The organism is Curtobacterium salicis, from assembly GCF_011759505.1.
In the GTDB taxonomy this organism is placed as follows: domain Bacteria; phylum Actinomycetota; class Actinomycetes; order Actinomycetales; family Microbacteriaceae; genus Curtobacterium; species Curtobacterium salicis.
This window is the reverse complement of sequence record NZ_JAAOYO010000001.1, coordinates 399,541-455,591: the sequence shown is the minus strand read 5'-3', so window position 1 is coordinate 455,591 and position 56,051 is coordinate 399,541. Positions and strand designations below refer to the sequence as shown.

Genomic DNA, 56,051 nt, shown 5'->3' with positions numbered 1-56,051 from the left:
ACCCAGGCCGAAACCACCGGGCGACTTGTTGTCCTGCACGTACTTGAGGTACGTGATGACGTCGGCCTTCTGGTCCGGGGTGAGGTTCAGGTCGTTGAAGACCGGCATGTTCTGCGGGCCGGTGAGCATGGCCTCGTAGATGTGCTTGCCGGAGACGTCGCGCAGGTTCGGCGCGTACTTGCCCTCGGTCAGCGCGCCACCGGCACCGGCGACGTTGTGGCACATCGCACAGTTGATGCGGAAGAGCTCGGCGCCTTCGGCGGCGTCGCCCTCTGCACCGGCGGTGAGCTTCGACGAGGGGATCGACGGGCCGGGGCCGAGCGAGGCGACGTAGGCGGCCATCGCGTCGACCTGCTGGTCCGTGAACTGCTCCGGCTTCTCTTCACCCTGGGGACCCTGAGCGGCCAGCGGCATGCGGCCAGTGCCCACCTGGAAGTCGACCGAGGCGGCACCGACACCGATGAGGGACGGACCCTCACTCGTGCCCTGCGCGGACAGCCCGTGACAGGTGGCGCAGTTCGATGCGAAGAGCTTCTGGCCCTCGTTGACCTGCGACTGGCTGGATGCGGCCAGCGTCGTGTTGGTGCTGTCGTCGGCGTTGGCCGACGTGCTGAACAGTGCGTACGCACCACCGGTCGTCATGAGTGCGACGGCGAGGAGGGACACGGTCGCCAGGGGGGAGCGACGGCCCTTCTTGTTCTTCTTCGATGTGTTGAACATGCTGTGGGGCTGCCTGATTCTCACTTGAGGAGGTAGATGACGGCGAAGAGACCGATCCACACGACGTCGACGAAGTGCCAGTAGTACGACACGACGATCGCGGTGGTGGCTTCCTTGTGCCCGAAGTTCTTCGCGGCGAACCCACGCCCGAGCGTGAGGAGGAAGGCGATGAGACCGCCGGTCACGTGCAGGCCGTGGAAGCCGGTGGTCATGTAGAAGGCGGAGCCGTAGGCGCTCGAGGAGAGCGTCATGCCCTCGTGCCAGAGGTTGGCGTACTCGAAGATCTGCCCACAGACGAAGATCGCGCCCATGCAGTACGTGACGAAGAACCACTCCGTCATGCCCCAGTCCTTGGGGTTCCAGCTGGTGCGGTGCACCTGGAACCGCTCGGCGGCGAAGACCGCGAACTGGCAGGCGAAGCTCGACAGAACCAGGACGATGGTGTTCACCGAAGCGAAGGGCACCTCGAGCTTGGCGCTCTCGGTTGCCCAGAGCTCGGGGGAGGTGCTTCGCAGCGTGAAGTAGATCGCGAACAGGCCGGCGAAGAACATGACCTCGCTGCCCAGCCACACGATCGTCCCCACGGCAACGGGGTTCGGCCTGTTCAGGACCGGACCGCTGACGGATCTGGAGAGAGGGGTGCTTGTCACGTCTTCCATTATGGCGGAAACCCCCGACAGTGTTTTCGCAGGCAACTGGCGGGTCCTCCAGAATCAGTACGATCGAGCCATGTCTGACGCACTCTCCTGGCCCGCCGTGATCAGCGCGCTCATGGCGCGCGAGGACCTCTCGATCAGGCAGTCCACATGGGCCATGGAGCAGATCGTGCAGGGGAAGGCCACTTCCGCGCAGATCGCCGCCTTCGCCGTGGCCCTCCGCGCGAAGGGCGAGACCGTCGACGAGGTCGTCGGCTTCCGGGACGCGATCCTCGACGCCGCGGTGCCGCTCGACGTCGACCCGATGGCGCTGGACATCGTCGGGACCGGCGGTGACGTCGTCGGCACGGTCAACGTCTCGACCATGGCCGCCATCGTCATCGCCGCCGCGGGCGTGCCCGTCGTCAAGCACGGCAACCGGGCGAGCTCCTCGAAGTCCGGCTCGAGCGACGTGCTCGCCGCCCTCGGCCTCGACCTCACGATGGACGCCGCGCGTGTCGCCGAGACGTTCCGGCGTGTCGGTCTGACCTTCGCCTTCGCCAGCGCGTTCCACCCCGGATTCGCCCACGCGGCCCCGGTCCGGCGCGAGATCGGCGTCCCGACGGTGTTCAACTTCCTGGGCCCGCTGGTCAACCCGGCGCGGTGCGAGGCGAACGCGGTCGGCGTGGCGCAGCTCGAACTCGTGCCGATCATCACGGGTGTGTTCCAGACCCGCGGAGCCACGGCGCTGGTGTTCCGCGGCGACGACGGCCTCGACGAACTCACCACCACCGGCCACAGCCACATCTGGGAGGTGTCCGGCGGCCGCATCACCGAACACGACCTGGACCCGCGCGACCTCGGCATCGCCCGCGCCCGGACCGAGGACCTGCTCGGAGGCGAACCGGCGGAGAACGCCGCGATCGTCCGGACGGTCCTGGCGGGGGAGACCGGACCGGTCCGCGACATCGTCCTGCTGAACGCGGCGGCCGGCCTGGTGTCCTTCCGTCTCGCCCAGGACCCGACCGAGGCGGACCGCCCGATCCTGCAGCGCTTCCGGGAGCAGCTCGTCGTCGCGTCGGCGTCGATCGACTCCGGTGCCGCCATGCGCAAACTGGACGAGTGGGTCGGGGCGGCCCCCGTCTCCTCCTCGTCCTGAGACGCAGCGCGCGCTCGCGCGCACGCACCACGCGACGACGGGAGGCCCGTACCGGTCCTGCGGAACCGGTACGGGCCTCCCGTCTCGTGCTGTGTCGGTCAGCGGACCTCGATCAGCGGACGTCCTCGTCGACCCAGTCGAAGGTCTTCGTGACGGCCTTCTTCCAGAGGCGCAGCTGACGCTCGCGCTCCTCGGCGTCCATGGACGGCGTCCACCGCTTGTCCTCCTGCCAGTTGGCACGGAGCTCGTCGAGGTTCGCCCAGAAGCCGACGGCCAGACCGGCGGCGTAGGCGGCACCGAGGGCCGTCGTCTCGGCGACCACCGGACGGACCACGGGGACGTCGAGGATGTCGGCCTGGAACTGCATGAGCGCGTCGTTGGCGGTCATGCCGCCGTCGACCTTGAGCTCGGTGAGCTCGACGCCGGAGTCCGCGTTGACGGCATCCAGGACCTCGCGGGTCTGGAGGGCCGTCGCCTCGAGGGCGGCACGCGCGATGTGGCCCTTGTTGACGTACCGGGTCAAGCCGACGAGCGCGCCGCGGGCGTCCGGACGCCAGTACGGGGCGAAGAGACCCGAGAAGGCGGGGACGAAGTAGACGCCACCGTTGTCCTCGACCGTGGTGGCGAGCGTCTCGACCTCGGGGGCGCTGCCGATGATGCCCAGGTTGTCGCGGAGCCACTGGATGAGCGACCCGGTGACGGCGATGGACCCCTCGAGCGCGTAGTGCGTCTCCTGGTCGCCGAGCTTGTAGCCGACGGTGGTGAGCAGCCCGTTCTCCGAGCGGACGATGTCGGTGCCCGTGTTGAAGATGAGGAAGTTACCGGTGCCGTAGGTGTTCTTCGACTCGCCCTGGTCGAAGGCCGCCTGGCCGAAGGTCGCCGCCTGCTGGTCGCCGAGGATGCCGGCGATCGGGACCTCGCGGAGGAGGTTCGAGGACTCGACGTGGCCGTAGACCTCGGAGGAGCTGACGATCTCGGGCAGCATCGACTTCGGCACGCCGAAGTCGGCCAGGATGTCGTCGCGCCACTGCAGCGTCTCGAGGTCCATGAACAGGGTGCGGGAGGCGTTGGTGACGTCGGTCTTGTGGACGCCGCCGTCGGTGCCGCCGGTGAGGTTCCAGAGGACCCAGGTGTCCGTGGTGCCGAAGAGCAGGTCGCCGGCCTCCGCCTTCTCGCGGGCGCCCTCGACGTTCTCGAGGATCCACATGATCTTGGTGCCGGCGAAGTACGTCGCCAGGGGCAGGCCCACGATGGCCTTGTAACGGTCGGTGTCCCCGTCGGCGAGCTTGTCGACGATCGACTGGGTGCGGGTGTCCTGCCAGACGATGGCGTTGTAGACGGCCTTGCCCGTGGTGCGGTCCCACACGACGGCCGTCTCGCGCTGGTTCGTGATGCCGACCGCGGCGACGTCGTGGCGGGTGATGTCGGCGCGGGAGAGTGCCTGGCCGATGACCTCGCGGGTGTTGTCCCAGATCTCCGCCGGGTCGTGCTCGACCCAACCGGCGCGCGGGAAGATCTGCTCGTGTTCCTTCTGACCGACGGAGACGATCGACCCGGAGTGGTCGAAGACGATCGCTCGCGTGCTGGTCGTGCCCTGGTCGATGGCGACGATGTAGTCGGCCATTGGTGCTCCTTACGACGGTGTTCGGTGCTGCGGTCGGGACGGGTCGACCCGGTCGCGGGGTGTTCGGGTGGTGCTGCGCGCGGGTGACCCGCGAGGGGAGGGACGCGGCCGCCGCGAGGGAGGTACAGCGCGGCGGCCGCGTCGTGGTGCCGTGTGGCGGTGACTACGCCATCGGGAGCAGCGCGCCGGAGAGGATCGCGGCGATCGCGCCACCGACGAGCGGGCCGACGACCGGGACCCAGGCGTAGGACCAGTCGCTGGTGCCCTTGCCCGCGATGGGCAGGAAGGCGTGCGCGATGCGCGGGCCGAGGTCACGTGCCGGGTTGATCGCGTACCCGGTGGGGCCACCGAGCGAGACACCGATCGCGATCACCAGGAAGGCGACCGGGATCGCTCCGAGTTCGGACGGCGTCTTGCCGTTCGTGAAGGCGAGGACCACGAACACGAGGACGAACGTGCCGATGATCTCGGTCACGAGGTTCCACGCGTAGTTGCGGATCGCGGGGCCGGTGGAGAACACGCCGAGCTTGGCGGCGGGGTCCGGCTCCTCGTCGAAGTGCTGCTTGTAGGCGAGCCAGACGATGACCGCACCGATGATCGCGCCGATGAGCTGCGCGAGCCAGAAGAGGAGCATCTCGCCGACGGAGATGTTGCCGATGATGGCCTGCGCGAGGCTGACGGCCGGGTTCAGCTGGCCGCCGGACTTGTACGAGACGGTGACGCCGGCGAAGACCGCGAAGCCCCAACCGATCGTGACCATGAGGAAGCCTGCACCGAAGCCCTTGGACTTCGTGAGCGAGACCGCGGCGACCACGCCGCCACCCAGGATGATGAGCATCGCCGTGCCGACGAGCTCAGACAGGAATTTGACGCCGATGTCGTCCACCGGTACCTCCGATTTGCTGTGGTCGGGGGCCCCGGCTGAGCACCGGCACTCCCCGTCGAGTGATTGAGCCCGAGCATAGTGCTGGGAATTTCCGGAGGGCGATGGACTCGAACCGCAATCCCGTGAAAGTGAACGGACGTGCACTGGTCGTGGATGCCCGGGGACTCGCGCACCGCCCCGGACGACGCCGCTGATGCACGAACGTGCAGAACGACGGCACAGGTGCCCGGTACTGCCCCTGGCGCGGACACGTCCCGGCGGTACAGTGAGCCGACTCCGGACGACGTCGGCGGTGTGCAGGCGGTGGACCGGTGGCAGGACACCCGTGTCGGACCCGTGACACACACCCGTCGCACACCCGTCGCACTCCCGGAGGCGCAGCATGAAGAAGCTCATCAACGACCCGCAGGACGTCGTCATCGAGACCGTCCGCGGATTCGCCCTCGCCCACGCCGAGCACGTCGTGCTGGTCGAAGACCCGGTGCACCTGCACCGCCGCGACGCTCCGGTCCGGGGCAAGGTCGGCATCGTCAGCGGTGGTGGCAGCGGACACGAGCCCCTGCACGCCGGCTTCGTCGGCCACGGCATGCTCGACGCGGCCGTCCCCGGACCGGTGTTCACCAGCCCGACACCGGACCCGATCGTCGCCGCCACCAAGGCCGTGGACGGGGGAGCGGGCGTGCTCCACATCGTCAAGAACTACACCGGGGACGTCCTGAACTTCGAGACCGCCGCCGAACTCGCCGAGATGGACGACATCCGGGTCGAGAGCGTCGTGGTGGACGACGACGTCGCCGTGCAGGACTCGCTCTTCACCGCCGGCCGCCGTGGTGTCGCCGGCACCGTCGTCGTCGAGAAGTGCGCGGGTGCCGCCGCCGAACGCGGTGACGACCTCGACGCCGTCGCGGCCGTGGCCCGGCACGTCAACGAGGTGACCCGGTCCATGGGACTCGCGCTGGCCTCCGGCACCGTGCCGCACGCCGGAGAGCCGTCGTTCACCCTGGCCGACGACGAGGTCGAGCTCGGCATCGGCATCCACGGCGAGCCCGGTCGCGAGCGGATCCCGATGGCGCCCGCGGACGAACTGGTCGACCGCGTGCTCGAGCCGATCCTGACCGACCTCGACGCAGCCGCCGGATCGCAGCTGCTCCTGCTCGTCAACGGCATGGGCGGGACGCCGCAGTCCGAGCTCTACATCGCCTACCGACGCGCCGCCGAGGTCCTCTCGGATCGCGGCTACACGGTCGCGCGTAGCCTGGTCGGCAACTACGTGACCTCACTGGAGATGCAGGGGTTCTCGCTCACCGTCACGGTGCTCGACGAGGACCTCACGGCACTCTGGGACGCGCCGGTGGAGACGCCGTCGCTCCGCTGGGGACGCTGACACCGCACGACGACTCCGCTCACGACGCCGACCCGCCGGTCGGCCGCACGAAGGGACACACCTTGTCGCTCGACACCGCCTGGGCCATCGACTGGGTCCGCCGCACCGCCGCCACCATCGACGAGCACCGGGCGGAGCTGATCACGCTGGACCGCGAGATCGGTGACGGCGACCACGGTGAGAACCTCGACCGCGGGTTCCGCGCGGTGGTCGTCGCGCTCGACGACGCGGACCTCGAGACCCCCGGTGCGGTGTTCAAGCTCGTCGCGACGAAGCTCATCTCCACCGTGGGTGGCGCGGCCGGTCCGCTGTTCGGCACGGCGTACCTCAAGGCGGCCCAGGCGGCGGGCGACGCCACCGAGCTCGACGCCGACACGCTGGTCGCCGTCCTCACCGCCGCCCGGGACGGTGTCGTCTCCCGCGGCAAGGCCGAGGTCGGCGACAAGACGATGATCGACGCCTGGACGCCGGCCGTCGACGCCGCAGCCGCAGCCGCCGCCGCGGGGGAGACCCCGGAGCGCGTGCTCGCCGCCGCCGCCGACGCCGCGGCCGGAGGTGCCGAGTCCACCGACGCGCTCGTCGCCCGCAAGGGCCGAGCGAGCTACCTCGGCGACCGCGCCGTCGGGCACCGTGACCCCGGCGCCCAGTCGAGCGCCTACGTCCTCCGCGCGGCCGTGGACGCGGCATGAGCGTCGGCATCCTCGTCGTCTCGCACAGCGCTGCCGTCGCGCAGGGCACGGTGGACATCGCACGGCAGATGGCCGGTGACGTGCAGCTCGTCGCGGCCGGTGGCACCGACGAGGGCGGCATCGGCACCTCGTTCGAGGCGATCACCGCCGGCATCGAACAGCTCGCCGGGACCGACGGCGTCGTCGTGCTGTGCGACCTCGGCTCCGCCTACCTGACGACCGACACCGCGCTCGACTTCCTCGACGACGACCTGCGGGCCCGCGTGCACGTCTCGGACGCCCCGGTCGTCGAGGGGACGGTCGCGGCGGCCGTCGCCGCCCAGACCGGGGGTGACGTCGACGCGGTCCTCGCGGCTGCCGCGAGCGCATCCGGGACCACGGTCGGGACCGACGCCGGTGCGGACGACGCGGCCACGGGCCTCCCGGGAGGCACGCCACCCGTCTCCGACGCCGGTGCGGCCGACGGGACCAACGCGACCGCCACCGTCGAGCTCGTCAACGCGTCGGGTCTGCACGCCCGCCCTGCCGCGGAGTTCGTGAAGACGGCCGCGAAGCACGACGCGTCGGTCCGGGTGAACGGGGTCGACGCGAAGAGTCTGCTGGCCATCATGGCGCTCGCGCTGCCGAAGGGCGCGACGGTGACGATCGAGGCGTCCGGCCCGGACGCCCGTCACGCGGTGGACGCGCTGGCGGACCTGGTGCGGTCCGGCTTCGGCGAGTAGTCCCTCCCGCGAAACGCAACGTGGGCGGTTCCTCGCAGCGGTACTCCGTTGCGCGGTGCCGCCCACGTTGCGTTTCGCGGAGGTCAGACGCGCTGGAGGCCCGTCACCCGCAGCAGGTCGAGTCGCGAGGCGTCGTCACTGCCCGGCACCACGGTGTAGACGACGATCCGCAGGTCGCTGCCCGGCACCGAGAGGGTGTCGCAGTCGACCTCGATCGGGCCGACGGGCGTCCGCAGGGTCTTCCGGCTGGTCCGGTGCTCGGCGATCCGGGCCTCACCCCAGCGCCGTTCGAACTCCGGGCTCGTCGCCCGCAGGTCCCGCACCAGCTCGGCGAGGTGCCGGTCGTCCGGGTAGCGGCCGACCGCGCTGCGGAGGTCCGCGGCCAGGTCGGACGCGAACGCCTCGGCGTGTTCGTCGTCGAAGTCGACGCCGGCGTGACCGTCGGTGAAGAACTGCCAGACGAGGTTCGCGGAACGTCCCTGCCACCGGTCGCCGTCGCCGGTCGCCGCCGCCCACAGGTCGTTGCGGTGCAGCAGGTCGTGGCTGGCGGTGAACACGGCGAGCGGCACGTCCGTCAACCGGTCGACGATGCGCTGCACCCCGGCCGTGATGTGCCGGGGGACGAGTCCGCGGGACGGGGGAGCGGCACCCGCGACGCGGAACAGGTGGTCACGTTCCTGCTCGGTCAGGCGGAGCGCGGTGGCGAGCGCTGCGAGCAACTGCGGTGACGGGTTGGTCGCACGCCCCTGCTCGAGCCGGACGACGTAGTCGACGCTGACTCCGGCGAGGGCGGCGAGCTCCTCACGACGCAGGCCCGCGGTCCGCCGGCCGGCACCTGCGGGCAGGCCGACCTCGGCGGGGCTCACCCGGTCGCGCCAGGACCGCAGGACGTCCGCGAACTCACTCATGGGGACATCCTCGCGCGGTTCGGCCGTGGGACCGTGGTACTGCCAGTCCCAGGGACCGCGGGACAGCACGTCGAGCGGGGCCTGGGGGAGTCGGGACAGAGCGAGCACGATGGTCCCCATGACCACCACACTCATCACCGGGGCGAACCGCAGCCTCGGACTCGAGACCGCCCGCCGACTCATCGAGGCCGGCCACACCGTGTACGCCGGCGTCCGCAACCCCGACGAGGCCGACGACGTGCGTGCCCTCGGCGCCACCGTCGTCCGCCTCGACGTCACCGACCAGGCCAGCATCGACGAGGCGTTCGCGTCGATCCCGGCGCTCGACGTCCTCGTCAACAACGCCGGCGTGCTCGGCACCTCGCACGGTGTCGACGACCTGACGGCGGACGCGATGGCGTCCGTCCTCGACGCCAACGTCACCGGCATCGTCCGCGTCACCCAGGCCGCGTTGCCGCTGCTCCGCGCCTCCGACGCCCCCGTCATCGTGAACGTCGCGTCCGGCGTCGGCTGGCCGCGGTTCCTCAGTACGCCGGGCCACGACGAGTTCCACGTGCCGAGCATCCCGTACGCCGCGTCGAAGGCCGCCGTCATCACGCTCACCGTGCAGTACGCGAAGAACCTGCCCGGCTTCCGCGTGAACGTCAGCGACCCGGGTTACACCGCGACGGACTTCAACGGGCACTCCGGCCACCAGACGGTGACCGAGGGGACCGACGCCACGGTCATGCTCGCCCTCCTCGGTCCGGACGGGCCGACGGGGGAGTTCCACAACCGGCACGGGCGCGTCGACTACTGAACGGATGCCGCGTCCCGGCGGACGCCGCGTGGGACGGACGGGAGGCGCGTGGCGAGACCGCCACGCGCCTCCCGTCCGTCTGGGCGTCGGTCGGGGCGTCAGTCCGCCCAGTGGGACGGCCGCTGGAACCCGTCGTCGAGGCGGGTGTGCGCGTCACCGCGCGCCGCGTTCACCTGCATCTGCGTCAGGTAGACCGCGCCCCGGAGATCGGCACCCGACAGGTCGGCGTCGCGGAGGTCCGCGCCGATGCACTCGCAGCGGCGGAGGTCGGCCCCGGCCAGGTCGGCGCCGATGAGGAGCGCGCCGCGGAGGCTCGCACCGCGGAGGTCCGCCCGACGGAGGTCCGCGCCGAGCAGGTCCGCGCCGGGGCCGACCCGGAGGCGCCCGACCCGACGGTCGTCCCCGGCGCGGTCGGCTCGAGCCTCGGCGTCACCGAGACGGGCGCTCCGGCTCGCTGCGAGGAGGAGTGGTCGCGCGGCGTCGTACTCCGCGTCCACATCGGCGACCAGCAGCGTGTCCGGGTCGGCGTCACTGAGGTCGCGGACCCGCTCGAACCGCGTCGTCAGCGTTCGGGCCGCCCGGGGGTCACGGGCGATGGTGATCGCCTCGTCCAGGAACCGGAGCAGTTCGTGCAGCCGCCGGACGACGGGGAAGACCGCGAACATCGCGTCCCGGGTCGCCGTGTCGTCACGCCAGGACCGGCCGACGAAGGTGTGTCGGGACACCTTCTGCCCGGCGCCCGAGCAGTCGAAGACCGTGCAGCCGCGGAACCCCTCGGCCCGTAGGCGTGGGTGGATGGTGCACCCGTCAGCGGTGTCGAGGTTCGTGCACGGATCGCCAGCGTCCTTGTCCACCGGGAAGTCGACCGACCGGGTGAACGCCAGCGCGACGCAGCACAGGCCGAAGCAGTTGGCGCAGTCGGCCCCGAGGTCCTCGCGGCGGCCGAGGGTGACCCGGGTGCGTGTCGTCATCGCGGACGAGGCTAGCCCAGCGCACGGTCCGGGTCGGCGACCGCTCGGGCTCAGCGGCGCTTGCGGAGTGCGTTCGTGGCCCAGAGGGCGACGGCGATGAGCACCGGCTGGAACAGCAGGCGGACGAAGCGCTTCGTGTCGGTGTCCAGCCCGAAGCCGTCGCGGTGGTGCATCCACTGCGCGATGTTGCCCGGGAAGATCGCCGTGAAGAACACCGCGGCGACCCAGCCGACCGTCGCCTGACGACGGACGAGCAGCATGAGTGCGGCGCCGAGCGAGATCTCCGCGATGCCGGAGGCGAGGACGGTGACGTCGGGGTCGAGCGGCACGAACTCGGGGACCTGGGCGCGGAACTCCTCGCGGGCGACGGTGAGGTGGCTGATGCCCGCCCACGTCATCGCTGCTCCGAGCAGGATGCGGACGACGGTGCGGGGGACGGAGGAGCGGGCGGAACGGCGACGGGACATCGGTTCGGGGGCCTTTCGTTGATGGGGCAGGGGACGGATCGACGTGGGGTGATCGTGTCAGCGTGTCCGGAGCACGCGACGCCGACGGACGAGTTCGAACACGACGACGGTGGCGATCACGGCGAGGAGTCCGGCGCGGGAACGACCGCGGGTGGCCCGGACGCCAGCGCTCAGGCCGGCGACGGTCAGGCCGGCGGCGGCAGCGGTCCCGGTGGTCACCGTGCGGTCCTCGATGTCTGCACCGACGCGGACCGCACCGAGCGCGGTGGCGGCCGCAGCTGCGGCGGCGCCGACCAGTCCGGTGCGGGGGAGCAGCGTGCCGGACACGACCTCGAGCAGCGGGACGAGGACCGCGTGCGGGACGCCGGGGGCGAAGCCGCGGTCGGCCATCCGGCTGGCGCGCTGCGGGAGCGGGTCGGCGACGAGCGTCGCCGTGCCGTGCGCGGTGAGTGCGGTACCGGCTGCGTGGGTGGTCCTGCTGCGTGCAATCATGTTGCGCACAACCTAACACGTCGGGAGGCGGAACGGCCGGGAGGCCCGTGGCGGGGTCGCCACGGGCCTCCCGGCCGGTTCGCTGGTCGCGCTCCGGTGCCCCCTCAGGGGGCGCTGTCGACCACCGTCGTCGTCACGGCCGTCGAGTCGAACACCGTGCCCTCGGGCAGCGTCGGGTTGCCGGACCCGACGAGCGTGCGGGTGCCGATGAAGTCCCCGGACTGCGGGTCGATCACGATCTCCGAGTGCTCGCCTTGTCGCGCCGGCTCGTCACGGCCGATGCCGATGCCCTTGCGCCCGTCGAGCGTCACCGTGTCGTGCGTGATCGTCGTGCCCGGGATCTTCGCGAGCACCTGGTACATCGCGCTCCGGAGGTCGGCCGGGACCATCCCGGTGCCCAGGTCGTCGGTGATCAGGGTGGTCATCGCCTCCTCGTGGCTGGCCGAACCGGTCGCGTGGTCGGACACCCACCCGTAGAGCGCCGTCGGGTCGCGGGGCATCTCGGCGAGCTCGGCCGGGGTCCACGGCGTGCCGTAGAAGGCGCCGCCGGCCGCATGCAGGGTCTCCACCGGGTACCCCTGCGGGTCACGCTTCCAGGCCGACTCCGCCTCGGCTGCCCTCTCCACCGGGAAGTACTCAGTCGGCTGCCCGGAGTCGCGCACGAGGGTCCACTCGGCCGACGGGTCAGCTGGCTGGTACACCGTGATCGAGTAGGGCACGAGCGCGGACATGTCCTCGGTGAAGAAGGCCTGGCTGGCCTCCTGCACCTCCACCTTGCGGAACTGGCCGGGAGCGACGACGGGGTCGCTCGTCCGGATCGTGACGTCAGCGGCACGCTGCAGCACCTCGGCGGCGGTCGCGGCCTGCGGCTCGGAGCCCACGATCGGCACCGAGTCCGAGGCCCCGGTGACGTTCCCGACCACGAGCACGGTGGCCGTGACCGTCACGGCGGCGACGGTCCCCAGCGCGCCGAAGGTCCAGCGCGAACGGTTCCGGCGCCGGGCGACGGTCTGCTCCAGGACCGCTCGGCGGATCGGCGTGATGGCGGCATCGAGGGCAGCACCCTCGGGCGGCGGCATGGTGATCATGAGATGTTCTCCATCCCCTGCGCTGCGCGGTTCGTCCGGAGCCGGGCGCGGGATCGTTGGATGCGCTTGCGCGCGTTGACGGGGGAGAGGCCGAGCATGGCGGCGGCCTCGTCGTAGGTCCGGTCCTGCAGGAGGCAGAGCTCGCAGAGTTCCCGGTCGGGGGAGTCGAGAGCGGCGATCTCGTTCTGCACCCACCGCAGCTGCTGTGCAGCCTCGTCGTGCTCGACCTGTCGGTACCACGCGTCGGATGCGCCGGTGTGTTCGTCGATCTCGTCGATGCGGTGCGACCGGCGTTGACGGTTCGTGTTCATCGCGATGTTCCGGGCGCTGGTGAGCAGCCAGGGGAGTGCGCTCGACCCGACGATCCGGATGTCCTTCCGACGCCGCCAGGCGACGAGGAACGTCTCCTGCACGATGTCATCGACGTCCGACCGTTGGTCGGCGAGCCCCCAGGCGTAGCGGAACACCGCGCGGCTGTGTCGGTCGAGCATCTCGGTGTACGCCTCGGCGTCACCGCGTCCGATCGACGTGATGAGTTCTGTGTCCGGGATCTCGCCCGGCCCCCTCGGTCTGGTCACGACCACCTCCGATCATGAGGTGTCGCCGACCGCGTCCGTGTGACAGATCCGTCCCGCTGCCTCGTCGCATGATCGTGCCACAGCGACGACGAGGGGAGCGCGGGGCCCGTCGAGGTGGTGGGTCACCACGCTCAGATCCACCAAACTGACATAATATGCATTATCGGCGCACTGATCAGGAGCCCGGACCGCTGTGTAGACCGGCTGCGCGCAACAACAGGAGCCCGCCGGAACCGCGGCATCCCATGGTGCCGACGGGCTTCTGGTGTCCGGCGGTCATCCGGACCGCCCGCGCTGGGCCCGCGGGCAACGTCAACCCGCCGGGGACGTCAGCCCGCCAGCATGGCCTTGATGCTGCGTCGTTCGTCCATCGCGCGGTAGCCCTCGGCGACGTCTGCCAGCGGCAGCGTCAGGTCGAACACGTCGCCCGCGTCGTACGTGCCCGCCATCGTCCGCGCGACGAGGTCCGGCAGGTACCGCCGCACCGGCGCGACACCGAACCGCAGTGTCAGGTGCTGCACGAAGGGCTGGAAGATCCCGAGCTGCGGGCTGGTGTGCGGCACCCCGACGGCGCCGATCGTCCCGCCGACCCGCGCCATGCCGATCGCTGTCGACCAGGACTCGGGCGTCCCGACGGCCTCGACGACGTGACGCACGCCGAGTCCCCCGGTCATCGCACGCACGGTCGCGACGGCCTCGTCGCCGCGGACGGAGACGACGTCCGTCGCGCCGTACGCGCGCCCCAGGGCGGCTCGGTCCTCGTGGCGGCTCATGAGGATCACTCGTTCTGCTCCGAGGACGGAGCGGGCGCCGAGCACCGCGGCGAGACCCACGGCGCCGTCGCCGATCACCGCGACGGTCGACCCTTCCGTCACGTCGGCCAGGACGGCGCCGTGCAGCCCGGTACCCGCGACGTCGGTGAGGGCCAGCAGCGACGCGAGCCGGCCGTCGTCGACGCCGTCCGCGCCTCCGGGCACGACCACGAGTGTGCCGTCGGCGAGCGGGACCCGGACCGCCTCCCCCTGTCCCCCGTCGGTCCCCGGCGCACCGAAGGTCCCGCCGTGCTCGCACCGCGTGTGGATGCCGTCCAGGCAGGCCGGGCAGGTGCCGTCGGACCACTGGAACGGCGCCACGACGAGGTCACCCACCGCGACCGTGCGGACGTCATCGCCGACCTCGTCGACGATGCCGATGAACTCGTGACCGAGACGGGACCCCGGCTGGCGCTGGACGACACCGCGCCAGGACCAGAGGTCGGACCCGCAGACGCAGGACCGGACGACCCGGACCACGGCGTCGGTGGACTCGTGCAGGCGGGCGTCGGGGACGTCTTCGACGGTGACGTGGCCGGCGGCCTGGTAGACGGCTGCGCGCATGGTGGGCTCCTGTCCGGACGGACGGTCAGTGGGATGTGGTGACGGGGAGGTCGCGGACGAAGGCGGCGAGTTCGTCGAGGTTGGCGGTCTCGCACGTGCGCCGACCCTCCTCGATGTCGTGGACCATCGCGACGATGCGGTCGAACACCGGCCCCTGGATGTCCTTGTGCACCTCGTCCACCTCGGTCTTGCGCTTGCGGACCATGAGGTCGCGCCAGATCCCGGACCGGGCCTTGGCGCTGCGGCGGTTGAACGCGGCGAGGCGGCCGAGGGAGCCGGGCAGGTCGTCGGGAACGAAGCCGTCGAAGGACTCGACCTGGACGGGTGCCTGGTCGATGGCCTCCTGCGCGACGGCGATCATCAGCTCGCGGTACTCGGGCAGCGAGAGCGAGTCGGCGATGGTCAGGTCCGAGACGGCACCGGCCCAGAGCATCGCGCCGTACGCCTCCTTGCCCCACAGGTACCCGAGGACGTTCTCCGTCGGCAGCGCGTACGGCATCGCGTCAGCGAGCAGACCGACACGTGGGGTGATCGCTCCCCCGGCGAGCTCGCCGATCCGGAACGCGGCGATGTTGCCCTGCAGGATCCGCCCGGGTTCGAGGTAGTCGGCGCCGACGTTGATGAAGCTCGACACCACGCGCTCGGCGCCGACGATCGCGGACAGGGTGTCGGCGGTCAGCCCGTTCTGGGTGGTGAGCACGTACCCGTCCGGTGCGAGCACCTCGGCGAGCACCCGGGCGGCGGACGCGGTGTGCAGGCTCTTCACCGCGACGACCGCTGCACCGACCCCGCCGGCACCGACCCGCGAGGGCAGCTCCTCCGGCGTGACGGCGTCCACGCGGACCGTGAAGTCCTCGACGGGCCCCTCGATGTGCAGCCCGTGGGCGTTGATCGCGGCGACGTGGTCGGCGTCCGCGTCGCACAGCAGCACGCCGTGCCCGGCGCGCGCCATGTGTGCGCCGATGGTGCCGCCGATCGCGCCGGCGCCGATGATCGTGATGTCCACGGGGTCCTCCAGGGTCGTACGGACGGGGGTGGTGCGGATCAGACGGCGGCGGTGGCGTGCTGCTGCCAGCGGGTCACGGCGTCGGCCAGGACGGTGAGCGGGACCGCGCCGTTGCCGAGCACGGTCGCGTGGAAGTCGCGGATCGAGAACGCGTCGCCGAGGGCCTCCCGCGCGCCGGTGCGGAGCCGGAGCATCTCGCGTCGGCCGATCATGTAGGCCAGCGCCTGTCCGGGCCAGGCGATGTAGCGGTCGACCTCGCTCCGGACGTGCTCGTCCGTCGTCGCGGTGTTGTCGAGCATGAACTGCACCGCCCGTTCCCGGGACCAGCCGAACGCGTGCATGCCGGTGTCGACGACCAGCCGGCAGGCCCGGACGGCCCGCATCGAGAGCATGCCGAGCCGCGAGAGGTCGTCGGAGTACAGGCCGGCGTCGTCCGCGAACTGCTCGGAGTACAGCCCCCATCCCTCGTTGAAGCTGCAGGCCTCGACGTCGAGGTGGCGTCGGTAGCGCGGGATGTCCAGCCGCTGCGCCATCGCGAGCTGCATGTGGTGGCCGGGGACCGACTCGTGGAACGTCAGGGCCTCGTACTCGTAGCGGTAGTGCGTCTCGGGCGCGCTGGCGTTGATGCAGAAGGTGCCAGGGCGGCTGCCGTCGACGGCGGGCGGACGGTAGAACCCGAGCGCGCTCGACGCGGCGTCGACCTCGTTGATCGGTTCGATCGCGCAGTCGGTGATGTCGTCGGCGGGGAAGTACTGGTCGCGCACGGCCTCTGCGCGGGCGAGGGCGTCGTGCGCCACGGCCATGATCTCGTCGCTCGAGCGGAACCGGAGCGCCGGGTCGTCGCGGAGCCGTGTGGCGATGGCGGTGAAGTCCCGCAGCCCGAACAGCCGGTCCCCGATCTCGGCGGCCTCGGCGCGGATGCCCTCGAGCTCCTCGAGCCCGATCCGGTGCACCTCGTCCGGGGTCAGGTCGGTCGTGGTGTGCCGGGCGACCGCGGCGACGTAGCCCTCGGAACCGCCGGGCACCTCGCTGATGCCGACGTGCTCGTCGTCACGGGCCACCGGCAGCAGTGCGCGCAGTGCCTCGGCGAGTGCGGCCATCCCGGGGCGGACGGACTGCGCGACGAGGTCCTCCGACTGCGCGACCAGCGACGACGCCTCCGCCACCTTCGACGTGTGGGCGGGTTCCAGCAACGGGTCCTCCGCGAGCGGCAGCGCCAGGTAGCCCTCGAGCTGCTCCACGGCGTGCAGTACGCCCATCCGCGTCGGGACCCGGCCGCCGGCGGCCTCGTCGGCGTACCGCTCCCCCAGCGCGACGAACATCGCGCCGAGCCCGGCGAGCCGTGCCGAGTACCGTTCGGCGGCGGCGGTGTCCGGGACGGTCATGGCGGGCACGGCCTGGAACACGAGTCCCTGGCGGCTGACGTAGCCCTTCGCCGAGGCGTTCGCGGCCCAGAGCGCGTAGCGGGCGTCGTCGGCAGCTCCCCGGGCCAGGGCGACGAGGACGTCCCGGTCGATGCGCCCGGCCTCGTCGAGGTCCTCCCCCGGCAGCGCTGCGGCCTCCTGCGCCACCGTGTCGAGCTCGGCAGCTGCACGCTCACTGGCTGTGAGCGACGGGTCGCCCGGCAGGTGGTCGAACTCCGTGATCCCGAGCAGGGTCGCGTTGTACGGGTCGTACGTGTGCTGCGCGACGAAGTACCGCTCGCCGAGGGCGTGCAGTCGGGTGGCCGTGTCGGTGGTCAAGGGTCCTCCAGAGGACAGGAGCAGGGGCGAACAGGAGCAGGATCGGGGACGATCACGAACGGGTCGAACAGCGGAGCGGGTTCAGAACAGCGAGTGGCCGCCGTCGACGGAGAGCGTCTGCCCGCTCACCCAGCCGGCGTCCGGCGCGACGAAGAACGACACCGCGCGGGCGATGTCCTCGGCGGCGCCGGTCCGGCGCACCGCGATCCGCTCGACCAGGGCACGCTGCCCCTCGGGGCCGTAGGAGTCCCACTGCGCCCGCGTCGTCGGGTTCGAGAGCACGAAGCCCGGGGCGATGCAGTTCGCGGTGATGCCGTGCTGGCCGAGCTCGTGCGCCATCTGCCGGGTGAAGCCGATCTGCGCCGCCTTGGCCGCGGTGTACGCCTGGATCCCGGTGAGGCTGACGCTGCGCCCGGCACCGGAGGCGATCATCACGATCCGGCCCCACCCGCGCGGCTTCATGCTGCGCACGGCCGCGCGGGTGCAGTTCCGCGTGGTGGTGAGGTTGGCGTGCAGGACGGCGTCCCAGGCCTCGTCGGTGAGCTCGTCGATCGGCGTGTGCGTCTGCCCGACGACACCCCCGGCGACGTTCACGAGGACGTCGACGGGCCCGAGGGCGGCGAACCAGGCGTCGGTGGCCGCCGTGTCGCTGAGGTCGACCTCGTCGCGGTCGACCCGGTGCACCACCGCGCCGTCGGCGGCGAGCCGGTCGGCGATCGCCGAGCCGATGCCCTGGGCTGCACCCGTGACCACCGCGACCCGACCGTCGAGACGTTCCCCGAGCCTCCCGGCCCCTCCGGCGCTCACCGCGCGTCCTCGGTGCTCGGCAGGGTGAGCGCGTCGACGTTGCCGGCACCCACTTCGCGGGGTCCCGACTCGGCGGGGACGTCGCCCTCGGCGGCGGCCGACCGGGAGGCGCGGGTGATCCGGACGGATTCCTCCCACTGGCGCATCCGCTCCAGGCCACGGCTGCCAGCGGCCCGGAGGACGCCTTCGACGAGCGCTTCGATGAGGACCAGCAGCGGCGTCATGGAGTCGAAGGGGATGCCGTCCACGGTGACCGGGAGCACGATGTCGGCGCTCTCGACCACGGGCGACAACGAGGTGTCGGTGATGAGCAGCACGGTCGCGCCCTGGCGTTTCGCCGCGGCCGCGGCCTGCTGCGCGACGAGCTCATGCCGGCGGAAGTCCATCACGACGACGACCCCGCCCCTGCCGAGCTGCAGGAACCGGCCGACGTCGTGGCCGAGGGGCTCGGCGACGAAGTCGACGTTCGGCAGGATCTGGTCGAGCTGCGCCGCCAGCACCATCGCGAAGTACCGGCTGAAGTAGCCGCCGAGGAGCGCGACCTGCTTCGGACGGTCCGCGAGGACCGCGATCGCCCGGTCGAACTCGCTCGGCGGGACGCTCGTGCCGAGCGACTCGACGAGCGCGACGCGGTCCGCGATGGCCCGGCCGAGGGTCCCGCCGTCCCCGTGCGCGATGCCCTCCTGCGAGCGGCGGAGCGGGCTGTTGAGGTGGTCGGCGATCTCGTCGCGCACCCGGGCCTGGAACTCCGGCCAGCTGCCGAACCCGAGCCGGCTCGCCAGTCGCAGTACGGTGGGCGTGCTCGTGCCCGCGGTGCGGGCGAGACTCGCGGCACTCTCCATCCCGGCGGCGGGCCAGGCGGCCAGGAGTGCTCGGGCGACCTTGCGCTCCGCCGGGCTCAGCTCGTCCATGCGGGCGAAGACCTCGTCGTTGATGGGCATCCCAGCTCCTCCTCGTCGTCGGTGGTGGTCGTGGTGCTCGTGCTGACGAGCCTGGCAGGCGCGGCCGGGCGAGTGCCCGGTCCGGCGCAGGCGCGGCCGGGCCAGTGCCCGGTCCGGCGCCCGACCGCGTCAGGTCCGCAGCACCAGCCCGCTGCCGTCGTCGAACGCCGCGAACATCGTCGGCGAGTTGTATGCCACGACGACCCGGCCGTCCGCACCGACCGCGACGAGCCCGCCGCTGGCGTGCTCCTCGGTCAGCTCCTCCTGGATGGTCGCGGCCACGGCGTCGGGCAGCGCGCTGCCCCCGTACCGCATCCGCGCGACGATGTCGTACGACACGACCCCGCGGATGAACGCCTCGCCCTCGCCGGTGCACGAGATCGCGGCGAACCCGTCGAGCGCGTAGGTGCCGGCACCGATGATCGGCGAGTCGCCGACGCGGCCGTCCTCCTGGTTCGCCATGCCACCGGTCGACGTCGCCGCCGCGATGGAGCCGGTCCGGTCGCGGGCGACCGCCCCGACGGTCCCGTGGCGGGGTGCCACGAGCCGGTCCGCCAGGATGCGGGCGAGCTGCGCCTGCCGCGCCTCGGTCACGAAGTAGTCCTGCTCCGCGGTCGTGAGTCCCCAGGACTCGACGAGCGCGCGGGTCGGGTGGACCAGGAGCAGGTGGGCGGACCGTTCCATGACGGCGCGCGCCAGGTACACGGGGTTGCGGGCATGCCGGGAGGCTGCGATCGCCCCCGCCAGACCGGTCCGGCCGTCCATCACGGCCGCGTCCAGTTCCACCTCGCCGTCGGTCGTCAGGGCGGCGCCCCGCCCCGCGTTGAACAGCGGGTCGTCCTCGAGCTGCTCGACGGTCGCGCAGACCGCGTCGAGCGCGGTGCCGTCCTGGTCGAGGACCGCTTCACCGGCCCGGTAGGCGCGGGTCAGGCCCGCCTCGAACCGCTCGCGCTCCTCGGTGGCGAGCTCCTGGATGCGTCCGCCGGCGCCGCCGTGCAGGGCGAGCGACCAGCCACGGACGGCTGGCACGTCGAACAGAACGGTGTCCCGCGGCGGTGCGATCGACTCCTCGGGCATCAGCGTCCTCCGGCCTGGCGGGTGATGTAGTTGACGGCGACGAAGCGGGTGAACACCGAGAGCAGGTCGTCCCCGCTGATCGCGATCGTCCTGGTGGCCGTCCGGTCGACGCCGCCCACCCAGGTCGCGACGTCGGCCATGTCGGCGGTGGCGACGTCGAGCTCGAGCGTGGCCGGTGCGTCGATCGACCGGTCGCGCATCTGCGGGATGCGCTCCACGGCGGTCTGTGCAGCCGCACGGATCCGACGGCAGGACTCGGTCGGATGCAGGGCGTCCGCGCTGGCCCGGGTGATCGAGGTCTTCGTGACGACGTGCTCGGCGTCCGGTGCGAAGGGCTCGGTCTCGTCCCAGGTGACCTCGTCGCCGGTGACCAGGGCGATCGGCACGCCGTGGTGGGACGTGACGAGGGCGTTGATGCCGCTCTCCCCCACCCAGGTGCCGTTCACGCGGGCGCCGGTGAACACCTCGGGGTTGTACGTGTGCGACAGGACCGAGGGAGCCCCCGAGATCGAGCCGTGGTAGCCGACCAGGAACGCCCCGTCGACCGACGAGTCGAGGCCCTGCATCATGTACATCGGCTTGTGGCGGCCGGTGATGAACCGCACCTTGTCCGGGTGCACGACCGCACGCGGGTCCAGGTTCGACATCCGGCTGTGCGAGTCGTTGAGCAGCACCTCGGTGGCACCGCCGGCGACGGCGCCCTCGATCGCGGCGTTCACCTCGTCGAGGAGCAGTGCGCACCCCTGGGCGTAGCCGTCGCTGCCCGGGCGGCACTGGTCCCAGTCGACGATGCCGGCGACGCCTTCCATGTCGTACGAGATCCAGATCTTCATGCGGACGGTTCCTCCTGGTGGTGCGCGGCCGAGGCGGCCGGTGCGGCTGGTGCGACCCCGTCGAGGTCGGACTCGACGACCCGTTCGGGGTCGAGGAGCACGTCGGGACGGGTGAGTGCTGGGTCGTCGGGTTCGATCGCGGGTTCGTGGAGCGGGTCCACGTCCCCGAGCTCCGCCGAGCGGATGCAGGCGGCGACGTGGGCGTCCGCCGAGTCGGCACCGGCAGCCGACGTCGAGACCGCGGACGTGCCTCCCGGCCGGGTGCCGAGCACTAGCGGGACGGGCGCGAGCGCGGGGTCGGTCGTGCGGCAGGCGTCGATCGCGTAGGGGCAGCGCGGGTGGAACCGGCAACCGGTCGGGATGTCGAACGGGCTCGGCGGGTCGCCCTGCAGGGCGAGCCGGTCGGTGACGCTCTCGGCGCCCATCCGCGGGATGGAGTCGATGAGCGCACGGGTGTACGGGTGCCGCGGGTTCCGGAACAGCTCGTCGGTGTCGGCGACCTCGACGATCCGCCCGAGGTACATCACGGCGACCCGCTGACTGAGGTGCTGCACGACGGCCAGGTTGTGCGCGACGAACAGGATGCTCAGGCCGAGCTCGCGCTGCAGCCGGGCGAAGAGCTCGAGGATCGTGGCCTGCACCGACACGTCGAGCGCCGACACGGGCTCGTCGGCGATGAGCACGTCGGGGCGGACGGCGATGGCCCGGGCGATCGCGATGCGCTGCCGCTGGCCGCCGGAGAACTGGCTGGGGTAGGCGTCGAGCGCGTCCTCCTCGAGGCCCACGAGGTTGAGGATCCGGATGCTCTCCGCACGGACCTCGGCCCGGGGCACGATGCGGTGCAGCAGCAGGAGCTCCCGCAGCATCGAGCCGACCGAGATCCGCGGGTTCAGGGACGAGTACGGGTCCTGGAACACCATCTGGATCCGCCGCGAGGCGTCCTTGTCACGGTGCACCGGCACGCGCTCGCCGTCCGCGTCGAGGGTCCCCGTGGTGGCGGTGACGCTGCCGACCAGGATCTTCGCCAGGGTCGACTTGCCGGAGCCGGACTCCCCCACCAGGGCGAGGACCTCGCCGCGGCGGAGTTCCAGGTCGATGCCGTCGAGCGCGGTCAGGGCGGTGGGAGCGGACCGGCGCATCCGGTCGATGACGGTCACGGGCAGCTGGTAGCGCTTGGTGACGGCCTCAGCGCGGAGGACGGGAGCGGTGCTCGTGCCGGTGCCGGTGCCGGTGCCTGTGCTCGTGTTCATGCCAGGACCTCCACGGGCTCGCCGGGGGCGGCGGAACCGATCTCGTGCGTGCGGATGCAGGCCGCGGTGCGGCCGGGCCCGACGTCCTCCTGCGCGGGCATCGCCGTCGTGCACGCCTCGATCGCGAACCGGCAGCGCGGTGCGAACGGGCACCCGTCCGGCCGCTGCGCGACGTTCGGCGGGAAGCCCGGGATCGGCACGAGCACCCGGTCGGGGTCGTCGAAGTCCGGCGCCGATTCGAGCAGCCCGCGGGTGTACGGGTGTCGGGGGTCACGGAAGACGTCCTTCACGGGGCCGGCCTCGACGCGGTGCCCGGAGTACATCACGGCGAGCTCGGTGCACGTCTGGTTCACCACGGCGAGGTCGTGGGTGACGAACGCCAGCGCGGTGCCGGTCTCGTCGCAGAGTTCCTCGACGAGCTGGAGCACCTGGTGCTGCACCGTGACGTCGAGCGCGGTCGTCGGCTCGTCGCAGAGCAGCAGCCGCGGGGAGCACGAGAGCGCCATCGCGATCATGATGCGCTGCCGGAGCCCACCGGAGAGCTCGTGCGGGTACGCCCGGGCGCGACGGGCGGGGTCGGGGATGCCGGTGCGGCGCATCATCTCGACGGCCAGCTCCGCGGCGGCCGCGCGGGAGAGCCCGAGGTGTCGCCGCGGCCCCTCGGCGATCTGCTCACCGACCCGGACGACGGGGTTCAGCGCCGTCATCGGCTCCTGGAACACCATCGCGATCTGCGGGCCCATCAGCTTCCGACGGGCGGCGGCGGACATGCCGCCGAGGTCCTCGCCGCGGTACCGGATCGTGCCGGAGAGCACCTCGACGCCCTTCGGCAGCAGCCCGGCGATCGCGCGGAGCGTCAGGGACTTCCCGGAGCCGGACTCCCCGACGATGCCGAAGCGCTCGCCGGGCTGGATCGCGAAGGACAGGTCCTCGACGATGCGCACGTCGTCGCGGCCACGACGGCGGATGCCGATCGTCAGGGCCTCGACCTCGAGCAGGGGGGCGGTCATGCGCGGTCCTTCCGACTGGACGCTGGTGTCGGTGCTCGTGTTCGGCATGTCAGCGCCTCCGGTCCGGGCTCAGCAGGTCGCTGATGCCGTCGCCGAGCCAGGACAGGCCGAGGCTCGTGACGACGACGACCAGCCCGGGGATCGTGGTCTGCTGCCACTGGGTGGTGATGAACTCCTGGCCGTCGACGATCATCGAGCCCCACTCGGCCGTCGGCGGTTCGATGCCGAGGCCGAGGTAGCCGAGCGTGACGATCGCCATGATGTCCATCACGATGTCGCTCATCGCGTAGATCACCGCCTGGCTCATCACGTTCGGGGCGATGTGCCGGACGAGCAGCCGGGTGTGGGACATGCCACCGAGCCGGGCGGCCACGACGTAGTCCTGCTGGCGGGCGACGATGACCTCGCCGCGGACGATCTTGGCGTAGGACACCCATGACACCGCCGCGATCGCCAGGTAGATGCTCGTCTCCCCCGCGCCGAGGACGAAGACCAGCACGATGACCATGACGTAGAACGGGAAGGCGAAGAAGACGTCGACGATGCGCATCAGGATCGTGTCGACGATGCCGCCGACGTACCCGGCGATCGCCCCGATGACGCTGCCGACGACGAACGGGATGAGGACCGCGAGGAAGCCGACGCGGAGGTCGACGCGGGCACCCCAGATGAGGCGGGAGAGCACGTCGCGTCCGTACTTGTCGGTGCCGAGCCAGTGCGCAGCGCTCGGGGACTCGAGGGCCTGCTCGAGGTGCTGGGCGATCGGGTCGTACGGCGCGATCACCGGGGCCAGCACGGCGACGAGCACCAGCAGGCCGACGATGACGATGCCCGCCATCAGGGAGCCGTTGCGGTACCAGGCGCGGAGCGACCGGGAGCGCGACGCACGACGGCGCTGCTTGACGCCCACGAGCGCGGCGGTGGGGGTGGTCATGGGGTGGTGCCTCCGGCCAGGTCGACCCGCGGGTCGAGCATCGTGTAGACGACGTCGGTCAGGATCCCGACCACGACGACGAAGATCGCGACGAACAGGGTGACGCCCTGGATCGTCGGGAAGTCGCGGGCGAAGATCGCGTTCACCATGAGCGAGCCGAGGCCCGGCAGCGCGAACACCTTCTCGATCACGAGCGATCCGCCGACCAGGTAGCCGAGGTTCACGCCGATGATCGACACCGTCGGGATCGCCGCGTTCCGGAGCACGTGGTCGCGGAACAGCGGCAGGCCGGCGGCGCCCTTCGACTTCGCCGTGCCGACGTACTCGGACTCGAGCACCCCGATCATCGACGCCCGGAGGCTCCTGATGATCGTCGGGGACATCGCGATGGCCAGCGTCAGCGCCGGCAGGAACAGGAAGTACAGGTGGGCGCCGGCACCGTCGCCGTACCCACCGACGGGGAAGGCCCGCACGTTCACGGCGAGCAGCAGGATCAGCATGATGCCGACCCAGAACTGCGGCATGCCCTGGCCGAGCAGGGTGAACCCGCGGGCGAACAGGTCGCCGGCGCGGTTCGGTCGGCTCGCCGCCAGGGAGGCGAGCGGGATGCTGATCACGAGCGCCATCACGAGCGCGAGGCCGAGGAGCGACAGGGTGACCGGTACGGCCTGCAGCACGAGCTGCCCGACCGGGAGCTGGTAGGTGAGGCTCGTGCCGAGGTTGCCGTGCACGATCTGCCCGAGGAACCGGAAGTACTGCTCCCACAGCGGCCGGTCCAGGCCGAGCTGTTCGGTCAGCGCCGCGACGCTGGCCTTCGTCGCCCGTTCGCCGAGGAGCGCGAGGGCCGCGTTGCCCGGCAGCAGGTGGGAGAGGAAGAACACGATGATGGTCACGCCGAACGCGACCGGGACGGCCTGCAGAAGCCGTCCGGGGATGAACCGGAGCCGGTGGAGCATGACTGCCTTTCCGAGAGGGGCGGTGGGGTCGGACCGGAGTCGGACCCCACCGGGAGTCACTTCGCCTTGGAGACGTCCTCGAGCTGGTAGTTGCCGAGGGGCGTCACGTGGAAGTCGTTCACCTTGTCGGTGGTCGCGAACACGTAGGGCGAGTAGTACAGGTACGCCAGGAAGGCGTCGTCACCGGTCTTCTGCTGCAGCTCGGAGTACAGTTCCTGCCGCTTGGCCGGTTCCGTCTCCTGCTGGGCCTTCTTGTTGATCGCGATGACGTCCGGGTTGTCGTAGTGCGTGAAGGCCGAGTTCGACCCGCCCTCGGGGTCGACCGCGAAGGAGGTCCACTCGTCGGGGTCCGGGATGTCCATCGTCCAGGCGGACCACGCCATGTCGAAGTCGCCGGCCAACCGGGCTTCCTTGTTCGCCGTCGGGTCGAGCTGCTTGATCTGCATCGTGATCCCGATCTCCTTGAGCTCGGACTGCATGATCTGCGCGATGGAGGTCTGGTTCGGGTCACCCGACCGGATGAGCAGCGTCGTCGTGAACCCGTTCGGCTTGGACGACTTCGCCAGCTCGGCCTTCGCCTGCTCGACGTCGTACGTCGGCCCCTCGGCCTTCGCGTCGTAGTACGGGGTGCCGGGCGACAGCAGTGAGTTCGCCGTCGTGCCGTTGCCGAACAGCACGGCCTTGACCATCGCCTTGCGGTCGAGGGCGAAGGCGATCGCGCGGCGCACGTGGACGTCGTCGAACGGCTTGCGCTGCTGGTTGAACGCCACGTAGTCGATCTGCGTCGACTTGAACGTGTCGGCCTGCACACCGGCCGCCGACTTCAGCGACGACAGGCTCGACCAGTCCGGGGTGTCGTCGATGTCGACCTGACCACCCTGCACCTGGAGCTTGCGGGTGTTGGCGTCCGGGACGACGGTCCACTTGACGCCGTCGAGGTACGGCTTGCCCTTCTGCCAGTAGTCGTCGTTCGCGGTGAGGCTGAGCGACTGGCCCTTCTTCCACGAGTCCCAGACGAAGGGCCCGGTGCCGACGGGGTGGGTGTAGAACTCCTTCTTCGACTCCCCCGCGTAGTCCGCCGGGACGATCGCGTTGCTGAAGAGCGACAGGTCGGCGATCAGCGGCGCCCACGCGTACTTCAGGTCGATCCGGACGGTCTCGTCGTCGACGGCGCTGACCTTGTCGATCGCCGCGTTGATGTACCCCCAGCCCGAGGCGCCGGTGGCGCTGTCGGCGTTGATGGAGAAGACGACGTCCTTCGCGGTCATCGGGTCCCCGTTGGAGAACTCGACGCCCTTGCGGAGGTGGATCGTGTACTGCTTGCCGTCCTCCGACGCGTCGTAGCTCGTCGCCAGCCACGGCTCGAGCTCCTTGCCGTCCGCGCTCACGTTGAACAGCGGCTCCATGATCTGCTGCATCACGTGGATGGAGTTGTTGTCGAAGGTCGTGGTGTTGTCCATCGAGATGATGTCGGCGGACCGCGCCATCGTCAGGACACCGCCCTTCGGGTGTCCACCGGCGGCGGTGCCGGTGTCCGCCGAGCCGCCGGCGCTGCAGCCCGCGAGGACCAGGGCTGCTGCCGCTGTCACCGCGGCCACGGCCGCTCGATTCCGTTGTCTCATCGAATGCCTCTTCGCCTCTGTGCACCGCGTGGGATGCGTTGTCCGTCTCGGGGAGGTGGAGCGAGTGGTGCTGTACTGATGATTACAGTAGGGCAACTTGTTTTCTGTTTTGTTACGTTTGGAAGACGATGACGAACGATGACCTCGACCTCGTCCTGCGGCCGTTCCGGTCGGAGGACGCCACGTCCGTCGTCTCCTGGTTCCGGGGACACGCGGATGCGCTCGCCGTCGCCGGCACGGGGGCGCCCTGGCCGTACCGGGCGGCAGACCTGGTCACCGCGTCCGGAGGGCCCGAACGGGTGCCGTTCACGCTCGTCGCACACGGCGACGACGCCACGGTGCTCGGCCACGTCGCCGTCGTCCGGGTCACGCAGACCACGGGGCGGCTGGCGCGCATCGTCCTGGCCCCGAGCCTCCGCGGCCGGGGCCGGTCCGCCGCGCTCGTCCGGCTCGCGATGGCCGAGGCGCGGGCACTCGGCCTCGACGAACTCGCCCTGTTCGTGGTGCCCGGGAACGAACCGGCGCTCCGGGCCTACGCGGCGGTCGGCTTCACCCGGTCCGGCCCCGATCCCGAGCACCCGGAGTACGTGCGTCTCACGCGCCGCCTGTCGGGCACGATGGACCCATGACCGACGCACCAGTCCAGCCCGCTCGCCGCCCCGCCGTGCTCTTCGTCTGCGTGCACAACGCCGGCCGCTCGCAGATGGCAGCCGGCTTCCTCCGCGCGATCGCCGGTGACCGCGTCGACGTGTTCTCCGCCGGCTCCGAGCCCGCCGACCAGGTGAACCAGGTCGCGGTGGCCGCCATGCACGAGGTGGGCATCGACATCGTCGGCCAGACCCCCGCCGTCCTCACCACCGACGCCGTCCGGCACGCCGACGTCGTCGTGACGATGGGGTGCGGCGACGCCTGTCCCGTGTTCCCCGGCAAGCGCTACGAGGACTGGGAACTCACCGATCCCGCCGGCTTGCCGCTCGAGGACGTCCGTCCCATCCGCGACGACGTCCGCGGACGCGTCGAACGCCTGGTGTCGACACTCGTGTGAGTCCCGTCACCAGGCGTCCGGCGTGGTGTGCGCCCCGCTGACGGGGCCGCGCGTCAGTTCGACGCGTCGTCGGACGTCGTCGGGACGTCCGCGCTGTCGATCTCGAGGGCTGCGTGCTCCTCGCCCTGCTCGCCGACGGTGGACTGCTCCGTGTCGGGCTGCTCGGGCTCTGCCTGCGTGGTCTCTTCTGCCGGATCCGGCTGGCTGTACGTCATGGTCGGGACGGTACGCCCGTGGCGGGCCGCCGCTCGCAGGGAGCGCTCACTCGCATCGTGGCGGCCGGCGGCCGGACGGGAGGCGCGTGGCGGCCGGGCACCGTGCCTCCCGACCCGGCGGTGGGGCCCGGGGGTGCGGCCCGGCGATGGGGCCCGGCGGTCAGTCGCGGTAGCGCCGCACCAGGTCCGGCAGTTCCGCCGGCTCGAACGGCTCGTCGGTGCCGTCGAGTTCGTCCGCCGTCCACCACCGCGAGGCGAGGATGTCGACCCGCTCGTCGTCGGTCCACTCGGCGTCCGACAGCGCGAAGCCGGGCGTCCGCACGACGTAGAACTCGGCGTGCCCCCGGTCGTGGTCGGCCTGGTCCCACTCGACGGTGAAGTCCCACGACCAGACCGGTTCGCCGGGTTCGTCGATCACGATGCCGGTCTCCTCGCGGAGCTCCCGGATCGCGGCGTCCCGGTGCGACTCCCCCGGGTCGACACCGCCACCGGGCGTGATCCAGCGGTGTGCGCCGTCGGACGACGGGGCCTTCGTGTCCATCAGGAACACGCGGCCGTCGGGGTCGAGCAGCAGGATCCGGGAGGTCCGGCGCAGGCCGGGAGCGGCGGTCACGTCCGTCAGGCCGTGAAGGAGCTGACGTCGCCGACGAGCTTGGTGTGGTCGGCGGGGATCGGCTCGACGGCGGCGAGGGCGATCTCGGCCGCGAACTCCGACACGGAGTAGAGCTTGCCGACGGCGTCCCGACGGCCCTCGATCGCGCCCGGGTTGAGGCGGTTCAGCAGGGTCGCGGTGATGGTGCCCTCGATCATGTCGCCGGAGACGGTGACGAACTCGATGCCCGCCGCCTCGAGCTGGGGCAGGAGCTCACGGAGGGCGAGTTCGCCGGCGCGCTTGCTCTTCGCGACCGGGAGGTACTCGGGCATGGTCTCGGCGGTGTCGACGAAGTGGGCCTGGTGGCTCGTGACGAAGACGACGCGGGAGCCCGACGGCATGTGCGGCACCGCGGTCTGCAGCATGTCGACCTGGGCGTCACGGTTCAGGCGGAGCGCGTAGTCCTCGCCCATGCCCGACTCCATGCCACCGGAGGCGTTGAGGACGAGCAGGTCGATGCCACCCCACTCGGCGACGACCGCGTCGACCATGGCCTGCACCGACTCGTGGTCGGTGAGGTCGGCCTGCAGCGCCAGAGCCGCTCCCCCGGCGGCGACGACCTTCTCGACGATCTGCTCGGCGCGACGAGCCTTGTTGCGGTAGTTGACGACGACCTTCGCGCCGGCCTCGGCCAGGTACCCGACGGTGTCCGCACCGATGCCGCGGGAGGAGCCGGTGACGAGGGCGCGCGTGCCGTCGAGGGATCCGGGGGCGAGGGGGCTGCTCACAGTGCTGTCTCCTGTCGTGGGGCGGCGCCGGTCCTGGTCGTCCCGGGCGGCATCGAGCCTAGCAAGCGCGCGCCCGCCGCCGGCCGGTCAGCACCACCGGCCGGTCAGTGGTCGCTGATACGTTGGACGCAACAGGACCGGACATCGCGATGCTGCGGAGGCCGTGCGCGATGCAAGGGAGGGAGATCGCGTGAACGTCTCGGATTGGACCCAGGTGATCGTGTGGATCGCCCTGGTGCTCGTGTTGGGGGTGGTCGAGGTCTTCACGCTCGACTTCGTCTTCCTCATGCTCGCGGCCGGAGCCGCCGGCGGGCTGGTCGCCGCACTGCTCGGCGCCCCGTGGTGGCTCAGCGCGATCATCGCCGCGGTGCTCGCACTGCTGCTGCTCGCCGTCGTCCGTCCCCGCGTGCTGCAGGCGCTGAACCGCGGTGCCGACCCGCACCGCACCGGCGTCGAGGGCCTGGTCGGGATGCCCGGCACGGTCGCCCTCGCGTTCACGCCCTCCGCCCCCGGTCAGGTCCGCCTGGCCAACGGTGAGACCTGGAGCGCCCGGTTCGCCGCCGGCGCCGTCGACCGCACGCCGCCGCTCGGCACACGCGTGGTCGTCGAGTCCATCGAAGGCTCCACCGCCGTCGTCAGCATCGAACAGAAGGCAGCCCAATGACGCTCTCCACCGGGACGATCGTGCTCATCGTCCTGATCGTGGTCATCGTGATCTTCGTCATCACGGTCCTCGCGAAGGCCATCCGCATCGTCCCCCAGGCCACGGCCGGCGTGGTCGAGCGGCTCGGGAAGTACCACAAGACCCTCAACCCGGGCTTGAACCTGCTGGTGCCGTTCATCGACCGGCTCCGTCCGCTCATCGACATGCGCGAGCAGGTCGTCTCGTTCCCGCCGCAGCCCGTGATCACCGAGGACAACCTGGTCGTCTCGATCGACACGGTCGTGTACTTCCAGGTGACCGACGCGCGCGCCGCCACCTACGAGATCGCGAACTACCTCGGCGCCGTCGAGCAGCTCACGACGACCACGCTCCGCAACGTCGTCGGTGGCCTGAACCTCGAAGAAGCCCTGACGAGTCGCGACAACATCAACGGCCAGCTCCGTGTCGTCCTCGACGAGGCGACCGGCAAGTGGGGCATCCGCGTCGGCCGCGTCGAGCTCAAGGCCATCGAGCCGCCCGTGTCGATCGTCGACGCGATGGAGCAGCAGCTGCGCGCCGAGCGGAACCGTCGTGCCGCGATCCTGCAGGCCGAGGGCACGAAGCAGTCGCAGATCCTCGAGGCCGAGGGCCAGCGACAGGCCGCCATCCTCGGCGCCGAGGGCGACGCGAAGGCCCAGGTCCTCCGCGCCGAAGGTGAAGCCCAGGCCATCGCCACGGTCTTCGACGCCATCCACCAGGGCGACCCGGACGAGAAGCTGCTGTCGTACCAGTACCTGCAGATGCTCCCGAAGATCGCCGAGGGCAACTCGAACAAGCTCTGGATGATCCCGAGCGAGTTCACCGAGGCGCTGTCCGGCATCGCGAAGGGCTTCAGCGCCCAGCGGACCGGTTCCGGTGGCTCGGCGGCCGGCGGAGCGGCGGGGTCGGACTTCCTGTCCCGCATCTCCAAGCTCGCCGACGAGAGCCTGGCGAACACGCAGGCGCGGGACGGCGCCGGGCGCTCCGGCTCCCCCGCGGCCGACGCCTCGGTCGCGGACATCGTGCCGCCGTCGGAGCTCGACGAGCGCCTGGCGCAGTCGGACCGCAGCATGGACCAGCGTCTGTCGGCCGCCGACCGCGAAGCCGACGCCGCGTTCGGGTCGGGCCCGGCGCGCGACTGACACGTGACACGCGAACGGCCCGCTCCCCTGACAGGGAGCGGGCCGTTCTCGTCTGTTCCGGTGCGGCTACGCGCCGCGGCGGGCCCGGAGGACCTGGAGACGTTCCTCCAGCAGTTCCTCGAGCTCCTCGCGGGAGCGCCGCTCGAGCAGCATGTCCCAGTGGGTGCGCGGTGCCTTGACGTCCTCGGCGGCGATCTCGACGGGCTTGCCGTCCTCGCCGAGCAGACGCCCTTCCCAACCGCTCCGTGGGTCCGACCACACCTGCGGGACCTCGGCGTCGGCGGAGAACACCACGTCGAAGGTCTCACCCGATGCCGCCTGGTAGACGGCGCGCTTTCGCTCGGAGAGCTCGACACCGTCCTCGCTCTGGAGGCTCTGGCTCCCGAGCCGCATGCCTCGGAGACTCCGATCAGCCATGTCCGACTCCTCTCGCTCGTTCCCCCGGTCCAACCCACACCACCCGGGTTTCGTTCCGGTGGGGCTGCATTCACAGTCCCTTCCCAGTGCGCGGGATCCGACGGGCACCTGTCGGACGGGATCAGCGGTGTCGGCGCCGCCAGGGAGCGCAGGCCAGGAGCACGAGCAGTCCGCCGAGCGACAGCACCAGCGTGACGTCGCCGGAGGCCACGGTGGCGGGGGTCGTCGAGGTGCCGAGCGGCACATCCGTCACCATCGACGTCGCCGTGTACGCGGGCACCCGGTCGATGGTGTGGCCGTCCGGGTCGATGACCTGCGACGCGCCGACGGTCGAGATGTTGACGAGTGAGCGTCCGGTCTCGACGGCCCGCATCCGGGCGATCTCGAGCTGCTGCAGGTTCTCGTCGGTGCCGTCGAAGTCCGCGTTGTTCGTCTGCGCGAGGATCACCTGCGCGCCCCCGCGTGCCAGGTCGGCGGTGAGCCCGTCGTCGACGACGTCGAAGCAGATCATCACCCCGGCCCGGATGCCCGCGACCGGCAGCACGTTCGGCTTGGTCCCCGGGGTGTAGTCGCGCTGCAGCAGGCCGATCAGCGAGGGCGCGAGCTTCGAGTACAGCCACCGGTCCGGCACGTACTCGCCGAACGGCACCGGGCGCTTCTTGTCGTAGGACGCCTGCCAGCCGTCCGCGTCCCAGACGAACGAGGTGTTGTGGAGCACACCCGTCGAGGTCTGCGTCACGGCTCCGGCGACGAGCGGTGCGCCGACGCTCTGCACCACCGCGTCGAGCGCCCCGGCGATGACCTGCTCACGCCGCGGGTCGTACTCGGCGGCCGCCTCCGGCCAGACGACCAGGTCGACGCCACGCGCGTCGACGTCGGTCGCGGCGACCTGCGACCGCAGCACGTCGCCCGGCTGAGCACGGTCGAAGTACCCGGCCGGACCGTTGCCCTGCACCGACTCGATGCGGACCGTGCCGTGGACGGCGGTCGGCCACCCCGGAACGGCCAGGACCGCGGCAACGAGGAGCCCCGCCATCGCGATGCGCATCGGCAGCCGGACACCGCCGACCAGCCCGAGCGAGACCACCACGGCGACGCAGTACACGACGACGAAGCTCAGCCCGAGCACGCCGACGTACGCAGCGAGGTGGGTGAAGGGCCCCTCCGACTGCGACAGCCCGACACGTCCCCAGGCGAAGCCGCCGTACGGCCAGCTGCCGGAGAACCACTCGCGTCCGGTCCAGAGGGCGGACACCACGGCCGGGAGGCCCCACACCCGTCCGGCGGTCGAAGGCACCACCGGCGCGACCCAGCGGTACGCCAGGGCGATCGCCACCGTGCCGAGGGCGAAGAGCGCCGCCTCGAGCAACGCCAGCGCGAACCACGGCACCGGGCCCAGGTAGCGGCCCGCCCACGAGATCGCGGGCACCCAGAAGACGGCGCCGGCGAGCAGCCCGAGCCATGCCGCGCGACGGGCGCGCTGCCCCATCGCCGCGAGCAGCAGGCAGGCCACCGCGGGGTACGCCAGGAACCACCAGCCGGGCGACGGGAACGACAGGGCGAAGAGCAGTCCGCCGATCACCGAGAGCGGCACCGCCTGACCGAGCGGGAGCGCGGCGAACACCGACGACGAGTCGGGGACGACCGGCGCCGACGTCCCGTCCGCTCGCCGGACGCCGCCTCGCCGGACGTCGGCACCTGCCGGGCGCACGGCTGTCCCGGGAACCGACACTGGGCCTCCCGTCAGACCGTCGCGTACGCGACGATGCCGCGGCGGACCGCGTCGGTGGCACGACGGGCGACCTGCGCGAGGTCCGGGTCGCCGGCGTTCCGGATCTGGTCGAGGAGGTCGATGACCTGCTTCGACCAGCGCACGAAGTCACCGGCGGCCAGGTCGAGCGAGCGCAGGACGTCGTCGAGCGGCGAGCCGGACGCCCAGCGGAACATGCCGAGCGCGATGGCCGGGGTGGGCGGTTCTGAACCGGCGAGCCGGGCGTCGCGCTCGACGTCGTCCAGACGCGACCAGATGGTCAGCGTCTCGTCGAGCGCCGGACGGAACGCGCCGCGCGGGACGGCGTGTTCGGTCCCCGGAGCGTCCTCACGACGCGGCTGGTACACGATCGTCGCCGCCATGCCGGCGAGCTGGGCGGGGGTGAGGTCCTTCCAGACCCCGGCCTCCAGGCACTCGGCGACCAACAGGTCCCGGTCGCCGTAGATGCGCTGCAACCGTCGACCACCGGCGGCCACCGTGACGTCGCCCTGCTCGTCCTGCACCAGGTACCCGAGGGCCAGCAGCACGTCGGTGACCCGGTCGAACGTGGTCGCGACCGCGCCCGTACGGGACCGGATCTGCTGGACGAGCTTGTCGTTGGTGCGCTTGAGCTTGTACCAGCGCTCGGCCCAGCGGGCGTGGGCCTCGCGGTCCGGGCAGGCGTGGCAGGGGTGCCGCTGGAGTTGGCGACGGACCTCGCTGATCGCGGCCTGCCGCTCCTGCCGGGCACCGTGCGACGCCTCACGACCGCCGGGGACGTTCGTGCGCTCGAGGTCCGACAGCCGACGACGGAGCGCCGCGTACTCGGTGAAGTCGCCGAGGTGGCACTGCATCGCGTCCTGGTAGCCGTCGAGCGACTCCTGCTGCGATCGGACCTTGCGCGCCAGGTCGACGACCGAGCGGTCCGCCTGGAACTGCGCGAACGAGGTCTCGAGGACCTCACGGGTGCGGTCCCGGCCGAACTGCTCGATGAGGTTGACGGCCATGTTGTAGGTCGGCTTGAACGACGAGTTGAGCGGGTAGGTCCGACGACTGGCGAGCGAGGCCACCGCCTGCGGCTCGAGGCCGTCCGTCCACTGCACGACCGAGTGGCCCTCGACGTCGATGCCACGGCGACCGGCACGACCGGTCAGCTGCGTGTACTCCCCCGGCGTGATCGGGACCCGGGCCTCGCCGTTGAACTTCTCGAGCTTCTCGAGCACGACGGTGCGCGCCGGCATGTTCACGCCGAGCGCCAGGGTCTCGGTGGCGAAGACGACCTTCACGAGCTTACGCTGGAAGAGGTCCTCCACCACCTCCTTGAAGGCGGGCAGCAGACCCGCGTGGTGCGCGGCGACGCCGCGTTCCAGGCCCTCGAGCCACTCCCAGTAGCCGAGCACCGCCAGGTCCTCGTCGAGCAGGGTGCGGCAGTGGTACTCGGCCGTCTCACGGATCTCACGGCGTTCGTCGGCCGTCGTCAGCGACAACCCGGACCGGACGACGTGGCGGACACCCTGGTCGCAGCCGTTGCGGCTGAAGACGAAGAAGATCGCCGGCAGCAGCATCCGCTCGTCGAGCATCTTGGCGATCTGCTCGCGGTGCGCCTTCTCGGTGCGCGGTCCACGACGTTCCGGGAACCCGCCACGGCCGCGTCGGCCGCGAGGACCGCCGGACCCACGGGAGGCACTGCCCACCAGACGGAGCAGCTCCGGGTTGACCCGGTTGGTCGCCGCCGCACCCGACGAGTCGAAGAGGTCGACCATCTTGTTGCCGACGAGGACGTGCTGGTCGAGCGGCACCGGACGGTCTTCCGACACGATGACGTCGGTGTCACCGCGGACCGTCTGCAACCAGTCGCCGAACTCCTCGGCGTTGCTGACCGTGGCGGACAGCGAGACCAGCCGGACCTCGGTCGGCAGGTGCAGGATGACCTCTTCCCACACCGCCCCACGGAACCGGTCGGCCAGGTAGTGCACCTCGTCGAGGACGACCCACGCCAGGTCGTCGAGCAGGTCGGAGTCCGCGTAGATCATGTTGCGCAGGACCTCGGTCGTCATCACGACGACGCGGGCCCGCGGGTTGACGTTCGTGTCGCCGGTGAGCAGGCCGACCTCGGTCTCGCCGTAGGCCTGCACGAGCTCGGCGTACTTCTGGTTGCTGAGCGCCTTCATCGGCGTCGTGTAGAACACCTTCGCCGTCGGCTGGCGCATCGCCAACCAGATCGCGAACTCGGCGATGATCGTCTTGCCGGCCCCGGTCGGCGCGGCCACCAGGACGCTCCGGCCCTGGTCCACGGAGTCGCACGCCGCGAACTGGAACGGGTCGAGGTCGAAGCGCAGATCGGTCCGGAACAGCTCGAGGTTCCGGGATCGCGACCGCACCTTGGCGGCGGCGAACCGCTCGGCGGGGCTGAGGCTCGTCTCGGTCACAGGCCGTACTCCTCGTCGAGCTTCGCCTGGCGCTTGGCCACACGGCGGTCGTGGATCCACGTGACCAGGCAGGCCGCGAAGTAGAGCACCACCATGGGGATCGCCAGGATGAACATCGACAAGATGTCCGCCGACGGGGTCACCAGGGCGGTGAAGATCAGGATGAGGACGATCGCGACCCGCCAGGAGCGGATGATCGCCGCCGCCGACAGGACACCGACGAAGTTCAGCAGGACCAGGAACACCGGCAGGACGAAGGCGATGCCGACCGCGACGATGAGCTTGATGACGAAGTCGTAGTACGCCTTCGCGTCGACGATCGATGTGTCTTGCGCCGAGACGAAGCTGCCGAGGATCCCGACCACGTGTGGCAGGACGTACCAGCCGAACGCGCAGCCGGCGAAGAACAGCGGGATCGCGGTGCCGAGGAAGCCCCACACGTACTGCTTCTCGCGGCGGACCAGCGCCGGGACGATGAAGGCCCAGATCTGGTACAGCCAGACCGGGCTGGCGAGGACGACGCCGATCGTGATGGCGATCTGCAGGCGGAGGTCGAACGCGCCCGTGATCATCGGGAAGTTCAGTTCGGCCGTGTGACCGCCGACACGGGCCAGCTGGGTCACCGGCGAACGGAGCGAGTCGAGCACGAACGGCGTGAGGAACCATCCGCCGATCGCGCCCACGAGGACCGCGATGACGGCCCTGAAGAGACGGTTGCGCAGCTCGATCAGGTGCTGACCGAGTGACATGCGGCCTTCGGGCTCCTTCGGCCGGCGCCCGTGCCGCTTCTCTCGCCCGCTCGCGGTCGTCGAAGCCATGGTGCGATCCTACGGCAGCGGTCTCTCAGTGGATGTCGAGCGCGGCCGCGGCGAAGTCGTGCACGGCCTGCCGTGCGGCCGGCGGATCGAGCACCACTGCCCGGCCCGGCAACCCGGCGACCAACCGCACGACCCCGTCGAACCCGGCCGACGCGGCGAGACGGATGCGCACCCGTCCGCCGTCGTCCGGTGCGTCCGCGGTGTCGGCGAGGAAGTCCGCGACCAGCGGCAGCGAGGAACCGTCGAGCTCCACCGTCACGATGACGTCCTGGGCGCTCTGCTGGAACAGCGTGTCGGGCAGGACGACGTCGTCGATGGTCCGTTCGGCGGGTCGGTCGTCGACGCGGACGCCGGACATCCGGTCGAGGCGGAAGGTGCGGATCGCCGCGCGGTCGAGGTCCCAGGCGCGCAGGTACCAGTCCGCGTCGATCGACTCGACGCGGAGCGGGTCGACCCGGCGGGTGCTGCCCTGCGTCCGCGGTCCGGCGTACTCGAACTGCAGCCCACGGCGGCCCGACATGGCCTCCCGGATCACGGTCAGGGCGGCGTCGTGCAGGTCCTGACCGACGGCGACGTTGCCCGAGGCACCACCGGCACCGCGGGACAGCTTCGCCATCAACGCCCGGATCGCGTCCTTGTCCGCGGCTTCCGGCAGGGCCGACAGGTACTGCAGGCCGGCGATGAGCGCCGAGGCCTCGCGCGCCGAGAGCCGTGGGGCGTCGTCGATCGCGACCAGGTTCGTCAGGACGATCATGTCGTTCTGGTCGAAGTCGTCCCAGGCGATGTCGAACAGGTCGCCGTGCTGGTACTGCATGGTCTCGCCCGGGACGCCGGACACCGCGATGAGCTCCACGGCACGGCGGATGCGCGACTCCGGGACGTCGAAGTGCCGCGCGGCCTCGGACACCGAGACCCGCTCGCGGTCGATCAGGTACGGCACGAGGGCCAGCAGGAACGCCAGCTTGTCCTGCGCCTGCAGCGGTTGCGTGTCAGCCATGCGTCGCTCCGTCGTTCCCCGTGGCCTGGTCGACGGTGTCGCGGTCGGGCGTGCCGGTGTGGTCCTCGACGAGCACACGGAGCCGGTCGACCACACGCTGCCGGAGGTCCTCCGGCTCGACGACGCGCACCTCGGGTCCGAACGCGGCGAGTTCCTCGGCCAGGAGCTGCGGGTCGACGTGGTGGATCACGAGCTCGCCCTCGGTGGTCGAGGTGGTGTCGCGGCGGCGGGTCAGTCGTCGCTCGGCGTCGGAACCGGGGACGACGTGCACGGTCGCCGTGCGTTCGGCCCAGACCCGGTCGAGCCCGGCCAGTGCCCGTTCCCCGGCATCCGCCGGCGCCGGGTGCTGCCCGACCTCGTACTGGGTCACCGGACCGACGATCCGGGCGAGCAGGTAGTTCTTCTCGGAGTCCGTCGCGAACTCGTGCGCGGCGAGCATCCACCGACCGCCGTGCTGCACGAGTGCGAGCGGGGCGAGCTGCCGGACCCGGGCCTCGTGGTGCCCCGGCGTGATGTAGGCGAACCGGACGGCGGCCGCCCGGTCGAGGGCCGAGCGCAGCGGCTCGAACGCGGCGTCCCGGGTGCGCAGCCGCGGGGCGTACGCGCCGATGGCGGAGGTCCCGTCGCCGGCGTCGTGCTCCGACCCGTCGTCGTCGGAACCCGCCGAACGGACCTTGAGCAGACCCCGGCGGGAGTCGGCGGACAGCGCGCCCTCACGCCACGCCATCGCGGCCAGGGAGAGCAGGGCGGACTCGTCCGGAGTGAACCGGACGTCCAGGGGCAGGTCGTACTCGCCCTTCGGGATCCGGTAGCGCAGCGTCTGGTTGTTGCCGGCGGCACCCGGCGTCTCGATCGTCTCGAGCGGGATGCCGAGCTCGCGGACGTCGTCCTTGTCCCGCTCGAACTGCCGCTCGAGCGAGGCGTTGTCCCCACCGGCGGCGTACCGCTGCCGGTAGCCCTGCACGTTCGCCAGGATCTCGGACTTCGTCAGCCCGGACTCCGTCGACAGCAGCGCCAGGACCAGGCTGAACAGCCGTTCCTCAGCGGGCACACGGGGAGCACGAGTGGTGGGCACGTGCCGATCCTACGCAGCCTGCGGTGCGGGTCAGCGCGGCATCACGCCGAGCACGTCGATGACGTACGCGTACGCGGCACCCTGCTGGTGGACGATCGCCAGGACCTGGTCACCGACGTGGCGGCCGAGGAGGGCGTTCCGGATGCCGTCGACGACCTGCCCCTTCGCCAGCGGCAGCGGCTGGGCGCCGGAGCCGTCGGTCCAGCTGGAGCCCGCCACGGTCGAGTCGTCCGTGCTGCTGCCCCACGTGACGGCGGTGTACTTGACGACGGCGGTGTCCTTCGCCGTCAGCGTGGTGCCGTCGCCCTTGCGGAGCAGGTGCTGCTCGTCCTTCTTCGGTGCGGACCACGACGGGATCGTGATGCCGGGCGCGCCGTCGGGTGCGAGCACGACGGCGGGCATGCCGTCGCCCGCGAGCTGCGGTGTGCCGGTGGCGCGGGCGTCGAAGGCACGCTTGACGTCGACCACGAAGACGGCGGCGTCCTCCGACTTCGACGACGTGGAACCCGAGTCGGCAGCGGTGCCGGAGAGCGCGGACTTCGGCAGGGCCACGGCCAAGCGGTCGCCGACCTGGGCGCACTCGAGCGCCTTGCCGAGTGCTCCGCCGTTGGTCGAACCGGCCGTGAGGGGCGCAGCGCTGCCGGTGTAGCCACTGGTCTGTGCGACCGCTCCGGTGGCACCGTCGACCAGCGTGTACTCGAGCAGCACGGGCGTGCCGTCGCCGATCGTGCGGCCGTCGCCCTGACGGAGGACGGAGACCTGGGTGCCGCGGACCGTCAGGCCGGCGGGCACGGTGACCTTCGGCTCCGAACCGAAGGCGCCCTTCGCCGACACGGCCTGGGACGCGGCTCCGGACGGGGCGCACGTGCTGGCCGATCCCGCACCCGGGGTGGCGCACGCCGTCAGTGACGCGAGGAGTCCGATGGTGACGACGAGTGCGGGGATGGCGCGCACGGATCCTCTTTCCGGTCGATGCAGGACGGGCACGGTGGGAAGCCTACCGGTCGCTGTCGGTGGGGCCGGACGCGTCGGAGGCCTCCGACGCGGCTTCGGCAGCGGCGACCTTCCGGGCCTGGGCGGCCGCCTGCCGGGCGACCTTCCGGAGCTTCTTGTCGCTGGCACCACGCTCGCCGACGGCGCCGGGCGTCCAGGCCTCGACGTCCTCGTCGGAGAACTCGGCCTTGCCGGCACGACGCTTCAGGTTCGGCAGGACGACCCCGTCGGCCAGTCGGCGGGCGGTGACGAGGAAGCCGGTGTGCGCCACCATGCGGTGGTCCGGGCGGACCGCGAGACCCTCGACGTGCCAGGTGCGCACCAGGGTCTCGCTCGACTGCGGGTCGGTGAAGCGACCGGTGTCCCGCAGCGCCTCGGCCGTTCGGGAGAGCTGCGTCACGGTCGCGACGTAGCAGACGATGAGGCCACCGGGCACGAGGGCGTCGGCCGACTCGTCGACGCACTCCCACGGCGCCAGCATGTCGAGCACGACACGGTCGACGCTCTGCGGCTCCACGGCCTGCGGCAGTTCCTCGACCAGGTCACCGACCGTGACCGACCAGTTGTCGGGGACGGCGCCGAGGAAGGTGCCGACGTTGCCACGGGCGATCGCCGCGAACTCCTCACGACGCTCGAAGGACCGCAGGGTGCCCGTCGGACCGATCGCGCGGAGCAACCACAGCGACAGGGCGCCCGAACCGACGCCGGCCTCGACCACGCGGGCTCCGGGGAAGACGTCGGCGAAGGCGACGATCTGCGCCGCGTCCTTCGGGTAGACGATCGCGGCGCCGCGGGGCATCGACATGACGTAGTCGTTCAGCAGGGGACGGAGTGCCAGGTACTCGTCGCCGGAGCTCGCGCGGATGACCGAGCCGTCGGGCTGCCCGATGACGTCGTCGTGGGCCAGCATGCCGCGGTGGGTGTGGTAGACGATGCCCGGCTCGAGCGAGAGCGTCGTCAGCTTGCCCTTCGGCCCGGTCAGCTGCACGCGGTCGCCGGCGCGGAACGGTCCGCGCGGCGGGGTGTGCGGTGCGCCGCCTGCGGTGTGCGGCAGCTCGACCTTGGGAGCGGTCGTGCCGGCGTCGTGCGCTGCGGTGGTGTCGTCGCTCATCGCGGGTCCCCTTCGGTGACGGGGGCCGACGTCGGGACGGAGGCCGGGCCTCCCTGGCGTTCGGCGGCGCGGACGCTCAGCGCCGGGCCGGTGAGTTCGAGCAGACGGTCGACGTCGACACCGTCGAGCGTGGTGAGGTGCACGTCGCTCGCGCCCTCCGCGATGGGGACGATGTGCTCGACCGCGACGGTGACCGCCCCGGACGCGCGGGCGGAGGCGACGCCGGTGGCGGAGTCCTCGATCGCGATGCAGGCGGTCGGCTCGACCCCGAGCTGCGCCGCGGCGGCGAGGTACGCGTCCGGGTGCGGCTTCGGGCGGTCGACGTCGTCCCCGGCCACCACGACCCGGAAGCCGCGGTCGCCGAACGCCTCGGCCGTGACGAGCGCCATCGTCCGCCGCGACATCGTCACGAGGGCCGTGGGCACACCGCGGTCGTGCAGTTCCTCGACGAGCTCACGAGCACCGGGCCGCCAGGGCAGGTCGTCCCCGTGGAGCCGCTCGACGACGAAGTCGGTCATCCACTGGACGATCTCCTCGACCTCCATGTCGACGCCCTTGTCGCGGAGGATCTCCCCCGAGCGCTCCAGGCCGCTGCCGACCAGGGACAGGCCGTCCTGGTGGGTCCACTCGGCGCCGTAGCGGGCGGTGAGCACGACCTGCGACTCCTGCCAGATGGGCTCGGTGTCGATGATCGTGCCGTCCATGTCCCACAACACGGCTGCGGGCAGCACGCTCGTGGACTGGGCGGGGGCAGGGGGTTGCGCGGTCACGGGCGACGAGTCTACCGGCGGCACCGTCCGGGGCAGGCCGGGCCTGCCCGCGTCTCCGGCGAGCGGTCCGGACGCCCCGCTCACTCCCGGCGGGACTATCGTGGATGCCTGATCGTGTCCGGTCGGCGCGCGCGCGAGCGCGGCGGACCACTCCACCACCAGGAGGCCCTGCCGTGCCACAGCACTCCCCATTCAGCGACGGACGGCTCCTCGTCGTCGCGTTCGAGGGCTGGAACGACGCGGGAGAGGCCGCGAGCGGTCTCGCCCGCCGCATCGTCGACGCGCTCGAGCTCTCCGAGCTCCGCGAGATCGACGGCGAACGCTACGTCGACTACCAGTTCAACCGGCCCGAGGTCGGGTTCGACGACGACGGCGAACGCGGTGTGCAGTGGCCGCGCATCGTCCTGCACGGCCCGAGCGCCGAGGGTCGCCCGGTGATCGGCGCGACCGGCGCCCCGACCGAGCGCGACGTGTTCGTCCTGGTCGGCCCGGAGCCCTCGCGGACCTGGCGGGGCTTCTGCGCCGAGGTGATCGACCTGGCCGACGTCTACTCGATCGACGCCGTCGTCTTCGTCGGGGCGATGCTCGCCGACGTCCCCCACACCCGCCCGATCTCCGTCTTCGTCTCCAGCGAGAACGCGAGCGTCCGTGCCGCCTTCGACGTGGACAAGTCGACCTACGAGGGCCCGACCGGGATCCTCGGCGTCCTCGCCGACTCGATGGACAAGGCCGGGCTCACGACCCTGTCCCTGTGGGCGTCGGTGCCGCACTACGTGCACAACGCGCCCTCGCCGAAGGCCACCCTGTCGCTCCTCGACAAGATGGAGGAGCTGACCGACGTGACCGTGCCGCGCGGCACCCTGCTCGACGACGCCGCACAGTGGGAAGAGGGCATCGACGCCCTCGCCTCGGACGACGAGGACATGGCGTCGTACATCGGGCAGCTCGAGCAGGCACGCGACACCGTCGACTCCCCCGAGGCCTCCGGTGACGCGATCGCCCAGGAGTTCGAGCAGTACCTCCGGCGTCGCGAGCACAAGGACGGCAAGGACGGCGGTGGCGCCGCCGGCGAGGGGCCGTGGCGTCCGCCGCAGCCGCCGCAGTAGGCGCAGCTGCAGTACGCGCAGCCGCCGCAGGAGGCGTGGTCGGCGCGGTGCGCTGACGGACGGGAGGCCCGGGACCAGCTGGTCCCGGGCCTCCCGTCCGTCAGGTGCGTGCGTCAGGCACGCGAGCCCGCCCGCCGAGGTGTCGCGACTCGCCGTCTGCCGGTCGCCGAGGTGCCGAAATTCGGGCGCCTCGGAGCCCGAGATGCCGGAATTGCGGCACCTCGGCGCTCCGCGCTCGGCGCGTCGCGCGCCCGCGCGCTCCGCGCTCGGCGCGTCAGCCGATGCGGATGCCGAGCAGCGCGTCAACCAGGTCGACGAGCTCGGGTGTGGCCGCCGTGCCGGCCGCGATCGCCGTGTCGACGACCGCGACGGCACCCGGCGTGTCGAGGTCGTCGGCGACCCGGGCGCGGAGGCGGCCGATGACCTCGTCCGCGTCTGCCTGCTCCCCGTCGCCACGAACCGCCCAGGCGTCCCACGACGCGAGCCGGCGTCCGGCGTCCTCGAGGTCGCCGTCGAACCACTCCCAGTCGTCGGAGTACCGGTGCGACAGCAGCGCCAGCCGGATCGCCCGCGGGTCGGCGCCGTCGTCGAGCAGACCGCGGACGGTGACCAGGTTGCCGAGCGACTTCGAGATCTTCGTGCCCTGGTACGCGACCATGCCGGTGTGCACGAAGGCGTTCGCGAGCGGCTGCTGCGCCAGGGCTGCAGCGTGTCCGGCGCTCATCTCGTGGTGCGGGAAGACCAGGTCGCTGCCGCCGCCCTGGACGCTGATCGGCAGGCCCAGGCGATCGCCGGCGATGACGCTGCACTCGATGTGCCAGCCGGGTCGTCCGGGGCCGATCTCGGTGTCCCAGCTCGGCTCACCCTGGCGTTCGGCGCGCCACAGGAGCGGGTCGAGCGGGTCGCGCTTGCCGGGGCGGTCGGGGTCGCCGCCGCGTTCGGCGGAGAGGGCGAGCATGGTGTCACGGTCCAGGCGGCTCTCGTCGCCGAGCGTCCACACGTCGTTCGCCCGCTGCACGTCGAAGTACAGGTCCTCGCCCTCCGAGTCGGGTGTCGGCACGGTGTAGGCGTAGCCGGTCTCCTCGAGGTAGGCGACGGCCTCGGCGACGCGGTCGACCTCGTCCGTGACGGCCACGTAGTCGTCCGGCGGCAGGACGCGCAGGGACTCCATGTCGCGGCGGAACAGGTCGATCTGCGAGGCGGCGAGCTCCTGCCAGTCGACGCCGTCCCGGCTGGCGCGTTCGAGCAGCGGGTCGTCGACGTCGGTCGTGTTCTGGGCGTACTGCACCTGCAACCCGGCGTCACGCCAGACCCGGCCGAGCGTGTCGAACGCCAGGTAGGTGGCGGCGTGGCCGAGGTGGGTGGCGTCGTAGGGCGTGATGCCGCAGACGTACAGCGCGGCGCGGTCCGCGCCCTGCGTCGGGTCGACGGGCTTGCCGGTGGCGGTGTCGTGGACGACCGGGCGCGGGCCGGTACCGGGGACCTCCGGGACGGACGGCGTCGACCAGGCCCTCATGCCTGCACCACCCCGAGCGAGAGCAGCACGATGAGGACGATCCCGAGCAGGATCCGGTACACGACGAACGGCATGAAACTCCGCTTGCTGATGTAGTTCATGAACGCGGCGATGACGACGAAGCCGACGACGAAGGCCACCACGGTCGCGATGAGGGTGTCGGCGACGCCGAACGGTGCGCCGGTGTCCCCGAGGCTCGTCGCGGCCTCGTACAGGCCCGACAGGAACACCGCGGGGATGGCCAGGAGGAACGCGAACCGTGCCGCGGCCGGCCGCGTGTACCCGAGGGCGAGGCCCATCGACACGGTGGCCCCGGAGCGGGAGACGCCCGGCACGAGCGCCAGGACCTGCGCCAGGCCGATGAGGATGCCCCCACCGAAGGTCATCTGCTCGATCGGACGGACCTTACGGCCGACGCGGTCCAGGACACCGAGGACCACTCCGAAGACGATGAGGACGATCGCGACGATCCACAGCGACCGGAAGGTCGTCTCGATGGTGTCCTGCAGGAGCAGTCCGACGACACCGATCGGGATGGTGCCGATGATCACGAGCCAGCCGACGCGGACGTCCGGGTCGTTCCGCGGGACCTTGCCGGCGAGGGCACCGAACCACTTCCGGACGATCCGGACGATGTCCTTCCAGAAGTAGATGAGCACGGCCGTCTCGGTGCCGAGCTGCGTCACCGCCGTGAAGGCCGCGCCGGGGTCCTGCGCGTCGGGCAGGAACAGCCCGACGATGCGCAGGTGGGCGCTGGAGGAGACCGGCAGGAACTCCGTCAGCCCCTGGACGAAGCCGAGGAAGATCGCCTCGAAGATGTGCACGTGTGCGGCCTTTCGCCGGTGCTGGACTCGGTTGTGCCGTCACCGACGACGACCATGCACGGTATCAGTAGGTCGCGAACAGGTCTCCGAGGACGCGGCGGCCGAACGCCAACGACTCGAGCGGCACCCGCTCGTCCACGCCGTGGAACATCGCCGGGAAGTCCACTCCTGCCGGCAGCTGCAGCGGCACGAACCCGTAGCCCGCGATGCCGAGCCGTGAGAGCGCCTTGTTGTCGGTGCCGCCGGACAGCAGGTACGGCAGCACCGGGGCGCCCGGGTCGTGGCGTTCGAGCACGTCCCGCACGGCGTCGACGAGCGGGCCGCCGAAGTCCTGCTCGAGTCCGACGTCCCGGTGCGTCATCGTGATCTCGACGTCGTCGCCGGCGAGTTCGCGCACCCGGGCCAGGACCGTGTCCTCGTCACCGGGCAGGCAGCGGATGTCGACGAGCGCGGTCGCCTGGTCGGGGATCACGTTGTGCTTGTACCCGGCGGTCAGGACCGTCGGGTTCGTGGTCGTGTGCAGCGCGGCGTGGATGAACCGTGCGGCGGACCCGGTGGCGAGGGCGACCTCGTCCGGACCGGTGGCGACCGGGTCGACGCCGAGGAAGCGGGCGACCTCGGCGACCATGGCGGTCGTCGTGTCCGAGAGCCGGACCGGCCACTCCTCGCTGCCGATGCGGGCGACGGCACCGGCGATCTTCGTCACCGCGTTGTCCTTGATGACGTGCGAGCCGTGCGCCGCGGTTCCTCGGGCGGTGAGCTTCACCCACATCAGCGCCTTCTCGCCGGTCTGCAGCAGGTAGGCGCGTCGGTCGCCGAGGGTGATCGAGTAGCCGCCGACCTCGCTGATCGCAGCCGTGGCGCCGGCGAAGACCTCGGGGTGGGTGTCGACGACGTGGTGGGCGCCGAGGATGCCGCCGGCCTCTTCGTCGGCGAAGTACGCGATCACCAGGTCGCGTTCCGGAGCCCCCTGCTGCTCGATGACGTCCGACAGCGACGTGAGCATCATCGCGTCCATGTTCTTCATGTCGACGGCGCCGCGCCCCCACAGGGACCCGTCGCGCACCTCGCCGCCGAACGGGTCGACGGACCAGTTCTCCGGGTCGGCGGGGACGACGTCGAGGTGCCCGTGCACGACGAGTGCCGGCTTGCTGCGGTCGCGACCGGGCACGCGGGCGACCACGCTGACCCGGTCCGGTTCGGACTCGAACAGCTGCGGGGTGAGCCCGAGCTGCTGCAGTGCGGACTCGACGTAGTGCGCCGCCTCGGTCTCGCCGCGCGACTTTCCCTCACCCCAGTTCGTCGTGTCGATGCGGATGAGGTCCCGCGCGATCGCCGCGGTGCGTTCCAGCTCGGACGTCATGCGCCAACGCTACCGGCGATGGTGCTGTGTCCCCGCCGCGCCCGGGATGCGCATCCGTGTTCAGCGTGCGTTCACGGCCGTGCTAGTGTCTTCTCTCGGCAGGAACGCCGGGGAAACCCGGTTCAACTGCCCGATGAGCACACGATGTGTGCGGCATCACACCCAGTCCGGGTGGCGGAATTGGTAGACGCGCTAGCTTGAGGTGCTAGTGCCCGTATTAGGGCGTAGGGGTTCAAGTCCCCTCTCGGACACGCAGTACCGGCTCCTCGGAGCACGTGCTCGAACACTTGTGTTGAGACAAGCGGCGAACGGCCCTCCTTCGGGAGGGCCGTTCGTTTTTGTCTGCCCGCCTGTCTGCCTGCCGGCCCGCGGGCCGCACCGGGCCTCCCGTCGATTCGCGCCCAGCGACACGGCACGCGGCCCACCATCCGAACGGTGTCGCCAGGCGCGAAACGCGCCGAGCCGCGCTACGCCGACGGGAGGCGCGGCACGCGGCCGCCCCCACGCCTCCCGTCAGTTCGCGCCCAGCGACACGGCACGCGGCCCGCCACACGAACGCTGTCGCCAGCCGCGCCCGCGCCGCGTCAGCGCCGCGCGCGCCGGACCACCCAGACCGCCACCCCACCGATGAGCAGGTACGGCCACATCGTCACGACCGGGTCGAGCACCCCGTGCCGCCAGTCCCGCCGGGACGAGCCGAGGCGCGCGCCGACCGGGCTGTCCGCCCGCTCTGCGGCGATCCCGGTCTCCTGGATGATCCGGTCCGGCCGGCCGCGCAGCGCGTCCGTCACCCGGTGCGTGGCGACGTCGAGCCGGTCGCCGAGGACCAGGAGCATCCAGTGCGCCAGCCGGCCCTCGCTGAACCGCCGGTAGGCGTACCGCTTCACGATGCCGGCCAGGCCGGACAGCGGCTGGGCGGTTCCGAACACGGGCGTGACGTGGGCGTGCTCGATCGAGCGCTCACGCCCGTCGGCCCCGGGCTGCTGCTCGGGCCGGATCCAGTGCGCCCCGGTCGCCGAACCGGCCTCGCGGGACAGCTTCGGGACGCTCGGTCGGTCGGCGAGGTCGAGGTCGCTCCCCCACCCGGGGATCCGTGCCCGGAGTTCGTCGGCCGAGGGGAGGTCCCGCGGTTTGTCCGCCACGTAGGCGATGTGGTCGTCGGCAGTGCTCATGTCCTGGTCTCCGTTCCCGCTCACGGCACGATCACCGGCTTGATGCACCCGTCGAGCTTCGACGAGAACAGGTGGTACGCCTCGCCGATGTGCTCGAGCGGGATCCGGTGCGTGATGATGTCGCTCGGCTTGAGGTGTCCGGCCTGGATGTGCTCGAGCAGCCGCGGCCACTGCCGCTTCACCGGCGCCTGGTTCATGTGGATCGTGACGCCCTTGTTCATCGCGTCGCCGAACTTCACCAGGTTCGGGATCGGCCCGTACGCGCCCATCGCCGACACGGTGCCGCCCTTGCGGACACCGTCGATCGCCCAGTTCAGCGCGACCGGGGACCCGCCCTGCATCTTCAGCTTCGCGCTCGAGACGTGCATGAGGAAGTTGCCGTCCGCCTCGGCCCCGACCGCGTCGATGACACTGTCCGCGCCGAGGAAGTCGGTCTGCTTCTTCATCTCGAGCACCACGTCGTCGACCTCGGTGTAGTTGATCGTCTCGGCGTGCGCGAACTCGCGGGCCTTCTGCAGCCGGTACTCGAGCTGGTCGACGACGATCACCCGTCCGGCACCCATGAACCACGCCGACTTCGCCGCGAACAGGCCGACCCGTCCGGCGCCGAGCACCACGACGGTGTCGCCCTCGCGGATCGAGGCGAGCTGCGCCCCGAAGTACCCCGTCCCCAGGGCGTCCGTCATCATCAGGGCGTCCTCCGGGTCGAGCCAGTCCGGGATCACCTGCGGTCCGACGTCCGCGAACGGCACGCGGACGCGCTCCGCCTGGCCGCCGTCGTAGCCGCCCGTGGTGTGCGAGTAGCCGAAGATGCCGCCGACAGCGGTGGCGTTCGGGTTCACGTTGTGGCAGTTCGTGAAGAGCCCGCGCGCGCAGAACCAGCACGTCCCGCACGAGATGTGGAACGGGACCATGACCCGGTCCCCCACGCTGAGGGTCTCGACGGACGACCCGATCTCCTCGACGACGCCGATGAACTCGTGGCCGAACGTGTGCCCGACGCGGGTGTCCGGCATCATGCCGTGGTACAGGTGCAGGTCGGACCCGCAGATCGCGGCCCGTTCGACCCGGATGACGGCGTCGTTCGGGTGCTCGATGCGGGGATCGGGCTTGTCATCGACGCGGACCCGGTACGGCCCCCGGTAGGTCATGGCGCGCATGGCGCTCCTCTCACTCGTGGCGTCCACGGTGACGCTGACCGGGTGGGAGGCCGTCCAGGGCCGCGTTCGGTGTCCAGTCGTGCCGGCAGGGCAGGTCCCGGACCGGCGCCACGACGGACGGGAGGCCCGGTACCAACTGGTACCGGGCCTCCCGTCTGCAGGCAGTCGCGTCGCGACGCGCGCGCTAGCTCTTCGCCGCGTCGACGAAGGTCCGGCGCGGGTCGGTCTCCTTGATGAGGGAGGTCGCGTCGCGGCCGGACACCGCACCGGTGACCCAGCCGATGACGATGCGCGCCTTGCGGTTCAGCGTCGGCATCGCGTAGACGTGGTACGCGCGGTGCGCGAGCCACGCCAGCAGGTTCGTCATCTTGATGCCCTTGATGTTGGCCGCACCCTTGGCGACACCGTACGAGGCGACCGTGCCGATGGACGGGTGGCGGTACTCCTCGAGGGGCTTGCCGGTGATCGACGCCACGATGTTGTCGGCGACGACGACGGCCTGACGGACGGCGTTCTGCGCGTTCGGCGGGTAGTACGCCGGCTGCTTCTCGGCGGTCAGGTCGGGCACCTGGGCGACGTCACCGAGGCCCCAGACGCCGGGGACGACCTCGTGGGTGTCCTCGGCCTCGACCTGGAGCTTCGCGTTCGCGGCGAGGTGGCCCTTCGGACCGCGCGGCAGGTCGGTGGCGTCGAGGAGCGGGTTCGGCTTGACGCCGGCCGTCCAGACGAGCAGACCGGTCGCGAACTCGTCGCCGTCGGAGAGCTTGACGACGCCGCCCTCGCAGCTCGGCATGGTGGTCTTCAGGCGCACGTCGATGCCACGGGCGCGGAGGGACTCGAGGGTCCACTTCGACAGCTCCGGGCCGACCTCGGGCGCGACACGGTCGAGCGCGTCGATGAGCACCCAGCGGGGCTGCTCGCCGGCGAGCGACGGGTAGGTGGCGATCGCGGCCTGGGAGACGTCGAACAGCTCGCCGATCGCCTCGACGCCGGTGTACCCGCCACCGATGAAGATGCTGGTGAGCAGACGTCGACGCTCGTCCTCGTCGCGGGTGGCAGCGGCCTTCGCGATGTTGTCGAGGAGCTTCGCGCGGACGTACGCGGCTTCCTCGACGGTCTTGAAGCCGATGCCGACCTCGTCGAGGCCGGGGGTCGGGAACGTGCGGGTGACGGACCCGAGGGCGACGATCAGGTGGTCGTAGCCGAGGGTGCGGTCGTCGCCGCCGGCCGTGGCGACGGCGACGGTCTTGTCGGCCGAGGAGATCCCGGTCACCTTGCCCTGGATGACCCGGGTCTTGCGGAGCGCGCGTCGGAGTTCGACGGTGACGTCCTTGGGGGCGATGTGACCGCCGGCGACCTCGGGCAGGAACGGCAGGTACGTGTAGTACGTGTTCTGGTCCACGAGGGTGATGCGCATGGGCACCGTGGCGGCGTGCTTCTGCAGCTGCTTGACGGCGGTGTAGCCGGCCGAGCCGCCGCCGAGGACGAGGACGTGAGGGATGGAGTCTGCCATTCCTCCGGTCTACCCGATCCTGCCCGTCCCCGTCATCAGCGCCGCACCTGTCCGGGCGATCCGTTCGGGAACCTGGTCACTTCCCGCCGTCGCGGAGGCGCCACCACGCGGTCTCGGCGATCTCGCGTCCGGTGTAGACGCCGTACTGCGTGCGCCGGGACTCGTGCAGCGAGAACCGCCGTAGCCGGTACCCGCCGCCGAACCGGTCGATGATCGCCTCGGGCGAGGAGTCCGGGTCCCGCTTGACGTACCAGGTGCGGTCGTCGTCGACGGGCTCGATCACGCGCGGACCGTGCTCACCGGCGGTTGCCGATGCGTCCGCGCAGGATGTCGATGCGCTTCTGGATCTGCTCGATGCTCGCCTGCGCCACGGCCGGCCCGCCGCTCATCCGGCGGAGTTCGGCGTGGATCGACCCGTGCGGCTCGTTGGCGTGCCGGGACCAGATCGACACCAGGCGCTGCAGTTCGGACCGCTGCTCCTTGATGGTCTGGTACATCGGACGGTTCTCGGGCTCCGGGGCCTTCGCCGCGCTGCTGGGGAGCCCGTCCTTGAGCACCCGGCCCTTCGACCGCTTGGCCTGGGTCGCCTGACGGGCACGGAGGAGGTCCCGCACCTGGTCGGGGTCGAGCAGGCCGGGGATGCCGATGAAGTCGAGCTCCTCGAGGGAACCGACCTCGCCCCCGGTGCCGAACTCGCCGCCGTCGTAGAGCACGCGGTCGAAGGACGCCTGCGAGTCGAGCGCCTCGAACGGCTGCATGTCGAGCAGGCTCTCGGACGCGCGGTCTTCCTTGTTCGCCTCGGCGACCATGGCGTCTTCGGGGTTGTACATGCCGTCCTCGGCGTTCGCCGGACGGTCGAGTGCGTGGTCCCGCTCGAGCTCGAGGGTGGCGGCGAGGGCCATCAGGCCGGGGACGCTCGGCAGGAACACGGACGCGGTCTCGCCACGGCGACGCGCTCGGACGAAGCGGCCGATCACCTGGGCGAAGAACAGCGGCGTGCTGGCGCTCGTCGCGTAGACCCCGACGCAGAGGCGGGGCACGTCGACGCCTTCGGACACCATCCGGACGGCGACCATCCAGCGCGAGGTGTCCTCGGCGAAGGACTGGATGCGGCTGGATCCGGCGGCCTCGTCGGAGAGCACGACGGTCGGCCGCTCCCCCGTGATCCGCTGCAGGATGCGCGCGTACGCCCGGGCGGTGGTGGTGTCGGTCGCGATGACCAGGCCGCCGGCGTCGGGCACACCGCGACGGACCTCGGTGAGGCGCTTGTCGGCGGCCGAGAGCACGGCCGGCATCCACTCGCCCTCCGGCGAGAGCGCAGTCCGCCAGGCCTGCGCGGTGATGTCCTTCGTGACCGGGTCGCCGAGGGACGCCGACATCTCGTCGCCCATCCGGGTCTTCCAGCGCATCTGACCGGCGTACGCCATGAACAGCACGGGCCGGACGACGCCGTCCTTGAGGGCGCGGCCGTAGCCGTAGTTGTAGTCGGAGATCGACGTCCGGATGCCCTGCTCGTCGGGGGCGTACTGCACGAACGGGATCGGTGCCGTGTCCGAGCGGAAGGGCGTGCCGGACAGCGACAGGCGCCGGGTGGCCTTCGAGAACGCCAGACGGATGCCGTCACCCCAGGTCAGGGCGTCGCCGCCGTGGTGCACCTCGTCGAGGACGACCAGGGTCTTGCCGCCGGCCGTGATGCGTTCGTGCACCTCGGGGTTCATGCCGACCTGGGCGTACGTGATCGCGACGCCCTGGTAGTGCCGGCCGAACATGCCGTCGCCGTTCTTGAACATCGGGTCGAGCCGGATGTTCACGCGGTCGGCGGCGTCGGCCCACTGCCGCTTGAGGTGCTCGGTCGGTGCGACGACCACGAGCCGGTCGACGGTGCCCCTGGCGAGGAGCTCGGTCGCCAGGCGCAGCGCGAACGTGGTCTTGCCGGCGCCCGGGGTGGCCGCTGCGAGGAAGTCGCGCGGTTCCTTCTCGAAGTACTTCGTCAGCGCTTCGACCTGCCAGGCGCGGAGTTTCGAGGCGGTGCCCCACGCGGCGCGCTCCGGGAAGGCCGGGGAAAGGTGTTCGGCGGCCGCGTTGCCCGCGACCTCGGCGATGGCCGCCGGTTCGGTCGGTTCCGATCCGTCACGGGCCGCTCCGCCCGGTGCGTCGGACGACCCGTCGATCGGGAGTTCGGCGGGTTCCTGGTGCTCGATGTTCTCCGCTGCGCTCACTCCACCCGAGTGTACCGGCACGCTCAGTCCTGCCGGGCGTGCGGGGCACGCTGCTCGGGCGTCGCGCGGACGAGGGAAGCCGGTCGGAGCACGCCGGCGCCGAAGCGTGCGGTGACCGCGTCGACGGTGGTCTCGGTCTCCCGCCACGGCGCGTCGTCGTCCCACAGGGCGTTGCTCGCGGCCGCGGGCACGAGGTTCTCACCGCGGACACCGATCAACCGGATGCGGTTGCCCGGCCGGTGCAGGACGTCGTAGAGCTCGACGGCTTCGCGGTGGAGCCGCTTGGCGACGTCGCTGGGTTCGGCGAGCGTGCGGGACCGGGTCAGCGTGGTGAAGTCGGTGTACCGGACCTTGAGCGCGACGGTCCGGGCCTGCACCTCGGCGCGCCGGAGTCGGACGGCCACCTTCTCGGCCAGGCGCAGCAGTTCGCGGGCGACGTCGTCGCGTTCGGTGAGGTCGCGACCGAACGTGACCTCGTGCCCGATCGACTTCTCGCCGACCCCGGCCTCGACCGTGCGCGGGTCGCGGCCCCAGGCGAGGTCGTGCAGCCGCTGTCCGCCGGCGGGGCCCAGCAGTGCGACGAGCGACGGCAGCGGTGTTGTGGCGAGGTCGCGGACGGTGTGGATGCCCCGGCGCTCGAGGGTCTCCTGTGTCTTGCCGCCGACGCCCCAGAGCGCGGAGACGGGCTGCGGGTGCAGGAACTCGATCGTGTACGCGTGCGGGACGACCAGCAGGCCGTCGGGCTTCGCGCGACCGGAGGCGAGCTTCGCGACGAACTTCGTGGACGCGGCTCCGACCGAGCAGTGCAGTCCGGTCTCGGCGAACACGGTCCGGCGGATCTCGGCGCCGATCTGCCACGGCGTGCCGTAGAGCCGGAGGGCGCCGGCGACGTCGAGGAACGCCTCGTCGATGCCGAGCCGTTCGACGCGCGGGGTGAACCGGTCGAAGATCCGCATGACCTGTGCCGAGCGTGCGCTGTACTTCTCGAAGTGCGGCTCGACGATCACGGCCGCGGGGCAGCGACGTTTCGCCACCGCCATCGGCATCGCGGAGTTGATGCCGTACTTGCGCGCCTCGTACGTGGCGGCGGTGACGACCGATCGGTCCGAATCGTGCCCGACGATCACCGGCAGACCGACCAGGTCGGGGCGGTCGAGCAGTTCGACGGAGGCGAAGAAGGCGTCCATGTCGACGTGCAGGACCGTGGCCGTGACGTCGTCGACGGGCGCGTCGGTGACGAGTCGGTTCCGTCCGTCCTGCTTGCTCACCGGGTCATGCTCGCACGGACCGACGACACCGGACCCGACCGGGGTCAGCGCGGCAGCGGTCCGAACTCCGCCGCCGCGATGGTCCGCATCGCCGAGTCCCGCGTGGACGGGTGGTACTGGCCGGCGCGGACGTCCCGGGCCAGGCGGGCGAGTTCGTCCGACGCCCGGAAGGCCGAGCCGCCGACGACCCGCAGCGCCTCGTCCACGACGGACTGCGCCGTGTCGACCGCGCGGGTCTTCGTGCCGACGAGCAGCGGGAACCATCGGTCGTGGTCGACGAGTTCGTCGACGTCCCGGGCGAGCGCGTCGACCTGCAGCGCGATCGCGTCGGTGGCGCTGCGCATCGCGGCGACCGCCCGCCGGACGTCCGGATCGGCCGACCGGGGGGTGCCGTCCATCGCGACCCGCCCGGAGGCCCGTTCGACGGCCAGGGTCAGCGCGCGCGAGGCGATCCCCACGTACACCGACGCGACGAGCAGTTCGAAGGCGGCGAAGATCCCGAACACGAGCGGGTCCGCCACCGGCCCGACCGGCAGCACCCGGACGATCCGCTCCGCCGGCACGTGCAGCCCCTCGAGGAGGGTCGTCCGGCTCTGCGTGGCACGCATGCCGAGCGTGTCCCAGTCGTCCAGGTGCCGGACGCCGCCGTCGGACCGGACCGCGAACCCGTGCACGAGTCGCGGCTCCGGCCCGGACGTGTCCTTGCCGAACACGCTGAGCAGGTCCCAAGCGGGCGCGAGCGAGGTCGACACCTTCGTGCCGGTGAAGCGGTACCCGCCCGAGCCGTCCGGTTCGGCGGTCGTCAGCGAGTCGAACAGCACGGCGTCGTTGCCCGGCTCGCTCACCCCGAAGGCCAGCAGCCGGTCCGCCGCCGCGGCGTCGGTGACGGTCTGGAGGAACGTCCCACCCCGGTCGGACACGCTGCGGGCCGCCTGCACCCACACCTGGTGCATGCCGAGTCCGAGCGCCGTCGCCGGCGCCGCGGCCGCGAGGGTCCGCTGGACCGCAGCGGTCTCGCGGAGACCCAGCCCCGAGCCTCCGTCCCGGATCGGCACCCCGATGCGGAGGTACCCGGCGTCCCGGAGCTCGGCGAGGTCCTCCTCGAGGAAGGCGTTGTCGGCGTCGTAGCCGGGGGCGCGCGCGGCGATGCGGGCGAGGAGGTCGTCCGGGACGGTCCAGGGACGTCGCTTGCCGGGAGTGGACTCGGTCATGGGACGAGAGTACGGTCGCCTGTCGTGTCAGACGAGCATCCCTGGACCCGGTACGTCGCGATCGGTGACTCGTTCACCGAGGGGATCGGCGATCCGGACCCGCAGTCCGTCGGCGGCCACCGCGGCTGGGCTGACCGCGTCGCCGAGACGCTGGCCGACCGGACCGACGCGGACTTCGGCTACGCGAACCTCGCGGTCCGTGGGCGCCTGCTCGGGCAGATCATCGACGAGCAGGCCGAGGCCGCCGTCGCCCTGGGGCCGGACCTGATCACGGTCTCGGCGGGCGGCAACGACATCATCCGCCCCGGCTCGGACCCCGATGCCCTGGCCGAACGCTACGACCGGATGATCGGCACCCTCCGCCGTGACGGTGCGACGGTCGTGCTGTTCACCGGACCCGACGTCGGCATGACCCCGGTCCTCGGCATGGTGCGTGGCAAGACGGCCATCTACAACGAGCACCTGCAGGCGATCGCGCTCAAGCACGGGGCGCTCGTCACGAACCTCTGGGCGCTCCGGGTCCTGCGCGACCCGCGGATGTGGGCAGCCGACCGACTGCACCACTCCCCGCTCGGACACGCGACCGTCGCCGCCGCGGTGCTCGACACCCTCGGCGTCGCCCACGAACTCGGTGCCGCCGTCCCGGAGCCGCTCGCCGCACGGCCCTGGCGCGAAGCCCGCGTCGAGGACCTCGGCTGGGCCCGGGAGTACCTCGTGCCGTGGGTCGTCCGACGGGTGCGTGGGACGTCGTCGGGCGACGGCATCACGGCGAAGCGGACCTCGGTGCAGCCGATCGCGGCGCGGGACTGAGCGCCCGGCCCGGGCGCACGAGCGCCCGGCCGGTCAGCCGACGAGCGCCCGGTCGAGCTCCACGCCGCGGAACGGGTTCGACCACCGCCACCAGACGCCCGGGTCCTCGATCGACCGGTCGAGCTCCAACGGCACCGTCACCGGGTCGTGGTGCGACACCGTGAACCGCACGGACCCGACGCGCTCCCCCGCCGAGCCGAAGGTCAGGGGCTCCAGCGACGCCTTCGCGCTGACCGTCGTGGGACCCCACACCAGGAGCGACGCCGCACGGCTGGCCGTCGCGTCGACCTCGTCCTGCCACGGCGCCTGGTACGAGCCGAAGGTCTGCCCGGCGTTCGTCAGCGTGATGATGTGGAAGTCGTCCGCGACCGAGTGCAGCAGACGGCGGA

Annotated in this window: 56 protein-coding genes and 1 tRNA gene (2 of these 57 only partly in view); 12 read left to right on the top strand and 45 right to left on the bottom strand. The window is 71.5% G+C overall.

Going from position 1 to position 56,051, the window contains the following annotated elements:
• Positions 1-720: the 5' portion of a cytochrome bc1 complex diheme cytochrome c subunit gene (gene qcrC, locus E9228_RS02155; protein WP_166778951.1), read on the bottom strand. The gene continues 96 nt to the left of window position 1, outside the view; 720 of the gene's 816 nt are visible here — the first part of the coding sequence; the start codon lies at positions 718-720; its stop codon lies off the left edge, out of view.
• Positions 721-740: 20 nt separating this feature from the next.
• The gene (gene ctaE / locus E9228_RS02150; protein WP_110902297.1) at positions 741-1,379 is read right to left on the bottom strand and encodes an aa3-type cytochrome oxidase subunit III; all 639 of its coding nucleotides are present in this window, start codon (positions 1,377-1,379) and stop codon (positions 741-743) included.
• A 70-nt stretch (positions 1,380-1,449) separates the two neighbouring features.
• Between ctaE and trpD the strand changes: the two genes are divergently transcribed.
• Complete coding sequence (gene trpD, locus E9228_RS02145) at positions 1,450-2,514, top strand: anthranilate phosphoribosyltransferase (RefSeq protein WP_166778950.1); 1,065 nt, start codon at positions 1,450-1,452, stop codon at positions 2,512-2,514.
• Positions 2,515-2,626: 112 nt separating this feature from the next.
• On the opposite strand, the gene glpK is transcribed toward trpD, so the two are convergent.
• Both glpK and E9228_RS02135 read right to left on the bottom strand, forming a co-directional pair.
• Positions 2,627-4,138, bottom strand: a complete 1,512-nt coding sequence (gene glpK, locus E9228_RS02140; RefSeq protein ID WP_166778949.1) for a glycerol kinase GlpK — start codon at positions 4,136-4,138, stop codon at positions 2,627-2,629.
• A 163-nt stretch (positions 4,139-4,301) separates the two neighbouring features.
• Positions 4,302-4,976, bottom strand: a complete 675-nt coding sequence (locus E9228_RS02135) for an MIP/aquaporin family protein (protein ID WP_208385536.1) — start codon at positions 4,974-4,976, stop codon at positions 4,302-4,304.
• A 430-nt stretch (positions 4,977-5,406) separates the two neighbouring features.
• Here E9228_RS02135 and dhaK point away from each other — a divergent pair, with 430 nt between their 5' ends.
• From dhaK to dhaM, 3 genes are all read left to right on the top strand, one after another.
• Positions 5,407-6,408 carry a dihydroxyacetone kinase subunit DhaK gene (dhaK, locus tag E9228_RS02130; protein WP_166778947.1) on the top strand — a complete coding sequence of 334 codons (1,002 nt, stop codon included), beginning with the start codon at positions 5,407-5,409 and terminating at the stop codon, positions 6,406-6,408.
• A 62-nt stretch (positions 6,409-6,470) separates the two neighbouring features.
• Positions 6,471-7,097, top strand: a complete 627-nt coding sequence (dhaL, locus tag E9228_RS02125; protein WP_166778946.1) for a dihydroxyacetone kinase subunit DhaL — start codon at positions 6,471-6,473, stop codon at positions 7,095-7,097.
• Positions 7,094-7,819: a dihydroxyacetone kinase phosphoryl donor subunit DhaM gene (dhaM, locus tag E9228_RS02120; RefSeq protein WP_166778945.1), complete on the top strand. Its 726-nt coding sequence runs from the start codon at positions 7,094-7,096 to the stop codon at positions 7,817-7,819. The genes dhaL and dhaM overlap by 4 nt, the downstream gene beginning before the upstream one ends.
• An 83-nt stretch (positions 7,820-7,902) precedes the next feature.
• Here the strand turns inward: dhaM and E9228_RS02115 are convergent, their stop codons facing one another.
• On the bottom strand, positions 7,903-8,727 hold the full coding sequence (locus E9228_RS02115; RefSeq protein WP_166778944.1) for a helix-turn-helix domain-containing protein: 825 nt from the start codon (positions 8,725-8,727) through the stop codon (positions 7,903-7,905).
• Positions 8,728-8,845: 118 nt separating this feature from the next.
• Here E9228_RS02115 and E9228_RS02110 point away from each other — a divergent pair, with 118 nt between their 5' ends.
• Positions 8,846-9,526, top strand: coding sequence for an SDR family NAD(P)-dependent oxidoreductase (locus tag E9228_RS02110; protein ID WP_166778943.1), 681 nt, complete (start codon positions 8,846-8,848; stop codon positions 9,524-9,526).
• Positions 9,527-9,624: 98 nt separating this feature from the next.
• Here E9228_RS02110 and E9228_RS02105 read toward each other — a convergent pair whose 3' ends face one another.
• From E9228_RS02105 to E9228_RS02025, 17 genes are all read right to left on the bottom strand, one after another.
• Positions 9,625-10,497: a pentapeptide repeat-containing protein gene (locus E9228_RS02105; protein WP_166778942.1), complete on the bottom strand. Its 873-nt coding sequence runs from the start codon at positions 10,495-10,497 to the stop codon at positions 9,625-9,627.
• 50 nt (positions 10,498-10,547) lie between these two features.
• Positions 10,548-10,964: a DoxX family protein gene (locus tag E9228_RS02100; RefSeq protein ID WP_166778941.1), complete on the bottom strand. Its 417-nt coding sequence runs from the start codon at positions 10,962-10,964 to the stop codon at positions 10,548-10,550.
• 57 nt (positions 10,965-11,021) lie between these two features.
• Entirely contained in the window at positions 11,022-11,456 is a 435-nt protein-coding gene (locus tag E9228_RS02095; RefSeq protein ID WP_166778940.1) for a hypothetical protein, read from the bottom strand.
• Positions 11,457-11,560: 104 nt separating this feature from the next.
• Positions 11,561-12,544 carry a CU044_5270 family protein gene (locus E9228_RS02090; RefSeq protein ID WP_166778939.1) on the bottom strand — a complete coding sequence of 328 codons (984 nt, stop codon included), beginning with the start codon at positions 12,542-12,544 and terminating at the stop codon, positions 11,561-11,563.
• Complete coding sequence (locus E9228_RS02085) at positions 12,541-13,122, bottom strand: sigma-70 family RNA polymerase sigma factor (protein WP_166778938.1); 582 nt, start codon at positions 13,120-13,122, stop codon at positions 12,541-12,543. Before E9228_RS02085 ends, E9228_RS02090 begins: the two co-directional genes overlap by 4 nt.
• A 329-nt stretch (positions 13,123-13,451) precedes the next feature.
• Positions 13,452-14,498, bottom strand: coding sequence for a zinc-binding dehydrogenase (locus E9228_RS02080; RefSeq protein WP_166778937.1), 1,047 nt, complete (start codon positions 14,496-14,498; stop codon positions 13,452-13,454).
• Between the two features lie 25 nt (positions 14,499-14,523).
• On the bottom strand, positions 14,524-15,504 hold the full coding sequence (locus E9228_RS02075; protein WP_166778936.1) for a 2-dehydropantoate 2-reductase N-terminal domain-containing protein: 981 nt from the start codon (positions 15,502-15,504) through the stop codon (positions 14,524-14,526).
• 38 nt (positions 15,505-15,542) lie between these two features.
• Positions 15,543-17,246: a DUF885 domain-containing protein gene (locus tag E9228_RS02070; protein ID WP_166778935.1), complete on the bottom strand. Its 1,704-nt coding sequence runs from the start codon at positions 17,244-17,246 to the stop codon at positions 15,543-15,545.
• A gap of 81 nt (positions 17,247-17,327) precedes the next feature.
• A complete protein-coding gene (locus E9228_RS02065) occupies positions 17,328-18,053 on the bottom strand; it encodes an SDR family NAD(P)-dependent oxidoreductase (RefSeq protein WP_166778934.1) in 726 nt (241 codons plus the stop codon).
• Positions 18,050-18,994 carry a MurR/RpiR family transcriptional regulator gene (locus E9228_RS02060; protein WP_166778933.1) on the bottom strand — a complete coding sequence of 315 codons (945 nt, stop codon included), beginning with the start codon at positions 18,992-18,994 and terminating at the stop codon, positions 18,050-18,052. The genes E9228_RS02065 and E9228_RS02060 overlap by 4 nt, the downstream gene beginning before the upstream one ends.
• A 129-nt stretch (positions 18,995-19,123) precedes the next feature.
• A complete protein-coding gene (locus tag E9228_RS02055; RefSeq protein ID WP_166778932.1) occupies positions 19,124-20,071 on the bottom strand; it encodes an isoaspartyl peptidase/L-asparaginase family protein in 948 nt (315 codons plus the stop codon).
• Entirely contained in the window at positions 20,071-20,904 is an 834-nt protein-coding gene (locus tag E9228_RS02050) for a M55 family metallopeptidase (protein WP_166778931.1), read from the bottom strand. The genes E9228_RS02055 and E9228_RS02050 overlap by 1 nt, the downstream gene beginning before the upstream one ends.
• Positions 20,901-22,154, bottom strand: a complete 1,254-nt coding sequence (locus tag E9228_RS02045) for an oligopeptide/dipeptide ABC transporter ATP-binding protein (protein ID WP_166778930.1) — start codon at positions 22,152-22,154, stop codon at positions 20,901-20,903. The genes E9228_RS02050 and E9228_RS02045 overlap by 4 nt, the downstream gene beginning before the upstream one ends.
• The gene (locus tag E9228_RS02040) at positions 22,151-23,164 is read right to left on the bottom strand and encodes an ABC transporter ATP-binding protein (protein ID WP_208385445.1); all 1,014 of its coding nucleotides are present in this window, start codon (positions 23,162-23,164) and stop codon (positions 22,151-22,153) included. Before E9228_RS02040 ends, E9228_RS02045 begins: the two co-directional genes overlap by 4 nt.
• Positions 23,165-23,213: 49 nt before the next feature.
• Entirely contained in the window at positions 23,214-24,098 is an 885-nt protein-coding gene (locus E9228_RS02035) for an ABC transporter permease (protein WP_166778928.1), read from the bottom strand.
• The gene (locus E9228_RS02030; RefSeq protein ID WP_166778927.1) at positions 24,095-25,054 is read right to left on the bottom strand and encodes an ABC transporter permease; all 960 of its coding nucleotides are present in this window, start codon (positions 25,052-25,054) and stop codon (positions 24,095-24,097) included. Before E9228_RS02030 ends, E9228_RS02035 begins: the two co-directional genes overlap by 4 nt.
• 56 nt (positions 25,055-25,110) lie before the next feature.
• Positions 25,111-26,652, bottom strand: a complete 1,542-nt coding sequence (locus tag E9228_RS02025; RefSeq protein WP_166778926.1) for an ABC transporter substrate-binding protein — start codon at positions 26,650-26,652, stop codon at positions 25,111-25,113.
• A gap of 152 nt (positions 26,653-26,804) precedes the next feature.
• Here E9228_RS02025 and E9228_RS02020 point away from each other — a divergent pair, with 152 nt between their 5' ends.
• Both E9228_RS02020 and E9228_RS02015 read left to right on the top strand, forming a co-directional pair.
• On the top strand, positions 26,805-27,305 hold the full coding sequence (locus tag E9228_RS02020; RefSeq protein WP_166778925.1) for a GNAT family N-acetyltransferase: 501 nt from the start codon (positions 26,805-26,807) through the stop codon (positions 27,303-27,305).
• Complete coding sequence (locus tag E9228_RS02015) at positions 27,302-27,721, top strand: arsenate reductase ArsC (RefSeq protein WP_166778924.1); 420 nt, start codon at positions 27,302-27,304, stop codon at positions 27,719-27,721. The genes E9228_RS02020 and E9228_RS02015 overlap by 4 nt, the downstream gene beginning before the upstream one ends.
• A 53-nt stretch (positions 27,722-27,774) precedes the next feature.
• On the opposite strand, the gene E9228_RS02010 is transcribed toward E9228_RS02015, so the two are convergent.
• From E9228_RS02010 to E9228_RS02000, 3 genes are all read right to left on the bottom strand, one after another.
• On the bottom strand, positions 27,775-27,936 hold the full coding sequence (locus E9228_RS02010) for a hypothetical protein (RefSeq protein ID WP_166778923.1): 162 nt from the start codon (positions 27,934-27,936) through the stop codon (positions 27,775-27,777).
• A gap of 160 nt (positions 27,937-28,096) precedes the next feature.
• On the bottom strand, positions 28,097-28,549 hold the full coding sequence (locus tag E9228_RS02005; protein WP_166778922.1) for an NUDIX domain-containing protein: 453 nt from the start codon (positions 28,547-28,549) through the stop codon (positions 28,097-28,099).
• A gap of 5 nt (positions 28,550-28,554) precedes the next feature.
• Complete coding sequence (locus E9228_RS02000; protein WP_166778921.1) at positions 28,555-29,316, bottom strand: SDR family oxidoreductase; 762 nt, start codon at positions 29,314-29,316, stop codon at positions 28,555-28,557.
• A 190-nt stretch (positions 29,317-29,506) separates the two neighbouring features.
• On the opposite strand from E9228_RS02000, the gene E9228_RS01995 reads away from it, so the two are divergent.
• Both E9228_RS01995 and E9228_RS01990 read left to right on the top strand, forming a co-directional pair.
• Positions 29,507-29,980, top strand: coding sequence for an NfeD family protein (locus tag E9228_RS01995; protein ID WP_341849731.1), 474 nt, complete (start codon positions 29,507-29,509; stop codon positions 29,978-29,980).
• A complete protein-coding gene (locus E9228_RS01990) occupies positions 29,977-31,140 on the top strand; it encodes an SPFH domain-containing protein (RefSeq protein WP_166778920.1) in 1,164 nt (387 codons plus the stop codon). Before E9228_RS01995 ends, E9228_RS01990 begins: the two co-directional genes overlap by 4 nt.
• Before the next feature lie 66 nt (positions 31,141-31,206).
• On the opposite strand, the gene E9228_RS01985 is transcribed toward E9228_RS01990, so the two are convergent.
• The 9 genes from E9228_RS01985 to E9228_RS01945 form a co-directional block, all read right to left on the bottom strand.
• Positions 31,207-31,557 (bottom strand): RNA polymerase-binding protein RbpA, encoded by a 351-nt coding sequence (locus tag E9228_RS01985; protein ID WP_111073696.1) that lies wholly within the window; start codon positions 31,555-31,557, stop codon positions 31,207-31,209.
• Between the two features lie 121 nt (positions 31,558-31,678).
• A complete protein-coding gene (gene lnt, locus E9228_RS01980; RefSeq protein ID WP_166778919.1) occupies positions 31,679-33,181 on the bottom strand; it encodes an apolipoprotein N-acyltransferase in 1,503 nt (500 codons plus the stop codon).
• A 119-nt stretch (positions 33,182-33,300) separates the two neighbouring features.
• Entirely contained in the window at positions 33,301-35,736 is a 2,436-nt protein-coding gene (locus tag E9228_RS01975; protein ID WP_166778918.1) for a DEAD/DEAH box helicase, read from the bottom strand.
• Positions 35,733-36,485, bottom strand: a complete 753-nt coding sequence (gene tatC, locus E9228_RS01970) for a twin-arginine translocase subunit TatC (RefSeq protein WP_166779364.1) — start codon at positions 36,483-36,485, stop codon at positions 35,733-35,735. Before tatC ends, E9228_RS01975 begins: the two co-directional genes overlap by 4 nt.
• Before the next feature lie 94 nt (positions 36,486-36,579).
• Complete coding sequence (locus E9228_RS01965) at positions 36,580-37,551, bottom strand: helix-turn-helix transcriptional regulator (protein ID WP_166778917.1); 972 nt, start codon at positions 37,549-37,551, stop codon at positions 36,580-36,582.
• Entirely contained in the window at positions 37,544-38,626 is a 1,083-nt protein-coding gene (locus tag E9228_RS01960) for a WYL domain-containing protein (protein WP_166778916.1), read from the bottom strand. Before E9228_RS01960 ends, E9228_RS01965 begins: the two co-directional genes overlap by 8 nt.
• Positions 38,627-38,656: 30 nt before the next feature.
• Complete coding sequence (locus E9228_RS01955; protein WP_166778915.1) at positions 38,657-39,580, bottom strand: FKBP-type peptidyl-prolyl cis-trans isomerase; 924 nt, start codon at positions 39,578-39,580, stop codon at positions 38,657-38,659.
• 43 nt (positions 39,581-39,623) lie between these two features.
• Positions 39,624-40,730, bottom strand: a complete 1,107-nt coding sequence (locus tag E9228_RS01950; protein WP_166778914.1) for a tRNA (adenine-N1)-methyltransferase — start codon at positions 40,728-40,730, stop codon at positions 39,624-39,626.
• On the bottom strand, positions 40,727-41,500 hold the full coding sequence (locus E9228_RS01945) for an HAD family hydrolase (RefSeq protein ID WP_341849730.1): 774 nt from the start codon (positions 41,498-41,500) through the stop codon (positions 40,727-40,729). The genes E9228_RS01950 and E9228_RS01945 overlap by 4 nt, the downstream gene beginning before the upstream one ends.
• 173 nt (positions 41,501-41,673) lie before the next feature.
• Between E9228_RS01945 and E9228_RS01940 the strand changes: the two genes are divergently transcribed.
• Positions 41,674-42,606 (top strand): PAC2 family protein, encoded by a 933-nt coding sequence (locus E9228_RS01940; RefSeq protein WP_166778913.1) that lies wholly within the window; start codon positions 41,674-41,676, stop codon positions 42,604-42,606.
• Positions 42,607-42,880: 274 nt separating this feature from the next.
• On the opposite strand, the gene mshC is transcribed toward E9228_RS01940, so the two are convergent.
• The 3 genes from mshC to E9228_RS01925 form a co-directional block, all read right to left on the bottom strand.
• Positions 42,881-44,122: a cysteine--1-D-myo-inosityl 2-amino-2-deoxy-alpha-D-glucopyranoside ligase gene (mshC, locus tag E9228_RS01935; RefSeq protein WP_166778912.1), complete on the bottom strand. Its 1,242-nt coding sequence runs from the start codon at positions 44,120-44,122 to the stop codon at positions 42,881-42,883.
• Positions 44,119-44,946, bottom strand: coding sequence for an undecaprenyl-diphosphate phosphatase (locus tag E9228_RS01930; RefSeq protein ID WP_166778911.1), 828 nt, complete (start codon positions 44,944-44,946; stop codon positions 44,119-44,121). The genes mshC and E9228_RS01930 overlap by 4 nt, the downstream gene beginning before the upstream one ends.
• A gap of 64 nt (positions 44,947-45,010) precedes the next feature.
• On the bottom strand, positions 45,011-46,309 hold the full coding sequence (locus E9228_RS01925) for a M20/M25/M40 family metallo-hydrolase (RefSeq protein WP_166778910.1): 1,299 nt from the start codon (positions 46,307-46,309) through the stop codon (positions 45,011-45,013).
• A gap of 165 nt (positions 46,310-46,474) precedes the next feature.
• Here E9228_RS01925 and E9228_RS01920 point away from each other — a divergent pair.
• Positions 46,475-46,560: transfer RNA gene (locus tag E9228_RS01920), tRNA-Leu, on the top strand.
• Positions 46,561-46,893: 333 nt separating this feature from the next.
• Here E9228_RS01920 and E9228_RS01915 read toward each other — a convergent pair.
• From E9228_RS01915 to E9228_RS01885, 7 genes are all read right to left on the bottom strand, one after another.
• Positions 46,894-47,481 (bottom strand): hypothetical protein, encoded by a 588-nt coding sequence (locus E9228_RS01915; protein WP_208385444.1) that lies wholly within the window; start codon positions 47,479-47,481, stop codon positions 46,894-46,896.
• A 20-nt stretch (positions 47,482-47,501) separates the two neighbouring features.
• A complete protein-coding gene (locus E9228_RS01910; protein WP_166778909.1) occupies positions 47,502-48,641 on the bottom strand; it encodes a zinc-dependent alcohol dehydrogenase in 1,140 nt (379 codons plus the stop codon).
• A 184-nt stretch (positions 48,642-48,825) separates the two neighbouring features.
• Positions 48,826-50,154 carry an NAD(P)/FAD-dependent oxidoreductase gene (locus E9228_RS01905; protein WP_166778908.1) on the bottom strand — a complete coding sequence of 443 codons (1,329 nt, stop codon included), beginning with the start codon at positions 50,152-50,154 and terminating at the stop codon, positions 48,826-48,828.
• Between the two features lie 76 nt (positions 50,155-50,230).
• A complete protein-coding gene (locus tag E9228_RS01900) occupies positions 50,231-50,437 on the bottom strand; it encodes a hypothetical protein (RefSeq protein ID WP_166778907.1) in 207 nt (68 codons plus the stop codon).
• Positions 50,438-50,450: 13 nt separating this feature from the next.
• On the bottom strand, positions 50,451-52,256 hold the full coding sequence (locus E9228_RS01895) for a DEAD/DEAH box helicase family protein (protein ID WP_166779361.1): 1,806 nt from the start codon (positions 52,254-52,256) through the stop codon (positions 50,451-50,453).
• Positions 52,257-52,396: 140 nt separating this feature from the next.
• Positions 52,397-53,641 (bottom strand): DNA polymerase IV, encoded by a 1,245-nt coding sequence (gene dinB, locus E9228_RS01890; RefSeq protein WP_166778906.1) that lies wholly within the window; start codon positions 53,639-53,641, stop codon positions 52,397-52,399.
• A 44-nt stretch (positions 53,642-53,685) separates the two neighbouring features.
• Entirely contained in the window at positions 53,686-54,852 is a 1,167-nt protein-coding gene (locus E9228_RS01885; RefSeq protein WP_166778905.1) for an acyl-CoA dehydrogenase family protein, read from the bottom strand.
• 24 nt (positions 54,853-54,876) lie between these two features.
• On the opposite strand from E9228_RS01885, the gene E9228_RS01880 reads away from it, so the two are divergent.
• Positions 54,877-55,662 carry a GDSL-type esterase/lipase family protein gene (locus E9228_RS01880; RefSeq protein ID WP_166778904.1) on the top strand — a complete coding sequence of 262 codons (786 nt, stop codon included), beginning with the start codon at positions 54,877-54,879 and terminating at the stop codon, positions 55,660-55,662.
• Between the two features lie 33 nt (positions 55,663-55,695).
• Here the strand turns inward: E9228_RS01880 and E9228_RS01875 are convergent, their stop codons facing one another.
• Positions 55,696-56,051: the 3' end of a D-alanyl-D-alanine carboxypeptidase gene (locus tag E9228_RS01875; RefSeq protein WP_166778903.1), read on the bottom strand. Its footprint extends 901 nt past the window's final position; only the last 356 of its 1,257 coding nucleotides appear in the window; its start codon lies off the right edge, out of view; the stop codon is at positions 55,696-55,698.

What these genes read in the sequence shown, in the direction of transcription:
- ctaE (WP_110902297.1), bottom strand. Translation starts at nt 1,379, where the DNA reads ATGGAAGACGTGACAAGCACCCCTCTCTCCAGATCCGTCAGCGGTCCG.
- trpD (WP_166778950.1), top strand. Translation starts at nt 1,450, where the DNA reads ATGTCTGACGCACTCTCCTGGCCCGCCGTGATCAGCGCGCTCATGGCG.
- glpK (WP_166778949.1), bottom strand. Translation starts at nt 4,138, where the DNA reads ATGGCCGACTACATCGTCGCCATCGACCAGGGCACGACCAGCACGCGA.
- E9228_RS02135 (WP_208385536.1), bottom strand. Translation starts at nt 4,976, where the DNA reads ATGCTCATCATCCTGGGTGGCGGCGTGGTCGCCGCGGTCTCGCTCACG.
- dhaK (WP_166778947.1), top strand. Translation starts at nt 5,407, where the DNA reads ATGAAGAAGCTCATCAACGACCCGCAGGACGTCGTCATCGAGACCGTC.
- dhaM (WP_166778945.1), top strand. Translation starts at nt 7,094, where the DNA reads ATGAGCGTCGGCATCCTCGTCGTCTCGCACAGCGCTGCCGTCGCGCAG.
- E9228_RS02115 (WP_166778944.1), bottom strand. Translation starts at nt 8,727, where the DNA reads ATGAGTGAGTTCGCGGACGTCCTGCGGTCCTGGCGCGACCGGGTGAGC.
- E9228_RS02110 (WP_166778943.1), top strand. Translation starts at nt 8,846, where the DNA reads ATGACCACCACACTCATCACCGGGGCGAACCGCAGCCTCGGACTCGAG.
- E9228_RS02105 (WP_166778942.1), bottom strand. Translation starts at nt 10,497, where the DNA reads ATGACGACACGCACCCGGGTCACCCTCGGCCGCCGCGAGGACCTCGGG.
- E9228_RS02100 (WP_166778941.1), bottom strand. Translation starts at nt 10,964, where the DNA reads ATGTCCCGTCGCCGTTCCGCCCGCTCCTCCGTCCCCCGCACCGTCGTC.
- E9228_RS02095 (WP_166778940.1), bottom strand. Translation starts at nt 11,456, where the DNA reads ATGATTGCACGCAGCAGGACCACCCACGCAGCCGGTACCGCACTCACC.
- E9228_RS02090 (WP_166778939.1), bottom strand. Translation starts at nt 12,544, where the DNA reads ATGATCACCATGCCGCCGCCCGAGGGTGCTGCCCTCGATGCCGCCATC.
- E9228_RS02080 (WP_166778937.1), bottom strand. Translation starts at nt 14,498, where the DNA reads ATGCGCGCAGCCGTCTACCAGGCCGCCGGCCACGTCACCGTCGAAGAC.
- E9228_RS02060 (WP_166778933.1), bottom strand. Translation starts at nt 18,994, where the DNA reads ATGCCCATCAACGACGAGGTCTTCGCCCGCATGGACGAGCTGAGCCCG.
- E9228_RS02055 (WP_166778932.1), bottom strand. Translation starts at nt 20,071, where the DNA reads ATGCCCGAGGAGTCGATCGCACCGCCGCGGGACACCGTTCTGTTCGAC.
- E9228_RS02050 (WP_166778931.1), bottom strand. Translation starts at nt 20,904, where the DNA reads ATGAAGATCTGGATCTCGTACGACATGGAAGGCGTCGCCGGCATCGTC.
- E9228_RS02045 (WP_166778930.1), bottom strand. Translation starts at nt 22,154, where the DNA reads ATGAACACGAGCACAGGCACCGGCACCGGCACCGGCACGAGCACCGCT.
- E9228_RS02040 (WP_208385445.1), bottom strand. Translation starts at nt 23,164, where the DNA reads ATGACCGCCCCCCTGCTCGAGGTCGAGGCCCTGACGATCGGCATCCGC.
- E9228_RS02035 (WP_166778928.1), bottom strand. Translation starts at nt 24,098, where the DNA reads ATGACCACCCCCACCGCCGCGCTCGTGGGCGTCAAGCAGCGCCGTCGT.
- E9228_RS02030 (WP_166778927.1), bottom strand. Translation starts at nt 25,054, where the DNA reads ATGCTCCACCGGCTCCGGTTCATCCCCGGACGGCTTCTGCAGGCCGTC.
- E9228_RS02020 (WP_166778925.1), top strand. Translation starts at nt 26,805, where the DNA reads ATGACGAACGATGACCTCGACCTCGTCCTGCGGCCGTTCCGGTCGGAG.
- E9228_RS02015 (WP_166778924.1), top strand. Translation starts at nt 27,302, where the DNA reads ATGACCGACGCACCAGTCCAGCCCGCTCGCCGCCCCGCCGTGCTCTTC.
- E9228_RS02010 (WP_166778923.1), bottom strand. Translation starts at nt 27,936, where the DNA reads ATGACGTACAGCCAGCCGGATCCGGCAGAAGAGACCACGCAGGCAGAG.
- E9228_RS01990 (WP_166778920.1), top strand. Translation starts at nt 29,977, where the DNA reads ATGACGCTCTCCACCGGGACGATCGTGCTCATCGTCCTGATCGTGGTC.
- E9228_RS01985 (WP_111073696.1), bottom strand. Translation starts at nt 31,557, where the DNA reads ATGGCTGATCGGAGTCTCCGAGGCATGCGGCTCGGGAGCCAGAGCCTC.
- tatC (WP_166779364.1), bottom strand. Translation starts at nt 36,485, where the DNA reads ATGTCACTCGGTCAGCACCTGATCGAGCTGCGCAACCGTCTCTTCAGG.
- E9228_RS01965 (WP_166778917.1), bottom strand. Translation starts at nt 37,551, where the DNA reads ATGGCTGACACGCAACCGCTGCAGGCGCAGGACAAGCTGGCGTTCCTG.
- E9228_RS01950 (WP_166778914.1), bottom strand. Translation starts at nt 40,730, where the DNA reads ATGAGCGACGACACCACCGCAGCGCACGACGCCGGCACGACCGCTCCC.
- mshC (WP_166778912.1), bottom strand. Translation starts at nt 44,122, where the DNA reads ATGAGGGCCTGGTCGACGCCGTCCGTCCCGGAGGTCCCCGGTACCGGC.
- E9228_RS01925 (WP_166778910.1), bottom strand. Translation starts at nt 46,309, where the DNA reads ATGACGTCCGAGCTGGAACGCACCGCGGCGATCGCGCGGGACCTCATC.
- E9228_RS01915 (WP_208385444.1), bottom strand. Translation starts at nt 47,481, where the DNA reads ATGAGCACTGCCGACGACCACATCGCCTACGTGGCGGACAAACCGCGG.
- E9228_RS01910 (WP_166778909.1), bottom strand. Translation starts at nt 48,641, where the DNA reads ATGCGCGCCATGACCTACCGGGGGCCGTACCGGGTCCGCGTCGATGAC.
- E9228_RS01905 (WP_166778908.1), bottom strand. Translation starts at nt 50,154, where the DNA reads ATGGCAGACTCCATCCCTCACGTCCTCGTCCTCGGCGGCGGCTCGGCC.
- E9228_RS01885 (WP_166778905.1), bottom strand. Translation starts at nt 54,852, where the DNA reads ATGACCGAGTCCACTCCCGGCAAGCGACGTCCCTGGACCGTCCCGGAC.